The 55,514-nt window shown below is 70.0% G+C and carries 54 protein-coding genes and 1 riboswitch (2 of these 55 running past the window's edge); of the genes, 33 read left to right on the top strand and 21 right to left on the bottom strand.

Annotated features, from left to right (window positions below; genetic code table 11):
• From D0Y53_RS06560 to D0Y53_RS06535, 6 genes are all read right to left on the bottom strand, one after another.
• A protein-coding gene (locus tag D0Y53_RS06560; RefSeq protein WP_233511686.1) for an acetylglutamate kinase crosses the window boundary here: on the bottom strand, window positions 1-823 show its 5' portion. Its footprint begins 539 nt before the window's first position; the window shows 823 of its 1,362 coding nt (coding positions 1-823); the start codon lies at window positions 821-823; its stop codon lies off the left edge, out of view.
• Window positions 824-904: 81 nt separating this feature from the next.
• Window positions 905-1,987 (bottom strand): acetylornithine deacetylase, encoded by a 1,083-nt coding sequence (locus tag D0Y53_RS06555; RefSeq protein ID WP_117202412.1) that lies wholly within the window; start codon window positions 1,985-1,987, stop codon window positions 905-907.
• 108 nt (window positions 1,988-2,095) lie between these two features.
• Window positions 2,096-3,286, bottom strand: a complete 1,191-nt coding sequence (locus D0Y53_RS06550; protein ID WP_117202411.1) for an argininosuccinate synthase — start codon at window positions 3,284-3,286, stop codon at window positions 2,096-2,098.
• 20 nt (window positions 3,287-3,306) lie between these two features.
• Window positions 3,307-3,786 (bottom strand): OsmC family protein, encoded by a 480-nt coding sequence (locus tag D0Y53_RS06545; RefSeq protein WP_117202410.1) that lies wholly within the window; start codon window positions 3,784-3,786, stop codon window positions 3,307-3,309.
• 2 nt (window positions 3,787-3,788) lie between these two features.
• Window positions 3,789-4,826, bottom strand: a complete 1,038-nt coding sequence (locus D0Y53_RS06540; protein WP_117202409.1) for an N-acetylornithine carbamoyltransferase — start codon at window positions 4,824-4,826, stop codon at window positions 3,789-3,791.
• Window positions 4,827-5,140: 314 nt separating this feature from the next.
• Window positions 5,141-5,653, bottom strand: a complete 513-nt coding sequence (locus D0Y53_RS06535) for a glycine zipper 2TM domain-containing protein (protein ID WP_233511685.1) — start codon at window positions 5,651-5,653, stop codon at window positions 5,141-5,143.
• Window positions 5,654-5,756: 103 nt separating this feature from the next.
• On the opposite strand from D0Y53_RS06535, the gene cysS reads away from it, so the two are divergent.
• The 3 genes from cysS (at window position 5,757) to D0Y53_RS06520 (ending at window position 8,960) form a co-directional block, all read left to right on the top strand.
• Entirely contained in the window at window positions 5,757-7,160 is a 1,404-nt protein-coding gene (gene cysS / locus D0Y53_RS06530; RefSeq protein ID WP_117202408.1) for a cysteine--tRNA ligase, read from the top strand.
• Window positions 7,161-7,257: 97 nt separating this feature from the next.
• Complete coding sequence (locus D0Y53_RS06525; protein ID WP_117202407.1) at window positions 7,258-7,695, top strand: SufE family protein; 438 nt, start codon at window positions 7,258-7,260, stop codon at window positions 7,693-7,695.
• Window positions 7,692-8,960, top strand: coding sequence for an MFS transporter (locus tag D0Y53_RS06520; RefSeq protein ID WP_117202406.1), 1,269 nt, complete (start codon window positions 7,692-7,694; stop codon window positions 8,958-8,960). Before D0Y53_RS06525 ends, D0Y53_RS06520 begins: the two co-directional genes overlap by 4 nt.
• Window positions 8,961-9,077: 117 nt before the next feature.
• Here D0Y53_RS06520 and D0Y53_RS06515 read toward each other — a convergent pair whose 3' ends face one another.
• Together D0Y53_RS06515 and folE are read right to left on the bottom strand one after the other, a co-directional pair.
• Complete coding sequence (locus D0Y53_RS06515) at window positions 9,078-9,794, bottom strand: RNA polymerase sigma factor (protein ID WP_117202405.1); 717 nt, start codon at window positions 9,792-9,794, stop codon at window positions 9,078-9,080.
• A 40-nt stretch (window positions 9,795-9,834) separates the two neighbouring features.
• On the bottom strand, window positions 9,835-10,476 hold the full coding sequence (gene folE / locus D0Y53_RS06510; RefSeq protein ID WP_117202404.1) for a GTP cyclohydrolase I FolE: 642 nt from the start codon (window positions 10,474-10,476) through the stop codon (window positions 9,835-9,837).
• Between the two features lie 177 nt (window positions 10,477-10,653).
• Between folE and D0Y53_RS06505 the strand changes: the two genes are divergently transcribed.
• From D0Y53_RS06505 to D0Y53_RS06430, 21 genes are all read left to right on the top strand, one after another.
• Window positions 10,654-12,168: an FAD-dependent oxidoreductase gene (locus D0Y53_RS06505; RefSeq protein WP_117202403.1), complete on the top strand. Its 1,515-nt coding sequence runs from the start codon at window positions 10,654-10,656 to the stop codon at window positions 12,166-12,168.
• A 12-nt stretch (window positions 12,169-12,180) separates the two neighbouring features.
• Window positions 12,181-13,053: a patatin-like phospholipase family protein gene (locus D0Y53_RS06500; RefSeq protein ID WP_117202402.1), complete on the top strand. Its 873-nt coding sequence runs from the start codon at window positions 12,181-12,183 to the stop codon at window positions 13,051-13,053.
• 684 nt (window positions 13,054-13,737) lie between these two features.
• The gene (locus D0Y53_RS12630; protein ID WP_147319021.1) at window positions 13,738-14,436 is read left to right on the top strand and encodes a phospholipase D-like domain-containing protein; all 699 of its coding nucleotides are present in this window, start codon (window positions 13,738-13,740) and stop codon (window positions 14,434-14,436) included.
• 87 nt (window positions 14,437-14,523) lie between these two features.
• Complete coding sequence (locus tag D0Y53_RS12625) at window positions 14,524-15,069, top strand: hypothetical protein (RefSeq protein WP_147319020.1); 546 nt, start codon at window positions 14,524-14,526, stop codon at window positions 15,067-15,069.
• Between the two features lie 92 nt (window positions 15,070-15,161).
• Window positions 15,162-15,644 carry a GIY-YIG nuclease family protein gene (locus D0Y53_RS12620; RefSeq protein WP_147319019.1) on the top strand — a complete coding sequence of 161 codons (483 nt, stop codon included), beginning with the start codon at window positions 15,162-15,164 and terminating at the stop codon, window positions 15,642-15,644.
• Between the two features lie 57 nt (window positions 15,645-15,701).
• Window positions 15,702-16,520 carry a hypothetical protein gene (locus D0Y53_RS12615; RefSeq protein ID WP_147319018.1) on the top strand — a complete coding sequence of 273 codons (819 nt, stop codon included), beginning with the start codon at window positions 15,702-15,704 and terminating at the stop codon, window positions 16,518-16,520.
• Between the two features lie 123 nt (window positions 16,521-16,643).
• Window positions 16,644-17,156 carry a hypothetical protein gene (locus tag D0Y53_RS12610; protein WP_147319017.1) on the top strand — a complete coding sequence of 171 codons (513 nt, stop codon included), beginning with the start codon at window positions 16,644-16,646 and terminating at the stop codon, window positions 17,154-17,156.
• An 81-nt stretch (window positions 17,157-17,237) separates the two neighbouring features.
• The gene (locus D0Y53_RS06490) at window positions 17,238-17,663 is read left to right on the top strand and encodes an SHOCT domain-containing protein (protein WP_117202401.1); all 426 of its coding nucleotides are present in this window, start codon (window positions 17,238-17,240) and stop codon (window positions 17,661-17,663) included.
• 102 nt (window positions 17,664-17,765) lie between these two features.
• Window positions 17,766-18,470 carry a hypothetical protein gene (locus tag D0Y53_RS12605; RefSeq protein ID WP_147319016.1) on the top strand — a complete coding sequence of 235 codons (705 nt, stop codon included), beginning with the start codon at window positions 17,766-17,768 and terminating at the stop codon, window positions 18,468-18,470.
• Between the two features lie 70 nt (window positions 18,471-18,540).
• Window positions 18,541-18,903 carry a hypothetical protein gene (locus D0Y53_RS12955; protein WP_199492011.1) on the top strand — a complete coding sequence of 121 codons (363 nt, stop codon included), beginning with the start codon at window positions 18,541-18,543 and terminating at the stop codon, window positions 18,901-18,903.
• Between the two features lie 26 nt (window positions 18,904-18,929).
• Entirely contained in the window at window positions 18,930-19,322 is a 393-nt protein-coding gene (locus tag D0Y53_RS06480; RefSeq protein WP_233511684.1) for a cupin domain-containing protein, read from the top strand.
• Window positions 19,323-19,332: 10 nt separating this feature from the next.
• A complete protein-coding gene (locus tag D0Y53_RS06475; RefSeq protein ID WP_199492010.1) occupies window positions 19,333-19,800 on the top strand; it encodes a DUF1810 domain-containing protein in 468 nt (155 codons plus the stop codon).
• A 124-nt stretch (window positions 19,801-19,924) separates the two neighbouring features.
• Window positions 19,925-20,057, top strand: a riboswitch (molybdenum cofactor riboswitch).
• Complete coding sequence (gene moaA / locus D0Y53_RS06470) at window positions 20,049-21,032, top strand: GTP 3',8-cyclase MoaA (RefSeq protein WP_117202534.1); 984 nt, start codon at window positions 20,049-20,051, stop codon at window positions 21,030-21,032. (Overlaps the previous riboswitch by 9 nt.)
• A gap of 32 nt (window positions 21,033-21,064) precedes the next feature.
• Window positions 21,065-22,339 carry a molybdopterin molybdotransferase MoeA gene (locus D0Y53_RS06465; protein ID WP_117202399.1) on the top strand — a complete coding sequence of 425 codons (1,275 nt, stop codon included), beginning with the start codon at window positions 21,065-21,067 and terminating at the stop codon, window positions 22,337-22,339.
• Between the two features lie 233 nt (window positions 22,340-22,572).
• Complete coding sequence (locus tag D0Y53_RS06460) at window positions 22,573-23,976, top strand: NarK family nitrate/nitrite MFS transporter (protein ID WP_117202398.1); 1,404 nt, start codon at window positions 22,573-22,575, stop codon at window positions 23,974-23,976.
• 59 nt (window positions 23,977-24,035) lie between these two features.
• Window positions 24,036-27,779 carry a nitrate reductase subunit alpha gene (locus D0Y53_RS06455; protein WP_117202397.1) on the top strand — a complete coding sequence of 1,248 codons (3,744 nt, stop codon included), beginning with the start codon at window positions 24,036-24,038 and terminating at the stop codon, window positions 27,777-27,779.
• On the top strand, window positions 27,779-29,323 hold the full coding sequence (gene narH, locus D0Y53_RS06450) for a nitrate reductase subunit beta (protein WP_117202533.1): 1,545 nt from the start codon (window positions 27,779-27,781) through the stop codon (window positions 29,321-29,323). The genes D0Y53_RS06455 and narH overlap by 1 nt, the downstream gene beginning before the upstream one ends.
• Window positions 29,320-30,000 (top strand): nitrate reductase molybdenum cofactor assembly chaperone, encoded by a 681-nt coding sequence (gene narJ / locus D0Y53_RS06445; RefSeq protein ID WP_117202396.1) that lies wholly within the window; start codon window positions 29,320-29,322, stop codon window positions 29,998-30,000. The genes narH and narJ overlap by 4 nt, the downstream gene beginning before the upstream one ends.
• Window positions 29,997-30,704: a respiratory nitrate reductase subunit gamma gene (narI, locus tag D0Y53_RS06440; protein ID WP_117202395.1), complete on the top strand. Its 708-nt coding sequence runs from the start codon at window positions 29,997-29,999 to the stop codon at window positions 30,702-30,704. Before narJ ends, narI begins: the two co-directional genes overlap by 4 nt.
• A 3-nt stretch (window positions 30,705-30,707) precedes the next feature.
• On the top strand, window positions 30,708-31,613 hold the full coding sequence (locus D0Y53_RS06435) for a peptidylprolyl isomerase (protein ID WP_117202394.1): 906 nt from the start codon (window positions 30,708-30,710) through the stop codon (window positions 31,611-31,613).
• Between the two features lie 215 nt (window positions 31,614-31,828).
• Window positions 31,829-33,151 (top strand): MFS transporter, encoded by a 1,323-nt coding sequence (locus D0Y53_RS06430; RefSeq protein WP_117202393.1) that lies wholly within the window; start codon window positions 31,829-31,831, stop codon window positions 33,149-33,151.
• Here D0Y53_RS06430 and D0Y53_RS06425 read toward each other — a convergent pair.
• The 4 genes from D0Y53_RS06425 to dksA all read right to left on the bottom strand — a co-directional run bounded on the left by D0Y53_RS06425 (window position 33,117) and on the right by dksA (window position 36,435).
• Entirely contained in the window at window positions 33,117-34,199 is a 1,083-nt protein-coding gene (locus D0Y53_RS06425) for a tellurite resistance/C4-dicarboxylate transporter family protein (protein WP_117202392.1), read from the bottom strand. The two genes, D0Y53_RS06430 and D0Y53_RS06425, sit on opposite strands and share 35 nt — an antisense overlap.
• Window positions 34,200-34,266: 67 nt before the next feature.
• Window positions 34,267-34,602 carry a hypothetical protein gene (locus D0Y53_RS06420; RefSeq protein WP_117202391.1) on the bottom strand — a complete coding sequence of 112 codons (336 nt, stop codon included), beginning with the start codon at window positions 34,600-34,602 and terminating at the stop codon, window positions 34,267-34,269.
• 151 nt (window positions 34,603-34,753) lie between these two features.
• Entirely contained in the window at window positions 34,754-35,158 is a 405-nt protein-coding gene (locus tag D0Y53_RS06415) for a ribonucleotide reductase subunit alpha (protein ID WP_117202390.1), read from the bottom strand.
• A 242-nt stretch (window positions 35,159-35,400) separates the two neighbouring features.
• Window positions 35,401-36,435, bottom strand: a complete 1,035-nt coding sequence (dksA, locus tag D0Y53_RS06410; RefSeq protein ID WP_117202389.1) for an RNA polymerase-binding protein DksA — start codon at window positions 36,433-36,435, stop codon at window positions 35,401-35,403.
• Between the two features lie 107 nt (window positions 36,436-36,542).
• On the opposite strand from dksA, the gene yidD reads away from it, so the two are divergent.
• Together yidD and D0Y53_RS06400 are read left to right on the top strand one after the other, a co-directional pair.
• The gene (yidD, locus tag D0Y53_RS06405) at window positions 36,543-36,803 is read left to right on the top strand and encodes a membrane protein insertion efficiency factor YidD (RefSeq protein WP_233511683.1); all 261 of its coding nucleotides are present in this window, start codon (window positions 36,543-36,545) and stop codon (window positions 36,801-36,803) included.
• Entirely contained in the window at window positions 36,788-38,134 is a 1,347-nt protein-coding gene (locus D0Y53_RS06400; protein ID WP_117202388.1) for a dihydroorotase, read from the top strand. Before yidD ends, D0Y53_RS06400 begins: the two co-directional genes overlap by 16 nt.
• A 213-nt stretch (window positions 38,135-38,347) precedes the next feature.
• Here D0Y53_RS06400 and folE2 read toward each other — a convergent pair whose 3' ends face one another.
• The 6 genes from folE2 to efp form a co-directional block, all read right to left on the bottom strand.
• Window positions 38,348-39,277, bottom strand: coding sequence for a GTP cyclohydrolase FolE2 (gene folE2 / locus D0Y53_RS06395; protein WP_233511682.1), 930 nt, complete (start codon window positions 39,275-39,277; stop codon window positions 38,348-38,350).
• Window positions 39,278-39,483: 206 nt separating this feature from the next.
• Window positions 39,484-40,212, bottom strand: a complete 729-nt coding sequence (locus D0Y53_RS06390) for an isoprenoid biosynthesis enzyme family protein (protein WP_117202386.1) — start codon at window positions 40,210-40,212, stop codon at window positions 39,484-39,486.
• Window positions 40,213-40,219: 7 nt separating this feature from the next.
• On the bottom strand, window positions 40,220-40,918 hold the full coding sequence (gene gph / locus D0Y53_RS06385) for a phosphoglycolate phosphatase (RefSeq protein WP_117202385.1): 699 nt from the start codon (window positions 40,916-40,918) through the stop codon (window positions 40,220-40,222).
• Window positions 40,908-41,645: a bifunctional 2-polyprenyl-6-hydroxyphenol methylase/3-demethylubiquinol 3-O-methyltransferase UbiG gene (gene ubiG, locus D0Y53_RS06380; protein ID WP_117202384.1), complete on the bottom strand. Its 738-nt coding sequence runs from the start codon at window positions 41,643-41,645 to the stop codon at window positions 40,908-40,910. Before ubiG ends, gph begins: the two co-directional genes overlap by 11 nt.
• Window positions 41,646-41,673: 28 nt before the next feature.
• On the bottom strand, window positions 41,674-43,014 hold the full coding sequence (locus D0Y53_RS06375) for a TRZ/ATZ family hydrolase (protein WP_117202383.1): 1,341 nt from the start codon (window positions 43,012-43,014) through the stop codon (window positions 41,674-41,676).
• An 88-nt stretch (window positions 43,015-43,102) separates the two neighbouring features.
• Window positions 43,103-43,669, bottom strand: a complete 567-nt coding sequence (efp, locus tag D0Y53_RS06370) for an elongation factor P (RefSeq protein ID WP_117202382.1) — start codon at window positions 43,667-43,669, stop codon at window positions 43,103-43,105.
• A gap of 91 nt (window positions 43,670-43,760) precedes the next feature.
• On the opposite strand from efp, the gene epmB reads away from it, so the two are divergent.
• Both epmB and D0Y53_RS06360 read left to right on the top strand, forming a co-directional pair.
• Window positions 43,761-44,786: an EF-P beta-lysylation protein EpmB gene (gene epmB, locus D0Y53_RS06365; protein WP_117202531.1), complete on the top strand. Its 1,026-nt coding sequence runs from the start codon at window positions 43,761-43,763 to the stop codon at window positions 44,784-44,786.
• 73 nt (window positions 44,787-44,859) lie between these two features.
• Window positions 44,860-46,950, top strand: a complete 2,091-nt coding sequence (locus D0Y53_RS06360) for an EAL domain-containing response regulator (RefSeq protein ID WP_199492009.1) — start codon at window positions 44,860-44,862, stop codon at window positions 46,948-46,950.
• A gap of 903 nt (window positions 46,951-47,853) precedes the next feature.
• On the opposite strand, the gene htpX is transcribed toward D0Y53_RS06360, so the two are convergent.
• The gene (gene htpX, locus D0Y53_RS06355) at window positions 47,854-48,753 is read right to left on the bottom strand and encodes a protease HtpX (protein ID WP_117202381.1); all 900 of its coding nucleotides are present in this window, start codon (window positions 48,751-48,753) and stop codon (window positions 47,854-47,856) included.
• Between the two features lie 78 nt (window positions 48,754-48,831).
• Here htpX and gluQRS point away from each other — a divergent pair, with 78 nt between their 5' ends.
• From gluQRS to phbB (D0Y53_RS06335), 4 genes are all read left to right on the top strand, one after another.
• Window positions 48,832-49,761 (top strand): tRNA glutamyl-Q(34) synthetase GluQRS, encoded by a 930-nt coding sequence (gene gluQRS, locus D0Y53_RS06350; protein WP_117202380.1) that lies wholly within the window; start codon window positions 48,832-48,834, stop codon window positions 49,759-49,761.
• Between the two features lie 59 nt (window positions 49,762-49,820).
• Window positions 49,821-50,561 carry a beta-ketoacyl-ACP reductase gene (phbB, locus tag D0Y53_RS06345; RefSeq protein ID WP_117202379.1) on the top strand — a complete coding sequence of 247 codons (741 nt, stop codon included), beginning with the start codon at window positions 49,821-49,823 and terminating at the stop codon, window positions 50,559-50,561.
• A 212-nt stretch (window positions 50,562-50,773) separates the two neighbouring features.
• Window positions 50,774-51,268, top strand: a complete 495-nt coding sequence (gene phaR, locus D0Y53_RS06340; RefSeq protein ID WP_117202378.1) for a polyhydroxyalkanoate synthesis repressor PhaR — start codon at window positions 50,774-50,776, stop codon at window positions 51,266-51,268.
• 55 nt (window positions 51,269-51,323) lie between these two features.
• The gene (gene phbB / locus D0Y53_RS06335; RefSeq protein WP_117202377.1) at window positions 51,324-52,070 is read left to right on the top strand and encodes an acetoacetyl-CoA reductase; all 747 of its coding nucleotides are present in this window, start codon (window positions 51,324-51,326) and stop codon (window positions 52,068-52,070) included.
• 42 nt (window positions 52,071-52,112) lie between these two features.
• On the opposite strand, the gene D0Y53_RS06330 is transcribed toward phbB (D0Y53_RS06335), so the two are convergent.
• The gene (locus tag D0Y53_RS06330) at window positions 52,113-53,006 is read right to left on the bottom strand and encodes a M48 family metallopeptidase (RefSeq protein WP_117202376.1); all 894 of its coding nucleotides are present in this window, start codon (window positions 53,004-53,006) and stop codon (window positions 52,113-52,115) included.
• 43 nt (window positions 53,007-53,049) lie between these two features.
• Entirely contained in the window at window positions 53,050-54,903 is a 1,854-nt protein-coding gene (locus D0Y53_RS06325; RefSeq protein ID WP_233511681.1) for a formylglycine-generating enzyme family protein, read from the bottom strand.
• A 177-nt stretch (window positions 54,904-55,080) separates the two neighbouring features.
• Here D0Y53_RS06325 and rnd point away from each other — a divergent pair, with 177 nt between their 5' ends.
• Window positions 55,081-55,514: the start of a ribonuclease D gene (rnd, locus tag D0Y53_RS06320; RefSeq protein ID WP_117202374.1), read on the top strand. The gene runs 754 nt beyond the window's last position; 434 of the gene's 1,188 nt are visible here — the first part of the coding sequence; the start codon lies at window positions 55,081-55,083; the stop codon falls past the right edge of the window.

Below are 55,514 nucleotides of genomic sequence, written 5' to 3'. Positions count from 1 at the left end.
GTTGCGCCGGGCGCGTGATCGACACCGACGAGGCCGGCGGCAGGCCGTCGAGCAGCTGCTTGACCTGCTCCAGCTTGAGCCGCATGCCGCCGTCGATCCACGGCTGCGCCATCAGCTGCGCGTACTCGGTGGTCAGGTTGATCGAGTCGATGATCCGGCCCTCGCCGTCCAGCAGCCCGCCGGTGCCGGTGAGGAACACGATCTTGTACGGCCGCAGCTCGCGCACCAGCGCGTTGGCGGCGTAGTCGGCGTTGACGTTGAGGATCTGCCCGCCGGCGGTCTCGCCGAGGCTGGCGATCACCGGGATCGAACCGGCCTGCAGGCTGGCCTGGATCGGCGCCAGCTGTACGCCGCGCACGTTGCCGACCAGGCCGAAGGTGTCGCGGTCCATGTAATCGGCTTCGAACACGCCCGACACGATCGACGTCGCGCGCGCGTCCTGCGCCTGCAGCGCCTCCACCAGGGTCAGGTTCTGCCGGTGGAACACGCGCCGCACCACCGCCAGCGCCTGCGGCGAGGTGACGCGCAAGCCGTCGACGGTGCGCTTTTCGATCCCGGCCGCGGCGAGCTCGGCGTCCAGCTGCGGGCCGGCGCCGTGGACCACGATCGGGGTCAGGCCCACGTCCTGCAGGAACGCCAGCGAGGAGGTCAGCGCCGCGAGGTCGTCGCGCAGCACCGCGCCGCCGACCTTGACCACGGCGAAACGCGCCGCGTCCAGCTGCGAAAAGCGCTTGAGGTACTGCGAGATCTCCTTCGCGCTGCCCATGCTGGAGAGCAGGCGGACGATGGTCTGGCGGGTTTGCAGGTCGTGGACGGGGCTCATCATGTCAATGGTCTTGCGGGAGCGGCGCGAGCCGCGATGCCTTATGAAGATGATTGGATTGGATCGTGGCTCACGCCACGCCTACAGCGAGAGGATCCGGGCGACGTTGCCGGCGTAGCGCTGCAACTGCTCCAGCGCCACCCACTCGTCGGCGGCGTGCGCCTGGGCGATGGCGCCGGGCCCGTAGACGAGCGCGGTCATGCCGGCGCGCGAAAACAGCGAGGCCTCGGTCCAGTAATCGACCGCATCGCCGACCGGCAGACCGAGCGTGTCGGCAAGGTCGCGCGCGGCCAGCCGCTGCACCTCGGCCGTGGTCTCGTCGCCGGCCGGCAGCGGCGGGCCGCGGAAGGTTTCCTCGTAGCGCTCCAGCGCGCCGGGCGCGGCGCAGCCGCCGAAGCGCAGGTGCAGCTCGTCGATGTCGTGCGAGGGCAGCGGGCGGAAACCGAAACGCACCTCGGCGCTGGGTGCGACGACGTTGGCCTTGATCCCGCCTTCGACCCGGCCGATGTTGAAGCGCAGGCCGGCGAGGCCGCCGAAGCGCCGCTGCGCCTCGCCGTCCACCAGCTCCAGCGCGCGCGCGCCCCAGCGCATGGCCTGGTGCAGCGCGCTGGCCTCCAGCGCGGCGGCGCCGGCGGCGTGCCCGGCCTCGCCCTTGAAGCGCAGCCGCACCGAGCTGATGCCGCGGTGGGCGAGCACCGCCTCGCAGCCGGTGGGCTCGGCCACGATCGCCTCGGCGTAGCCGTGCGCGGCGCCGAGAAAGGCCTCGATGCAGCGCGCGTCGTTGGCTTCCTCGTCGCTGCTGAACAGGAACGCGGCGTCGCCCGTGGTCGCCCGCGCCGCCGCCAGCAGCCCCGCCGCCGCGCCCTTGATGTCGCAGGCGCCCAGGCCGATGGCGCGCTCTGCGGTCACGCGCAGGCGCAGCGGGTCCGCGCTCCACGCCGGCGACGCCGGCACCGTGTCCAGGTGCACGTTGAACACCCGCGACGGATTGCCGCGCACCGCCAGCAGCGCCAGCGCGCCGTCGCCGTGGTCGCTCAGCGTGCAGCGGAAGCCGGGCAGCTGCGCGCGGACGTAGTCGAAGATCCCGGTGCCGATGCGGCGCGGCGGGTTGCGGGTATCGAAGGCCACCAGCGCTTCGAGGTGGCGAAGGACGTTGTCGAGCATGGGTCGGTCTGCTTTGGCTCGTCGCTCCCGCGCAGGCGGGAGTCCAGTGGTTCTGACTTCATCGGCACCGGACGTGCCTCCCCGCCTGCGCGGGGAGGACGTCGGGCGTCATCGGTTGACCTTGGCCCACAGCGTGCTGCTCATGCCGAACAGCTGGATGAAGCCCTCGGCCTCCGCCACGCCCCAGTCCGCGCTCTGCGCGTAGGTCGCGCCTTCGGCGTTCAGGATGTGCGGCGAGCGCACCGCGACGGCATCGACCCGGCCGCCGCGGGTCAGCAGCACGACCTCGCCGTTGACCACGCGCTGCGACGAGGCCAGGAACGCTTCCAGGTCGGTCTTCAGCGGGTCGTGGAAGAAGCCCTCGTACACGAGCTCCACCCACTTGCGCGCGACGTCCGGCTTGAAGCGGTTCTGCTGCCGGGTCAGCACCGCCTCCTCCAGCGCGCGGTGCGCCACCAGCAGCGCGGTCAGGCCCGGCGCCTCGAACACGATCCGCCCCTTCAGGCCGATGGTGGTGTCGCCGGTATACAGGCCGCGGCCGACGCCGTACTGCGCGAACATGGTGTTGAGCTGCGCCAGCAGCTGCGCGCCCGGCAACTCCTTGCCGTCCAGCGCCAAGGCCTCGCCGGCGACGAAGCGCAGCGTCGCCTGCAGCGGCTCGGCCGGCCATTGCTCGCGGCGCGCGCACCAGCCGCGTGCGCCCTCGCCCGGCACTTCCCAGCGGTCGATCTCGCCGCCGGACAGGGTGATGCCCAGCAGGTTCTCGTTGATGGTGTAGGCCTTCTGCCGCGCCTGCACGCCGAAGCCGCGCTGCTCCAGGTAGGCCTGCTCCCAGGCGCGGGTCTGGGTGTGCTGCTTCTGGATTTCGCGGATCGGCGCGACGATGCGGTAATCGCCCGAGGCCTTGACCGCCAGGTCGAAGCGCACCTGGTCGTTGCCCATTCCGGTGCAGCCGTGGGCGATGGCGTCGGTACCCAGGTCGCGCGCGCGCGCCAGGGTGGCGTCGACGATCAGGTAGCGGTCGGACACCAGTAGTGGGTACTGGCCCTGGTAGCCCTCGCCCGCCCACACGAACGGCTTGACGAAGCCGTCCCACAGCGCCGGCCCGCCGTCGACGGTGACGTGCGAGGCCACGCCCAGCTCGGCCGCGCGCGCCTCGATCGCCGCGCGCCCGGCCGCGCCCACGCCGCCGGTATCGGCAAACACGGTGTGCACGTTCCAGCCCTGCTCCTTCAGGTAGGGCACGCAGAAGCTGGTGTCGAGGCCGCCGGAAAAGGCGAGGACGATGTCTTGGGCCATGGGATGCGGTCCTGGGGGGATCAGGCGGTGGCGACGACGATGCGCGGCTCGCAGCGCACCGGGAAATTGACCGAACTGGCGATGAAGCAGGCGTGGTGGGCGGCCTCGTGCGCGGCCAGCGCCTGCGCCGGATCGCTGTCGGCGGCGATGGTCACGACCGGGCGCAGCACCACCTCGGTGAAGCGGCCGCCGGCGCCGGCGGTCGCCATCGTGCCCTCGGCGGCATCGCTGTAGGCGGTCACGACCACGCCGGCCACCGTGGCCATATGCAGGTACGACAGCATGTGGCAGGTGGACAGCGCGGCCACCAGCAGGTCCTCGGGATTGTGCCGGCCGGGATCGCCGCGGAAGGCGGGGTCGGAGGATCCGGCCAGGGCGGGCTTGCCCGCGATGCGGATCTCGTGGTCGCGGCTGTAGTCGCGGTACCCCCGGGTGCCGGCGCCGAGATTGCCGGTCCATTCCACATCCACGCGATAACGGTGCGGGTGTGCGCCGGCCATGCTCATTGCCCTCCTGCCAGTGTGGTCATCACCGCCTTCTGCACGTGCAGGCGGTTCTCGGCCTCGTCGATGGCGAGGCAGCGCGGCGAATCCATCACCGCGTCGGTGGCCTTGACGTTGCGGCGCAACGGCAGGCAGTGGCTGAAGACGGCGTCGTTGGTGAGCGCCATCTTGGCCTCGTCGACGATGAAATGCCGGTAGCGGTCGCGGACGGGTTGCTCCGCCTCCCAGCGGCCGAAGTACGGCAGCGCGCCCCAGCTCTTGGCGTAGACGACGTCGGCGCCGGCGTAGGCGCTTTCGATGTCGTGGCTGACCTGCAGCGAGCCGCCGCTCTCGGCGACGTTGGCCGCGGCCCAGCCCATGTAGCGCTCGTCGAGCACGTACTCCGGGGTCGGGCACAGCAGGGTCACGTCCATGCCCAGGCGGGTGGCGATGGTCAGCGCGGAATTGGCCACCGCGGTGTTGAGTGCTTTCGGGTGGTAAGTCCAGGTCAGCACGTACTTCCTGCCGCGCAGGTCGGTGGTGCCGAAGTGCTCCTGCAGCGCCAGCGCGTGCGCCAGCTCCTGGCAAGGATGGGTGATGGTCTCCATGTTGATCACCGGCACCGTGGCGTATTGCGCGAAACCGCGCAGCACCGTGTCCCGGCGGTCCTGCGCCCAGTCGAGGAATTTCGGGAACGCGCGCACGCCGATCAGGTCGGCATAGCGCGACAGCACGCGCGCGACCTCGGCGATGTGCTCCTCGGCCTCCCCGTCCATCACCGTGCCCAGCTCGAACTCGATCGGCCAGGCGTCCTTGCCCGGCTGCAGCACCACGGCATGGCCGCCGAGCTGGAACGCGCCCAGCTCGAAACTGGTGCGGGTGCGCAGCGAGGGGTTGAAGAACACCAGCGCGATCGCCTTGCCCCGCAGCGGCTGCTCCGGCAACGGCAGGCCCGCGGACGCGCCGCCGCGACCCGCGCGCCTGAACCGCGCCGCCAGCGCCAGCAGCGCATCGAGCTCGCTGCGCGAGCAGTCCTGGGTGTTGAGGAAATGCTTCATGGAAGTCTGGAACCTTGGGCCTGGAATCTCGGGTCTGGAGTCTGGAATCCGGGTTGCGGGAGGGTCGGCGGCGGAAAACGAAAAAGCCCAGCACGCAGGCTGGGCTTTTTCCGGTCGAGCGACGCGACGGCGCTCCGGCTACCCAGCGGGATGGCGGGATTCCGGTCGGCGCGCGCGCGAGGTCATGGCTGCCGCCATGCGGGCGGAAGTCAGGACCACGGCGGCGGCGCAGGGGCTGGACATCGGACGCGCATCCTCGCACGCAGGTTGCGGCCTGGCAAGGCCGCCGCGCCGCAATCCGGCGCGCGGCGCGCTCAACGTTCCTCCGGCGGCGGTACGTACGGGGTGATCGCCACCTGCAGCCGCAGGCGGTTGCCGGGGTCGTAAGGCAGCCGCGAGCGGTAGCGCATGCCCTTGAAGACGTAGTCCACGTCGTAGGCGATCGGGCGCCGGAACTGGCGTTGCACCGGCACCAGGCGGCAATCCTCCGCCGCCGGTGGATCCTGCGGCGGCGCGTCCTCGGCATCGTGGGTCAGCGCCTGCCGGACCGCGCCGACGATCCGCGACAGCCCGCGCGGCGGGTCCCGCGGCGGCACCACGCGGTCGTCGCAGTGCTGCTCCATGCGGGTCGCGGTCAGGGTCTGGAACACCGGCTCCACCCGCAACACCTGGGCGTAGGCGGTGCGCACGTTCTGCTTGGGGATCACGGTCTCCTGCGCGGCCGCCGGCAGCGCCAGCGCGGCGAGCAGCAGGGCCGCCAGCCACCGGCGCGCTGCGGGCAGCCCCGGCGGGGTACGACGCGGCAGGGGCTGGGAGGGGCGGTTCACGAGGCGCAAAGTGTAGGCGCTGGCGGCCCGCAAGGGCTGAATCGATGCTGTCGCGGGCCGCGCGCGACCGCTAGAATTGGCTTCCTTCCGCGCCATCCCCCGCATGAGCCTGCACCTGTACAACAGCCTGACGCGACGGCTGGAGCCGTTCGTGCCGCTGGACCCGGCCTGCCCGACCATGTACTTGTGCGGGCCCACGGTCTACAACTACGTGCATATCGGCAATGCGCGCGGACCGGTGCTGTTCGGGGTGCTGGCCGAGCTGCTGCGCCGGCGTTACGGCGCCCTGCGCTACGCCCGCAACATCACCGACGTCGACGACAAGATCAACGCCGCCGCGCAGCAGCTGGGCGTGCCGATCGCGACCATCACCGACAAATACGCCGCCGCCTACCGCGCCGACATGGCCGCGCTGGGGATCGCGCCGCCGGACCTGGAACCGGCCGCCACCGCGCACATCGCGCAGATCGTGGCGATGATCCAGCGCCTGATTGCCGGCGGCCACGCCTATGCGGCCGACGGCCACGTGCTGTTCGCGGTCGCCAGCTTCCCGGACTACGGCAAGCTCTCGCGCCGCGACCCGGAGGAGATGCTGGCCGGGGCGCGGGTGGACGTGGCGCCGTACAAGCGCGATCCGGGCGACTTCGTGCTGTGGAAGCCCTCGAGCGACGACCTGCCCGGCTGGGACTCGCCCTGGGGCCGCGGCCGCCCGGGTTGGCACATCGAATGCTCGGCGATGGCCGCCACCCACCTGGGCCAGACCATCGACATCCACGCCGGCGGCGTCGACCTGCAGTTCCCGCACCACGAAAACGAGATCGCGCAAAGCGAATGCGCGCACGGCGGCCAGCCGTTCGCCCGCTACTGGCTGCACAACGGCATGCTTGAGTTCGGCGGCGCCAAGATGTCGAAATCGGTGGGCAACATCGAGAAGGTGCACGACCTGCTGCAGGCGCACCCGGCCGAGGCGTTGCGCTACGCGCTGCTGTCGGCGCACTACCGGCAGCCGCTGGACTGGTCGCCGGCGCTGATCGAGCAATCGGTGCGCACCCTGGACCGGCTGTACGGCACCCTGCGCGACCTCGCCGACGTGGACGCCGCGCCAACGATCCCGGCCAGCATCGAGGCGGCGCTGGACGAGGACCTCAACACCCCCGCGGCCCTGGCCGAGATCGCGCGCATCGCCACCGAGGCGCGCTCCCTGCGCAACGCGCTGGCCCATGGCGCGGAGGATGCCGATGCGACGCGCGCGCGGCTGGCGACGCTGAAAGCCGAGCTGCTCGGCGCTGGCCTGGCGCTGGGCCTGCTGCAGCAGGACCCGGCGGCGTGGTTCGCCCGCGGCGCCTCCGAGGGCGACGACGCCCGCATCCAGGCGCTGATCGAGGAGCGCAGCGCGGCCAAGCGTGCGCGCGATTTCGCCCGCGCCGACGCCATCCGCGCGCAGCTCGCGGCCGCGGGCATCGCGCTGGAGGACACCCCGCAGGGCGTGCGCTGGAAGCGCGCATAATTCGCAACGACCGCAGCGGCGGCGCAGGCCGCGCGGCGCTGCGCCCCACCGGATCGCGGTTCCCGCCGCTCCCCGACCGCAGCAGGACGAGATTTCCGTGAACGATGCCGCCTTCCCCCTCGAAGCCACCACCGCGCAGGCGCAGGCCGCCATCGCCGAGGAATTCGGGTTCTTCGACGACTGGTCCGAGCGCTACCAGTACCTGATCGACCTCGGCCGCCGGCTGCCGGAGTTCCCCGAGGCCTGGAAGACCGAGGAGCACCGCCTGCACGGCTGCCAGTCGCTGGTGTGGATCGTGGCCTCCGGCGACGCCTCGCGGCTGGAGTTTGCCGCGATCAGCGACTCGGCGATCGTCTCGGGCCTGGTGTACCTGGCGCTGCGCGTGTATTCCGGACGCCCGGCGGCCGAGATCCTGGCGACCGAGCCCGACTACATCGCCGCGATCGGGCTGTCCAAGCACCTCTCGCCCACCCGCAGCAACGGCCTGGCCGCGCTGCTGGCCTTCATCCACGACACGGCGCAGCGCGCACAGTGAACCAGGCCGCGGCGCCCGCGTCCGACGCCCGGCCGCCCGAGTCGCCCCTGCGCAGTCGCGGCTTCCTGGGCCTGCTGGCCTACCGCTTCCTGGCGATCCTGTCCTACCAGATCGTCGCGGTCACCGTCGGCTGGCACGTCTACGAGCTGACCCACAACGCGCTGGCGCTGGGCCTGATCGGCCTGACCGAGGTCATCCCCTACTTCTGCTTCGCGCTGTTCGCCGGCTACCTGGTCGACATCCTGCCGCGGCGCAAGCTCGGCATGGCCGCGTGCGTCGGGCTGGTGGCGAGCTCGCTGATCCTGGCCGCGGTGGCCGGCGGCACGCTGCCCGCCGGGCTCGGCGGCTTCGGCACCTTCACCATCTACGCCGCGATCGCGCTCAACGGCGTGGTCCGCGCCTTCCTCGGCCCGGTCAACGGCGCGTTGTTCGCGCGCGTGCTCAAGCGCGAGCAGTACGCGCGCGGCGCGGCGATCGGCTCGGTGGTGATGCAGACCGGGCTGGTAGCCGGCCCGGCGATCGGCGGCGTGCTGGTGGGCTGGAGCGGCATGGCGCTGGCGTACACCGTGGCCGCGGCGCTGGCCGCGCTGGCGGCGGTGGCGATCATCACCCTGCGCGTGACCGAGCCGCCGGCGCCGACCGAGCCGGTGCCGGTGTTCAAGAGCATCGGCGAGGGCATGCGTTTCGTGTGGAAAACCCAGGTGCTGCTGGGCGCGCAGGTGCTGGATATGTTCTCGGTGCTGTTCGGCGGCGCGGTGGCGCTGCTGCCGGCGTTCATCACCGACATCCTGGACGCCGGCCCGGAAGCGCTGGGCCTGCTGCGCGCGGCGCCGGCCGCCGGCTCGATCCTGATCGCGCTGTGGCTGTCGCGGCGGCCGCCCGAGCGCGGCGCCGGCCGGCTGTTGCTGGCCGCGGTCGCCGGCTTCGGCCTGTGCATCATCGGCTTCGCGCTGTCCACGCAGCTGTGGCTGTCGGCGCTGCTGCTGATGGCTTCGGGGATGTGCGACGGCGTCTCGGTGGTGGTGCGCTCCACGATCATGCAGCTGGCCACGCCCGACCACATGCGCGGCCGGGTGGCCTCGATCAACGGCATCTTCATCGGCTCGTCCAACGAGCTGGGCGCGTTCGAGTCCGGGCTGGCGGCGAAACTGCTGGGGCTGGTGCCGTCGGTGATCTTCGGCGGCTGCATGACCCTGGGCGTGGTCGCGGCCACCGCGCGCTTCGCGCCGAAGCTGCGGCGGCTGAACCTGCGCGAGCTGCACTGAAGCGCCGGGCGCCCGCGGGTGCGGGCGCGGACGGGCAATCGCGACTGGCGCCGCTCCGGCGAACGGCAACGGCAGCGGCGCGCGGGCATCCGCGGGGACGGCGGCAGGCGCCGACGCTCAGGCGGCCGGCGGCAGCGGCGGCCGACCCTCCAGGCGCTGCATCACCGTCTCGGTGACGCGGTCGCAGCGCGGCCCCAGGAACGGGAACGCATCGCCCAGCGACGTCGCCAGGCTGTCGTGCAGGCTCGCGCGCAGCAATCGGCGGGCGCGGTACAGGCGCGTCTTCACCGTTTCCGGGCGCAGTTCCAGGCTGGCCGCGGTCTCCTCGACCGTGCATTCCTCGATCTCGCGCAGCACGAACACGATCCGGAACGGCTCCGGCAGCTCGTCCACCGCGCGTTCCAGCAGCCGCCGCATCTGCTCGCGCGCCGCCGCCGCGGCCGGGTCCTCGCTGCCGAACCGCGACGGGAACGCGAGCACGCGCCCGCCCTCGGCCTGCGCCGTCTCGACCTGCTCGATGTCCACCGTCGGATGCCGCCGCCGCACGCGGCCGTAGGCCTCGTTGAGCACGATCCGGGTGAGCCAGGTCAGCAGCGACGCCTCGCCGCGGAACGTCGCGAGTTTTTCGTATGCGTGCACGTAGGCCTCCTGGACCACGTCCTCGGCTTCGTCATCGTTGTTGAGCACGCCGCGGGCGACGCGGAACAGGCGCTGGTTGCTGCGGCGCATGATGTGGCGGAACGCCTGGCGGTCGCCGTCGCGCACCAGCGCGACCAGGTCGGCGTCTTCCAGCGCGGCGTAATCGCGGGCGCGCGTATCGTGGGACTGCAGCATGGGATGGCCTCCTCGTCTCCCGGCCCGGGCGCCGGCACGGTCAGTCTGCGCGCCCGGCGCCCAGCAGCGCCAGGATCTCGCGCCGCGCCGGGTCCTGCTCGAAGGCGCCCAGCAGGCGCCGGGTCACCATCGCCACGCCCTGCATGCCGATCCCGCGCGAGGCGATGCACTCATGGGTGGCCTGCACCACCACCGCGACCCCGCGCGGCTGCAGCACTTGCTGCAGGGTGTCGGCGATCTCGGCGGTCAGGCGCTCCTGGATCTGCAGCCGCCGCGCGTAGGCGTCCACCAGCCGGGCCAGCTTGGAGATGCCGACCACGCGCTCGCCGGGCAGGTAGGCGACATGGGCGACGCCGCGGATCGGCGCCATGTGGTGCTCGCACACCGAGCGCACCGGGATGTCGCGCAGCAGCACGATGTCGTCGTAGCCGGCGCGGTCGAAGGTGCGGCCGAGGATCGCCTCCGGGTCCAGTGCGTAGCCGCCGAACCATTCCTCGTAGGCGCGCACCACCCGCGCCGGGGTGTCGGCCAGGCCCTCGCGCGCCGGGCGGTCGCCGGCCCAGCGGATCAGGGTGCGGACCGCGGCCTCGGCCTGCTGGCGGGTGGGGCGCACACTGTCGGCGGTGTCCGGCGCCGCCGTTGCCGGCGTGGCCTCGACGATCTGCAGGCGGGCGTCAAGCATCGGAATGTCCTCTCACGGATGGATACTCCTGCAGATGCGCCAGTAGCCGCGAGGTTCCCGACCGCGCCGCGGGCCCCGCCGCAGCCCCGCGGGAACCCGCCGCGACCTGCCGCATCCAATCCGTGCCGCCCGCGCAAACGGGCCCGTCATCGTCGTTCCACCCTCAGGAGATCCGCCATGGCCCACACCGACACCCCGCCCCCCGGCCCCGACCTGCGCCAGGGCGTGCCCCTGGCCGACGTGCCGATGGCCGGCGTGCTCGCCGGCCACGTCGACGGCGAGGCGGTGCTGCTGGCGCGGCTGGACGACGGCATCCACGCGGTCGGCGGCCACTGCACCCATTACGGCGCGCCGCTGGCCGAAGGCCTGGTGAGCGACGGCGAGATCCGCTGCCCCTGGCACCACGCCTGCTTCAGCCTGCGCACCGGTGCGGCGCTGCGCGCGCCGGCGTTCGCGCCGCTGCCGCGCTGGCGCACCGAGGTCGTCGGCGACACCGTGTTCGTGCGCGAGGCCGATACCGCGCCGCTGCCGGCGCCGCCGGCCCCCCGCGCCGCGCCGCAGCGGATCGTCATCGTCGGCGGCGGCGCCGCCGGTTACGCGGCCGCGCTGCGCCTGCGCGAGCTCGGCTACGACGGCAGCCTGACCATGCTCAGCGCCGATCCGGCCGCGCCGGTCGACCGCCCCAACCTGTCCAAGGACTACCTCGCCGGCACCGCGCCGGAAGACTGGATCCCGCTGCAGGGCCCGGAGTTCTACGCCGAGCAGCGCATCGGCCTGCGCCTGGCCTGCGAGGTCGCCGCGATCGACCCCGCCGCGCACGAGGTGCGCACCGCCGCCGGCGAGCGTTTCGGCTACGACGCCCTGCTGCTGGCCACCGGCGCCGAGCCGCGGCGCCTGCCGACCCCCGGCTTCGAGCACCCCAACGTGTTCGCGCTGCGCTCGCTGGGCGACGCCCGCGCGATCATCGCCGCCTGCGCACAGGCGAGCTCGGTGGCCCTGATCGGCGCCGGCTTCATCGGCCTGGAAGCCGCGGCCGCGCTGCGCGCACGCGGGCTCGCGGTGCACGTGGTGGCGCCCGAAGCGATCCCGATGGAACGCATCCTCGGGCCCGAGCTCGGCAGCCTGTTCGCCGACCTGCACCGCGCGCACGGCGTGGTCTTCCACCTGGGCACCACCGCCAGCGGCTACGACGGCCAGGCGCTGACCCTGGCCGACGGCAGCCGGGTGGTGGCGGACGTGGTGATCGTCGGCGCCGGCGTGATCCCGCGCACCGCGCTGGCCAGCGCCGCCGGGATCGCGGTGGACAACGGCATCCTGGTCGACGCGCAGCTGCAGACTTCCCTGCCCGGCCACTACGCCGCCGGCGACGTCGCCCGCTATCCGGTGGCCGGCGGCGAGCGCGCCCGGGTCGAGCACTGGGTGCACGCGCAGCGCCAGGGCCAGGCCGCCGCGGCCAACCTGCTGGGCGCCAATGCGGCGTTCGCCGACGTGCCGTTCTTCTGGACCCACCACTACGACCTGGAGCTGCGCTTCACCGGCAACGCCCAGGGCTGGGACGAGGTCCGCATCGACGGCGCGCTGCCCGCGCACGACTTCACCGCGCGCTACTACCGCGGCGGCCGGCTGATCGCCGCGGCCTCGGCCGGGCGCGACGCCGAAAACCTGCGGATCGAAGCGCAACTGCAGGCCTGAGCGCCCGCCGCCATGTCCACGCCCGCCCCGCGCAAGACCGCCTTCGTGCTGGCCGGCGGCGGCAGCCTGGGCGCGGTCCAGGTCGGCATGCTGCAGGCGCTCGACCGCGCCGGCCTGCGCCCGGACTTCGTGGTCGGCGCCTCGGTCGGCGCGATCAACGCCGCCTACTACGCTGCCGCCCCGGACGCGGCCGGCATCGCCCGGCTGCAACGCATCTGGCTGGGCCTGCGCAGCGCCGACGTGTTTCCGTTCTCGCTGCTGGGCACCGCGCTGTGCCTGGCCGGGCGCCGCGACCACCTCGCCTTCCCGCACCGCCTGCGCACGCTGATCGACGCGCAACTGCCCTACCGCCGGCTGCAGGACGCGCCGCTGCCCTGCCACGTGATCGCCACCGACGCGCTCGACGGCACCGAGGTGGTCCTGTCCGCAGGCGACGCCGCGCAGGCGCTGCTGGCCAGCGCCGCGATCCCGGCGGTGTTTCCGGCGGTGACGGTCGACGGACGCGCGCTGATCGACGGCGGCATCGCCAGCAATACCCCGATCGCGGCCGCGTACGCGCTGGGCGCCAGCCGCGTGATCGTGCTGCCCACCGGCCTGCCGTGCGCACTGCGCGCGCCGCCGCGCGGCGCCGTCGCCATCGCCCTGCACGCGCTCAACCTGCTGGCGATGCGGCAACTGCTGGCCGACGTCGACCGCTTCGCCGACCGCTGCGAGCTGGTGGTAGTGCCGCCGCTGTGCCCGCTGGCCACCAATACCTACGATTTCTCCAAAACCGCCGAACTCATCCAGCGCGCCGAAACCGACACGCAGCGCTGGCTGCAAGGCGACTGGCAAACCCGCGACCCGCGCTGGGCGCTGCTGCCGCACCGGCACCGTGCCAGTTGACTTCGCCATCGACCGCGCCGGTCGGTCGCAGGCCCTGAGCCAGCGGCAGGCGTAGACTCGGCCAAAAGGGGACCTAGCCTTGGGGGAACAAGGCCGGATCATATGGCGGGAATCAAACCGGATTGGGCGGCGGGATTAGGCTGCATCAGCAGCTGCAAGCGCTTGTTCGCGTGACGGTGTCCCTACCTGCGGCCGCCGCCACGACCTGTTGCGTGGCACGCTTAATCCGCCTTTGCCGCAACCGAATGATGTTAGGCCTGCGAGGGAGCGAAGGAATGAGTTGTCCAAAATGCGGGGCAGCGAACGTGGAGGCCCGCAACTACGGGCGCCGGACTGGCACTGCAGTAGGCGCTACGGCCGGCGGCATCGCAGCAGGAGGGACTGCATTGGCCGGAGCAGTAGTGGGAGCCAAAAATGGCGGCGAGTTGGCGCTTCATTTCACGGAAGACTCCACAATTCCAGTCCAGGCTGTGGCCACAATCGCGGGAGCAGCAATCGGCGCCATCGCTGGAGCTACAGCTGGCGCGCTTGCCGGAGCAAAGCTGGGCGAGATAATCGACGACAATGTCCTCGATAATTTCTTCTGCCATACATGTGGCCATACCTTCTCGCAGCAGGCCTAACAATTCATTCAAGCCGAAGCCGCTGCGCGGCTCGGCCTAATTCAGGCGTTAGATTGCCAACATGACTCCACGGCTACTTCTGGAACAAATCAATTTGCTGCTCGAAAGTCCGCCTCCAACGGATAGTCGGATCGCTTACCAGCGCGAACACTTTCAATGGCTAGGCAAAGCGAATGCGCTTGTTGCCGAGTGGAATCCACGCGAAGCGATCGGCTTTAAGATGGCTTCGGACTGGGCAGCGGGAAATCTTAATCGAAGCTCTAACGTCGGCCAGATCCTTACGACGCTTCACACCGCGGCGGCCTCTTTAGAACAGTCATTGCCGGAACCAGAGGGTCAAGTATTTGGCCCAGGTGCCGTATATGACTTCTTCCGCGCATTAAACGACGTTGTCTCATCAGCCGAGCACTCGTTGCTGGCGGTCGATCCATACATGGACGCACAGGTGTTCGATGCTTACTTGAGCAACTGTCGACCAGGTGTCGCCGTCCGGTTATTGGCTAGCCGCTACGCGGTAAGCGTCGCCGCGGCTTCCGTCGCGTTCCGCCAGCAACACAATGCCAACCTTGAGGTCCGCTCCACTCGCGAAATACATGACCGTTTGATTATTGTTGATCAACTTCATTGCTGGGTACTAGGCGCCTCGATTAAGGATGCTGCGGACAGGAAGCCCACATACCTTGCGCCACTGCCTACTGAACTAGTTGCGGCCAAGGTCGCGCTCTATGAGGGTGTTTGGGCTAATGCGCAGGGAATCTAACAATTCATTCAAGCCGAAGCCGCTGCGCGGCTCGGCTTAATTCAGGCGTTAGCGCTTATGACAGTTCCACAGTGGGCCAGCATCGTCTTGATCGCACTGCTAATTGGGGCAGCAGCGTTCGCATTCTGGCAGGGATCTACCCTAGTGGATGAGCTTCTAAGGCTGAAGCAGCGCAAACTCTTTCGAGAGGATATTGCCCTTTCGCTGATGCACAAGGGAAAGTCACTCACCCTCCAGCATGTTCAACAGATCGCTGAGACTCGGAACGTAACGCAACTCGATATCCAGAGAACTCTTAGGGTACTACTGCGTGAAGTTCTGGCGGAACGGAATCTGAGCCTATGCCCACACCAAGACTGGCTCGAGTCGCTGCTCCGCGAGATGAAAGACCGCGAGCCGTTTGAAGGTCTGCCTAGCGAGATTCGCATCCATTTAGAGCGACTGCGGGAAGAAATGCCCGCCAGTTCTCATAAGCTGGAGCCGCTTACAACTCAGATTCGCGAGCTAGTGGCCCTGAAAGGGCGCGAGTACCGTCTGCAAAAGTACTACACCGTCGGCGGCTTCATTCTCGGGGTAATTGGCCTCGGCTTTGCAGCGTACGCATACTGGTTTCCTGTGGTTCCGAAGCCCTAGCTGGCGAGCATCTCGGCTAAGCGCTAACAATTCGTCCAAGCCGACGCCGCGCGACGCGGCTTAACTCAGGCGTTAGGCGGCAAAGGGACTCAATGACGAACTTCGCGAACCACGAAATAGCTGCATTTTTTGATGCGCGCCAGGCTGAGCTGCTTGACCTCTCGCGGCGAGTACCGATGACCTTTGCTCGCGAATTTCGCATCAACCTCCCAATAGAAGGAGGCGTTTACGTCTTCTTCTTTCAATCTAGTGTTTTCTATGTAGGCGAAACGACGTCTATTCGGCAGCGCATCGGTATGCACATGCGCAATCCCGAGAATCATGTGCTGGCCCTGAAGATTGCACGTCATCTTTACGACCGTTCTCATGGGCTTGGAGCTGCTGGATCCCAGAAAAAATTCTCGGAGCAGCACAAAGAATCTACTCGCCAATGGATCCAAGAACATCTTCACGTTTGCTATGTCCCTATGCTCCTTGGGCGCAAAGAGCTCGAAGAACGATTGGTTTGTCAGCTCAATCCGGAGTTCAACAAGCGCTATCCACAACTTCCAACGGTGGCATCGGTTGCCGCCTAACAGTTCGTTCAAACCGAAGCCGCTTCGCGGCTCGGCTTAATTCAGGCGTTAGGCGGCATGGCACACGTTCTCGATAGCCGAGGGAAAAAGATGCGTATCACTCAGACGACGCTTGCGGCTGCAACCATCGGACTGCTTGTCGCAGCGTGCGGACAAACCGAGCCCGCGCCGCCAGTCAATCGGCAGGGCACCACTGTTGCGGCGGCGCCGGCCGTGCCTTCGACTTCTTCGCCGCCACCGGCGCCATCCGCGCCTCTTGGCGATCTAAAAGTGGAAAGCATTGCCGAATTCGGTCAAGCACTGACGCTAGGGCCGCTAATTGTGTTCAGGCAAGAAGGCGGATACCTGAGCATCCAAAAGCGCTTCCATTCGAGGGGGAACGAAATCGCTTTAGTCAGGAATAGCGAAGGGGGCTCAGGCACCATTGACTCCTACTTCTTCGTGGAATTTGGACCTCATTTGAAGCCGGTGGTGTCAGAGGCGTTCGCTGCAGCCGACGGAGCGGAGATTTCCCCCAGGCAACTTGCGGACGGAATTCATGTCGACCTTCGGTTCAATGAAGGAATGCACGAAGATTTAACTTACCGCAATGGAAAGCAATTGATGAAGCGGACGCCGCTCCATTCAAAAGTTCCGGGAGACGAAGACACATGCAACTATTTGTATAACGAGATATATGTGAATTACGTGCGGGGAGGAGACTGCAGCAAGGAATTCGATGAAGACCTTGCAATGAGCTCTGTTCGCACCTACAACGCGGTGTCCAATGATCCACGTTTTTCGCTAGACGACTTCGCGGAGATGTCAAAGAGTTCGTGCGCCGCCCGAAGTCCTATGGCGTACAGTGAGTTCAAAAAACGAGTCTGCGGGTACTAAGTGATGCCGCCTAACAAGTCGTCCAAGCCGACGCCGCTTCGCGGCGCGGTTTAACTCAGGTGTTAGGCATCTTCTGACATGTCCCCAGTACTCAATTGGTTGGGATCAGCCCCGCAAGGTGCTGTGGCAATCCTCACGGCAGCACTCGCGGCCTTGGTCGCGGTTACCGTCGCATTGTTAACGCAGTGGATCCTTGGGAGGCGTGCTAGAACAGACCTCCTCACGAAAAAGCTTGAGGAGCTTTACCTAGCGCTCAATGAGGTGTCTGCACACAACGTGAAGCGGGCTGAGGAAGTCCTACCTTATGCAGCAAGCGGGATGCATCGTATCCAGAAGCCCGTCGGCTCGTCCGTGAAACGCCAAGCACTCGATCTCCACAAGAGAATCGTAATGCTGGTGCGGCTCTACTTCCCTAAGTTGTCCTCGACACATCAGCGCGTCTTCCGCTGGAACAGTCGCGTGAATGAGTTGATCCATAGAATTGAATCCGGGATACCGTCGTCAGAGAAAGAGCTATTACAGCTTTCTGGTGCTTACGGCGACGCATTAGCCGCGATGGAACAGGAGATCATCACGAACAGGCGCCTGCTAACCAAGGACGGCTTGTTGCTGAGACGGTATCGGTCAGATGCCTGACAATTCATTCAAACCGAAGGCGTTTTGCGGCTCATTCTAATTCAGGCGTTAGACTTTCCTCAGTCAAAAAGGAGGCCCCCCATGAAACGCGCAATTGCTCTTGCGTTGGTTCTTCTTTGCCCAGCAGCTTTTGCCGGAAATACGGGCGTCATCCCTGACGGGCCTGATTCCTACTTGATCATGCGCACGGGAAAGACCGGATTTGTTTCCTCAAGCTCTCTTCAAAAGAAGGCCTACGAGGAAGCGTCTCAGTTCTGTCAGTCCAAGTCTCTCGTGATGCAGACCATCTCAATGACGTCTAAGCGCGCAAGGCCGCTCGGTGGTTTTCCTGAGGCCACGCTGCGGTTCCGATGTGTTGGTCAGGCCGGCTCCGCATCTCAGAGTGCACCCACTCCAGGCTCCGGTGACAAATACATCCAGCTTGAGCGCCTTAAGGGTCTGCTTGACTCTGGCGCCCTTACGCAAGATGAGTTTGACCGCGAAAAGGCCAAGATCCTCGCTCAGTAAATAGCCAAGGGTCTGACAATTCATTCAAGCCGAAGCGGAACTTTCTTCGGCTCAGTAGACGCCCATATCTAATCCATGTCTAACCACAGGAATCACACGCACATGCAAGACCTTGAAGTCGAACTGTCTCGTTTGCGGAAATCACACAATCGCCTCAAGGTACTGGTCGGTTCCATATTGCTGTGCATGTGTTCAGCTCTACTTATCGGCGCAACGTTGATTCCTGGCAATGCAACATTCGCGAGCATCGATGTGCAGCGCATCAACATCAGGGAGCCTGACGGGACTCTGCGTCTGACCATCTCGAACAAGTCGTCTTTCCCCGGTGCGTTCATCAAGAACAAGGAGGTCAAGCACCCGCGGGATGTGGCAGGATTTCTGTTCTTCAATGACGAAGGAACCGAACAAGGCGGCCTGATTTACAACGGAAGGCTTGCGAGCAATGGGAAACCTTCCAGTGGATTGAGTCTGACATTCGACCGTTACCAGCAAGATCAACAGATGCAGTTGCTTGGCGTCGATGATGATGGGACGCACTTTGCGGGGCTCACCTTCAATGACGTTGCTGATGGCCTGGAGCGTCCGGTGTTTTCAGCCAAGGACAAGGCAGAGAGCGCGGCAGGGAATCACGCAATCACAAAGCGTTTGTTTCTGGGCAAGGGGCCGAGCCAGAACTCCACCCTGCAATTACTTGATGGAGAAGGGAAACCCCGGCTTGAACTTCGTGTTACGCCCGCTGGGGAGGCTCGGATTGTGTTCCTGGACCCCAACGGGAAACCGACGAGAGAAATCACGGGTGAGCGCTAACGCGTCATTCAAGCCGAGTCCGCTTCACGACGCGGCGTGATCCAGGCTGAACGATCATAGTCAGACAACCATGACCGCATATCGGGTGAAATTCGATTTCGTCGCTCACTTCACCAACGGCGGCAGCCTGTCGGGGCAGGATTTTCGTCTGGATATTCCGGGTAGCGACATCGCGGATGATGCGCTGGCGGCCTATCTCGTCCAGGACATGCGCTTGCTCATGGCCGGCCGGGTGAACATCACCAACAAGCAGATCATCGCAGAGCCGCACAAGCGCGGGGCGATCGCGACCGCGGGGCTGCCCCACTCGACCGTCGACCTCGCGGCGAGCAGCCTGTCGGCCGCGGAGCTCGTGGCTCGGGCCAGCAACCATCCCGTCCGGGTGATCGCTGCCGACGGCGAGAGTTACGTACTCTCCAGGCTGGTGGACTGACCACGCGCTGGATCCGGCGCCACGGCATGGCGAGGCTCGATTCGACGGTGGGCCGGCTTATGGCGCAAGGCATCTCGGATATCTCCACGGCAGAGCACTACACGTGGGGTGGCGTGTGCGACGGCTGGCGCTTGCTCGACGACCCGGCGCTCAGCGTCATCCAGGAGCGCGTTCCGCCACGCGGCGGGGAGGCCCCGCACTTCCACGTGCGGGCACGCCAGTTCTTTTACGTGCTCTCCGGCACCGCCACCATGGAGTTCGGGGACGAGAAGGTGACGTTCGGCCCGAACCAGGGGCTGCACGTGCCGCCCAATACCCTCCATCGGCTCGTCAACTACTCGGACGCGGATGTCGTTTTCCTGGTGGTCTCGTCCCCCACCACGGCCGGCGATCGCATCAACGTGCCGGGGCCGGCCTAGCGAGCGCCGAGTGGCCGCCCTGGACGACGACGCGCCCCCGGCCCGCGCCGACGCGGACGACCCGCACGACCTGCGGCGTTTCCTGCAGGCGCAGGAGGACACCTGGGCCGACGCGCTGGCGGAGCTGCGCGCCGGCCGCAAGCGCACGCACTGGATGTGGTTCGTGTTTCCGCAGCTCGCGGGGCTGGGGAGCAGCGCGATGGCGCAGCGCTACGCGATCGGCAGTCGCGCCGAGGCCGCGGCCTACCTCGCCCACCCGGTGCTGGGGCCGCGGCTGCTGGCGTGCTGCGAGGCGGTGCTGGCGCTGCGCGGGGTGTCGGCGCGGGAGCTGCTGGGCACGCCCGACGACCGGAAACTGCAATCCTGCGCCACCTTGTTCGCCGCCGTGGCGCCGGCCGGGTCGGTGTTCGAGCGCGTGCTGGCGCGCTATTTCGACGGCCGCCGCGATCCGGCGACGCTGCGGCGGCTGGACGGCTGAGGCGGCGTGCAGGCGCCGTGGCGGCCGTGCGCCGCGGCGGCGGCGGCGGCCGCGGCGCATTCTTGATCCAACTCAAGGTTCCGCGGCAGCGCTGCGTCAAGAATGGCGCCGCGGCGCGGATCCCTCCGCGCCGCAACTCCGAGTCGGCGGGCCTGGGTTCCTGCGGGAAGACGGCCCACCGACCGAGGCCGCAAGGCCGAGGGTGGTCGCGGAAACGCGGCCGCCTCCCGCTGGAAAGGAGTGACAACATGGCCGCGCTCACCGACCGGCATGGCCGGAGCTTTCCGTACCTGCGGCTGTCGCTGCTGGAGGCCTGCAACTTCCGCTGCAGCTATTGCCTGCCCGACGGCTACCACGCCGCGGCCGGCACGCCGCGCTGGCTGGGCCGCGAGGAGATCGCGCGGCTGCTGCGCGGGTTTGCCGCGGTCGGGCTGCGCAAGCTGCGCCTGACCGGCGGCGAGCCGAGCCTGCGCACGGACCTGGCCGAGATCATCGCCGACGCCGTGGCCACGCCCGGGATCCAGACCGTGGCCATGACCAGCAACGGCATCCTGCTGCGGCGGCGCTTTGCGCAGTGGCGCGCGGCGGGGCTGTCGGCGCTCAATGTCAGCCTCGACAGCCTCGACGACGCGCGCTTCCACGCCATCACCGGCCGCGACCGCGGCGCCGAGGTCCGCGCCGGGATCGAGCTGGCGCTGGCCAGCGACCTGCCCACGCTCAAGCTCAACGCGGTGCTGCTGCGCGGGCTCAACGACGACGAGTTGCCGGCGTGGCTGGATTACCTGCGCACGCGCAACCTCACCGTGCGCTTCATCGAGCTGATGCAGACCGGCGACAACCGCGACTACTTCCGCCGCCATCACGTCCGAGCCGAGGCGCTGGAGCAGTCGCTGCAGGGCCAGGGCTGGCAACTGCTGCCGCGCGCGGCCACCGCCGGCCCGGCGCGCGAATACGCGCACCCCGGCTTCCGCGGCCGCATCGGCATCATCGCGCCCTACTCGCGCGACTTCTGCGCCGGCTGCAACCGCCTGCGGGTGACCGCGCACGGGGACCTGCGGCTGTGCCTGTTCGGCGACTTCGGCATTCCGCTGCGGCCGCTGCTGCAGTCCGATGCGAGCCTGGACGAGCTCACCGCCACGCTGCACGCGCAACTCGGCCTGAAGCAGGCCGGCCACGGCCTGCACGAGGGCCGCACCGGATTGACCCGGCACCTGGCGTCGATCGGAGGATGATGCGACGCGATGACCATCCACAGGCTCCCCGCATGATCGCTTACGACGACGCCCTCGCCCGCATCCTGGCCGCCTGCTCGCCGCTGCCGGCGGAAACGGTGGCGACCTCCATCGCGCTGGCGCGGGTGCTGGCGCAGGACGTGGTCAGCGCCGCCGACCTGCCGCCGTTCGACAACACCGCGATGGACGGGTTTGCGCTGGCTACGGGCGGCGCCGAACTGGCGGCGGGCAACGAGTTCGTCGTGGCCGGCTCGCAGGCCGCCGGCGACGGCGACGCGCAGGCCGTGGTCGGCGCCGCCTGCGAGATCATGACCGGCGCCTCGCTGCCGGCCGGACTGGACGCGGTGGTGCCGGTGGAACAGGTCGCGGTGCTGGCGCGCGACGGCGACGGCCGCCCGTGCCGGATCCGGCTGCAGGCGGCGGTGGTGCCCGGCGCGCACGTGCGCCGTCGCGGCCAGGACGTCGCGCGCGGGCAGACCGTGCTGCGCGCCGGCACGCGGCTCGTGCCGGCAGCGCGGATGCTGCTGGCCGCGCTCGGCGTGGCCGAGGTCGCGGTGCGGCCGCAGGTGCCGGTGGCGCTGCTGAGTACCGGCCGCGAGCTGGTCGACGATCCGCGGCAGCCGCTGGCGCCCGGGCAGATCCGCAACAGCAACGGCCCTTACCTCGGCGACCGCCTGGCCGAGGCCGGCGCCGCCGTGGTCCATCGCGAAACCGTGGCCGACGATCCGCAGGCATTCGTCGAAGCGCTGCAGCGCGCGCTCGCCGCCGGCGCGCAGGTGCTGCTGAGCACCGGCGCGGTGTCGATGGGACGCTACGATTTCGTCCCCGACGCGCTGCGCGGGCTGGGCGCGGAACTGGTGTTCCACAAGGTCGCGATCCGCCCCGGCAAGCCGCTGCTGTTCGCGCGCCTGCGCGGCGGGCAGCTGTACTTCGGCCTGCCCGGCAATCCGGTGTCCAGCGCGGTGGGCCTGCGCTTTTTCGTCGAACCGGCGTTGCGCGCGTTGCTCGGGCAGGCGCCCGAATGCGCGCTGCAATTGCCGCTGGCGGCGCCGGCGCGCAAGAAGCCAGGGCTGCGCTTTTTCCAGAAGGCGCGGGTCGCGCTGGCCGACGACGGGCGCGCGCAGGTGCAACTGCTGGCCGGGCAGGAATCCTTCCGCATCCAGCCGCTGCTGGCCGCCAACGCCTGGGCGGTGCTGGCCGAGGACGCGGCCGAGTTGCCGGCCGGTGCAATGGTGGCGGTGTACGGACTGGGTGCCGACGGCGTGCTGCTGGCGGCGCAGGCCGACGCCGCCGTCGAGGCGCCATGACGCGCTGACGTCGTCGGCTCCCGGCGTACCGGCGCGCACGGGAGCGCATTGCGGTCGATCGTGGTGATCGGCCGCTAAAACGTACCGAAATGGTCGCAATTTGCGCCCTTGACCGGCATCAAGACGGGGGGGAGATTGCGCCCCTAGACTTGCGCCGCCTCGAGCCCGGTGGCCGCGCGAAAACGCGTTGCCACTGGCGACAAGACCGGATTTCGCGACCCCACGAGACCGTCATGAACGCACGCGCCGCCGATCATCGGCCCCGCCCCGGCACGGTCCTGCGCACCTGGCAGCCGGAAGATCCGGCGTTCTGGGCCGCCACCGGCAAGCGCGTCGCCGGCCGCAACCTGGCCATCTCCATTCCCAACCTGGTGCTGGCGTTCGCGGTCTGGATGATGTTCTCGGCGGTGGCGGTGAGCCTGCCGAAGATCGGCTTCGCCTTCAGCACCGACCAACTGTTCTGGCTGACCGCGTTGCCGGCGCTGTCCGGCGCGACCTTGCGCATCTTCTATTCGTTCATGGTGCCGCTGTTCGGCGGCCGCCGCTGGACCGCGATCGCCACCGCGCTGCTGATGATCCCGGCGGCCTGGCTGGGGATCGCGGTGCAGGACCCGACGACGCCGTTCTGGCAGTTCGTCGCCATCGCCATCCTCTGCGGCCTGGGCGGCGGCAACTTCGCCTCCTCGATGGCCAACATCTCCTTCTTCTATCCCAAGGCGCGCCAGGGCTACGCGCTGGGAATGAACGCGGGGCTGGGCAACCTCGGCGTGTCGCTGACCCAGTTCGTGATCCCGCTGGCGATCACCGCCGGCGTGTTCGGCGCCTTCGCCGGCCCGCCGCAGGCCGGCGCCGACGGCCCGCTGTACCTGCAGAACGCCGGCTTCGTCTGGCTGCCGTTCCTGCTGGTGTGCGCGCTCGTGGCCTGGTTCGGCATGAACGACCTGGCCAGCGCGCGCTCCAGCCTGGCCGAGCAGGCGGTGATCTTCCAGCGCAAGCACAACTGGTTGATGTGCTGGCTGTACACGGGTACGTTCGGCTCCTTCATCGGGTTTTCGGCAGGATTCCCGATGCTGATCGGGACCCAGTTCCCGGAGGTCGAGCCCATGACCTATGCCTTCCTGGGGCCGCTGGTGGGAGCGCTGATGCGCTCGGTCGGCGGCTGGCTGGCCGACCGGCTCGGCGGCGCGGCGCTGACCTTCTGGGTGTTCACGCTGATGATCGCCGGCGTGTTCGGCGTGCTGCATTTCCTGCCGCGCGACGGCGTCGGCGGCCACTTCCCCGGTTTCCTCGCCTGCTTCATGGGCCTGTTCGTGCTGACCGGCATCGGCAACGCGTCGACCTTCCGCATGATCCCGGTGATCTTCCGCACCCTGCACGAGCGCCTGTCGGCGGGCCTGGACGCCGCCGGCAAGGCCGCGGCGCAGCGCCAGGCCGGGATCGAATCGGCGGCGGTGATCGGCTTCAGTTCGGCGATCGGCGCTTACGGCGGCTTCTTCATTCCCAAGAGCTACGGCTCCTCGATCGCGGTGACCGGCGGCCCGCAGGCGGCGCTGTACGGCTTCATCGTCTTCTACCTCAGCTGCCTGGCGGTCACCTGGTGGTGGTACTACCGGCGCGGCGCGGAAGCGCCGAGCTGATGCCGCTGCAGATCGCCCGCGACACGAACGCCGCATACGTCTTCCAGGAGGGTTGATCCATGAGCTATTTCCTCGACCGGTTGCAGTTCTTCAAGCGCCATCCGGAACCCTTCGCCGACGGCCACGGCATCACCAAGGACGACAACCGCGACTGGGAAAACAGCTACCGCGCGCGCTGGCAGTACGACAAGATCGTGCGCTCCACCCACGGCGTGAACTGCACCGGCTCGTGCAGCTGGAAGATCTACGTCAAGAACGGCCTGGTGACCTGGGAAACCCAGCAGACCGACTATCCGCGCACGCGCCCGGACCTGCCCAACCACGAGCCGCGCGGCTGCCCGCGCGGCGCCAGCTATTCCTGGTACCTGTACAGCGCCAACCGCCTGAAGTACCCGCTGGTGCGCGGCGCGCTGCTGCGGATGTGGCGCGAAGCGCGCAAGACGATGGAGCCGGTGGACGCCTGGGCCAGCATCGTCGAAGACCCGGACAAGGCGAAGGAATACAAATCCAGGCGCGGCATGGGCGGCTTCGCCCGCGTGCGCTGGGACGAGGCCAACGAGATCGTTGCCGCGTCCAACCTGTACACGGTCAGGCAGTACGGTCCGGACCGCGTGGTCGGCTTTTCGCCGATCCCGGCGATGTCGATGATTTCCTACGCCGCCGGCGCGCGCTACCTGTCGCTGCTGGGCGGCGCCTGCCTGTCGTTCTACGACTGGTACTGCGACCTGCCGCCCTCCAGCCCGCAGGTGTGGGGCGAGCAGACCGACGTGCCCGAGTCGGCCGACTGGTACAACAGCCGCTACATCATCGCCTGGGGCTCCAACGTCCCGCAGACGCGCACGCCCGACGCGCACTTCTTCACCGAGGCGCGCTACAACGGCACCAAGACCGTGTCGATCTGCCCGGACTACTCGGAGCTGGCCAAGCTCACCGACCACTGGCTGCATCCCAAGCAGGGCACCGACGCGGCGCTGGCGTTCGCCTTCGGCCACGTGATCCTGAAGGAATTCCACGTCGACAACCCGTCGCCGTACTTCACCGACTACTGCCGGCAGTACTCGGACATGCCGATGCTGGTGCGGCTGGAGCGGCGCGCCGACGGCCGCCTGGTGCCGGGGCGGTTCCTGCGCGCCAGCGACCTGGGCGGGCTGGGCGAGGCCAACAACCCGGAATGGAAGACCCTGGCCTACGACGAGGGCAGCGGCGAGCTGGTGGTGCCCGGCGGGTCGGTCGGCTTCCGCTGGGGCGAGCAAGGCAAGTGGAACATCGAGCAGAAGGACAGCGCCGGCCGCGCGACGCGGCTGCTGCTGTCCTTCAAGGACGGCTTTGATGGCATCGAGGCGGTCAGCTTCCCCTACTTCGGCGGCATCGAACACGGCCGCTGGACCGCGTCGGCGTTCCAGGACGTGCTCGAGCGCCACCTACCGGTACGCAAGCTCACCCTGGCCGACGGCCAGGAATGGGCGGTGGCGACGGTGTACGACCTGCTGCTGGCGCAGTACGGCGTGGATCGCGGTTTCGGCGGCGGCAACGTCGCCGCCAGCTTCGACGACAACGTCCCCGGCACCCCGGCGTGGCAGGAGACCATCACCGGCGTGCCGCGCGCGGACGTGATCGAGATCGCGCGCGAGTTCGCGCGCACCGCCGACAAGACCCGCGGCCGCAGCATGATCATCGTCGGCGCCGGCATGAACCACTGGTTCCACAACGACATGAACTACCGCGGCCTGATCAACATGCTGGTCATGTGCGGTTGCGTCGGCCAGACCGGCGGCGGCTGGGCGCACTACGTCGGCCAGGAAAAGCTGCGCCCGCAGACCGGCTGGCTGCCGCTGGCGTTCGGGCTGGACTGGAGCCGGCCGCCGCGGCAGATGAACGGCACCTCGTACTACTACTTCAACTCCGACCAGTGGCGCTACGAGAAGGTGCAGGTGCGCGAGCTGCTGTCGCCGCTGGCCGATCCGGCGAAATACTCCGGCAGCCTGGCCGACCTCAACCTGCGCGCGGTGCGCATGGGCTGGCTGCCGTGCGCGCCGCAGCTGGACCGCAACCCGCTGCAGGTGGCGCGCGCGGCCGCGCAGGCCGGCCAGACGCCGGCCGACTATGTGGTCGGGCAGCTCAAGTCCGGCGCGCTGGATTTCGCCTTCGCCGATCCGGACGCGCCGCAGAACTTCCCGCGGGTGCTGTTCGTGTGGCGCTCCAACCTGCTCGGCTCCTCCGGCAAGGGCCACGAGTACATGCTGCGGCACCTGCTGGGCACCCGCCACGGCCTGCAGGGCAAGGACCTGGGCGAGATGGGCGCGCTCAAGCCCGAGGAGATCAAGTGGCGCGACCATGCGCCGGAAGGCAAGCTCGACCTGCTGGTCACGCTCGACTTCCGCATGTGCACCACCGCGCTGTATTCGGACGTGGTGCTGCCGACCGCGACCTGGTACGAGAAGAACGACCTCAACACTTCCGACATGCACCCGTTCATCCATCCGCTGACCAAGGCGGTGGATCCGGCGTGGGAATCGCGCAGCGACTGGGACATCTTCAAGGGCATCGCGCACAGCGTCAGCGACCTGGCTCCGGGCGTGCTCGGCGTGGAGCAGGACGTGGTGCTGGTGCCGACCCTGCACGACACCCCCGGCGAGCTGGCGATGCCGCTGGACGTGCGCGACTGGAAGAAGGGCGAGTGCGAGCCGATTCCCGGCCGCACCATGCCCTCGATCGCGGTGGTCGAGCGCGACTATCCCAACCTGTACCGCAAGTTCACTTCGCTGGGGCCGCTGCTGGACAAGCTCGGCAACGGCGGCAAGGGCATCAACTGGGATACCCGCGACGAGGTCGAGTTCCTGGGCAAGCTCAACCACGCCGTGCGCGAGGACGGCGTCAGCCACGGCCGGCCGCAGATCGAGTCGGCGATCGACGCCTGCGAGGTGGTGCTGTCGCTGGCGCCGGAAACCAACGGCCACGTCGCGGTCAAGGCCTGGCAGGCGCTGGGCGAGTTCACCGGGCGCGACCACACCCACCTGGCCCGGGGCAAGGAGCACGAGGCGATCCGCTTCCGCGACATCGTCGCGCAGCCGCGCAAGATCATCTCCTCGCCGACCTGGTCGGGGCTGGAGGACGAGCATGTCAGCTACAACGCCGGCTACACCAACGTCCACGAGCTGATCCCGTGGCGCACGCTCACCGGGCGCCAGCAGTTCTACCAGGACCACCAGTGGATGGTGGATTTCGGCGAGGGCTTCATGCAGTACCGCCCGCCGGTGGACACCAAGACCGTACAGCCGCTGCTGGAGCGGCGCGGCAACGGCCACAAGGAGATCGTGCTGAACTGGATCACCCCGCACCAGAAATGGGGCATCCACAGCACCTACAGCGACAACCTGATCATGCAGACGCTCTCGCGCGGCGGCCCGATCGTGTGGCTCAGCGAGGACGACGCGCGCGAAGCCGGGATCGAGGACAACGACTGGATCGAGCTGTTCAACGTCAACGGCGCGATCACCGCGCGCGCGGTGGTCAGCCAGCGGGTGATGCCCGGGATGGCGATGATGTACCACGCCCAGGAACGCATCATCAACATCCCCGGCTCGGAAATCACCGGCACCCGCGGCGGCATCCACAACTCGGTGACGCGGGTGCTGGTCAAGCCCACGCACATGATCGGCGGCTACGCGCAGCTGTCCTACGGCTTCAACTACTACGGTACCTGCGGCACCAACCGCGACGAGTTCGTGATCGTGCGCAAGATGGACCGGATCGACTGGCTGGATGGCGACGCGGCGACGGTCGCCGCCAGGGAGGTGGCGTGATGAAAGTCCGTGCGCAGATCGCGATGGTGCTCAACCTGGACAAGTGCATCGGCTGCCATACCTGCTCGATCACCTGCAAGAACGTCTGGACCTCGCGCGAGGGCGTGGAATACGCCTGGTTCAACAACGTCGAGACCAAACCCGGGATCGGCTATCCCAAGGAATGGGAGAACCAGGACAAGTGGAACGGCGGCTGGGTGCGCACCCGCACCGGCAAGCTGGTGCCGCGTGCCGGCGGCCGCTGGCGGATACTGGCCAAGATCTTCGCCAACCCCGACCTGCCGCAGATCGACGACTACTACGAGCCGTTCGACTTCGAGTACCAGCACCTGCACGAGGCCCCGGACAGCAAGCACCAGCCGACCGCGCGCCCGCGCTCGCTGATCAGCGGCCAGCGCATGGAAAAGATCGAATGGGGTCCGAACTGGGAGGAGATCCTGGGCACCGAGTTCGCCAAGCGCGCCAAGGACCGCAATTTCGACGGCATCCAGAAGGAGATCTACGGCGCCTTCGAGAAGACCTTCATGATGTACCTGCCGCGCCTGTGCGAGCACTGCCTGAACCCGGCGTGCGTATCGGCGTGCCCGTCCGGCGCGATCTACAAGCGCGAGGAGGACGGCATCGTCCTGATCGACCAGGACAAGTGCCGCGGCTGGCGCATGTGCGTGTCGGCCTGCCCGTACAAGAAGATCTACTACAACTGGAAGTCGGGCAAATCCGAGAAGTGCATCTTCTGCTACCCGCGCATCGAGATGGGCGAGCCGACGGTGTGCTCGGAAACCTGCGTCGGCCGCATCCGCTACCTGGGCGTGATGCTGTACGACGCCGACCGCATCCAGGAAGCCGCGTCGGTGCCGGCCGAAAAGGACCTGTACCAGGCGCACCTGGACATCTTCCTGGATCCGTTCGACCCGGAGGTGATCGCCGCCGCGCGCGCCGAAGGCATCCCCGACAGCTGGCTGGAAGGGGCCAAGGCATCGCCGGTGTACAAGCTGGCGATCGACTGGAAGCTGGCGCTGCCGCTGCACCCGGAATACCGCACCCTGCCGATGGTGTGGTACGTGCCGCCGCTGTCGCCGATCCAGTCCGCCGCCGAGCGCGGCCGCATCGGCATGAACGGCGAGCTGCCCGACATCGCCTCGCTGCGGATCCCGGTGCGCTACCTGGCCAACCTGCTGACCGCCGGCGACGAGGCTCCGGTGGTGCGCGCGCTGGAGCGGCTGATGGCGATGCGCGCCTGGCGCCGGGCGCTGAACGTCGACGGCGTCGAGGACCTGGCGGTGCTGAAGCAGGCCGGCCTCACCGTGGCCCAGGCGCAGGACATGTACCGCTACCTGGCGATCGCCAACTACGAGGACCGCTTCGTGATCCCCACCGCGCACCGCGAATACGCCAACGACGCCTTCGGCGAGCGCGGCGGCTGCGGCTTCAGCTTCGGCAACGGCTGCAGCGGCGACAGCCCGGCGGACCTGTTCGGCGGGCGCAAGACCACGACCTACGCGGTGCCCCCGAACCGGCAGGAAAAGGAAGAGGCGATCCCATGAGCGTGCTCAAGCTGATCGGCGTGCTGCTGGACTATCCGCACGACGAGTTGTGGGAGCATCGCGAGGAGTTGCTGGCGGCCGCCGCCGACCCGGCGCTGTCGCCGCGGCGCCGGGCCGACCTGGGCGCCTTCGCCCGCGGCCTGCTCGACACCGACCCGCTGCTCGCGCAGGACGCCTGGCTGGGCCTGTTCGACCGCGGCCGCGCGATGAGCCTGCTGTTGTTCGAGCACATCCACGGCGAGTCGCGCGACCGCGGCCAGGCGATGGTCGACCTGATCGCGGCCTACCGGAAGCATGGTTTCGAGCTCGCCGCCAAGGAACTGCCCGACTACCTGCCGCTGCTGCTGGAATTCCTCGACCGGCGCCCCCCGGAGGAAGCCCGCGACTGGCTGCAGCACATCGCCAACATCGTCGGCCTGCTGGCCGCGCGCGCGGCCGAACGCCACAGCCCGTACGCGGTGCTGTTCGAGATCCTGGTCGAGTCCGCCTCCGGCAGCCTGGACCTAGGCGCGCTGCGCCGCCGTGCCAGCGAGGAACCGCGCGACGACACCCCCGAGGCCATGGACCGGCTGTGGGAAGAGGAAGCCGTGCGCTTCGACACCCAGGCGCCCGACGAGAGTTGCACGCCGACCGGCCCCCTGCCCGCCCGCTCCGCCACCCGCCAGGTGCAGCCATGAACTATTACCTCCATCAGTTCGCGTTCCAGTTTTACCCGTACATCGCGCTGGCGGTGCTGTTCCTCGGCAGCTGGGCGCGGTTCGACAAGTCGATGTACACCTGGCGCACCGGCTCCAGCCAGCTGCTGTCGGACAAGGGCATGCGCTGGGGCAGCAACCTGTTCCATGTCGGCGTGCTCGCGGTCCTCGCCGGCCACCTGGTCGGCCTGCTGACGCCGCACTCGGTGTACACGCTGGTGATCACTGCGCCGCAGAAGCAATTGCTGGCGATGGTGGTGGGCGGGGTGTTCGGCATCGTCTGCCTGGTCGGACTGGCGATCCTGCTGGCGCGGCGATTGTTCAACCCGCGCGTGCGCGCCACCGGCAGCTTCGGCGACACCCTGGTGCTGCTGCTGCTGCTGGCACAGCTGCTGCTGGGGCTGGTCAGCATCCCCGTCTCCGCCGGGCACATGGACGGCAGCGTGATGATCCGGCTGGGCGAATGGGCGCAGCACATCGTCACCTTCCGCGCCGGCGCCGCCGAGTTCATCACCGGCGTGCACTGGGTGTACCAGGCGCACGTGTTCCTCGGCATGACCTTGTTCCTGGTCGCGCCGTTCACGCGCCTGGTGCACATCTGGAGCATCCCGGTCAGCTACCTGTGGCGCCCCTACCAGGTGGTGCGCAAGCGCCCGGCAACCCTGCGCTACGGTCCGAGGGCCTGAGCCATGACCCAGGACAAGCCACGCACGCGGATCCTGCCGATCACGGTCATCGACTCGCCGCAGCCGGTGCCGCAGGAGGCGCACGTCCATCATGGCGATCCCGCCGACGGTCCGCGCACGCTCGGGCAACCGGCGCCGTGCCTGCTGTTCGTCGCCGACACCCCGATCAGCGAGGCCGAGATCGCCCGCGAAATGCAGCACCACCGCGCCGCGACACCGGAGCGCTCGCGGGCCGACGCAGCACGCGCGCTGGTGGTGCGCGAGCTGCTGCGGCGCGAGATCGCGCGCCTGGGGCTGGCGGCCGCAGCCGAACCGGTCGGGCGCGAGAGCGCCGAGGAAGCCGGCATCCGCGCGCTGCTGGAGCGCGAGGTGGAGAACCGGGTGCCGTCCGACGACGACTGCCGCCGCTATTACGAGCAGAATCCGCAGCGCTTCCGCGCGCCCGACCGCATCCGCGTGCGCCACATCCTGCTGGCGGCGGCGGCCGACGACGTCGACGGGCGCTGCAACGCGCGCACGCAGGCGGAAACGCTCATCGCCGAACTGAAGACGCAGCCGCACCTGTTCGCCGATTTTGCCCTGCGCCATTCGCACTGCCCGTCCAAGGACCAGGGCGGCGAACTGGGCTGGCTGCAGCGCGGCCAGACCACGCCGGAATTCGACCGCCAGGTGTTCCGCCTGCGCCAGGGCCTGGCCGCGTTCCCGGTGGAATCGCGCTGGGGCTACCACGTGGTGTGCGTGGACGCGCTGCAACCGGGCGCGGCGCGGGACTTCGAGCAGGTGCGCACGCAGATCTCCGATTACCTGGAGCTGCAGGTGCGCCAGCGCGAGCTGCAGCAGTACCTGCTGTCGCTGCAGGCGCGCTACGAGGTGCGCGGGCTGGACCGCATCGAGGCCGAGGCGGCCTGATCCGGATCCATCCGTACCGCATCCCTGCGCGCCGCATCCGTCCGCCGGCCTTCATCCGAGCCATCGCCATCCGAGCCGCATCGATCCCGACCCCGACCTGAGCGCAGCGGCCCGACCACGCCGGTGCCGCGCTCGGCGCCGTCCGCGGCGGCGGGCGCGCGCCCGCCGGCAGCGGCCCCGCAACGCCTTCCTCTCCGCCTCCCGGAAACACGCCCATGCACGACCTCTCGCACGTCAGCGGCGCCCAGCAGCAACGGGCCTTGTGGCTCAGCACGTTCGCCTTCACCGCGTGCTTCGCGGTGTGGATGATCTTTTCGATCATCGGCATCCAGATCAAGGCGCAACTGGGGCTCAACGACACCCGCTTCGGCCTGCTGATCGCCACTCCGGTCCTGACCGGCTCGCTGATCCGGGTGTTCCTGGGGATCTGGGCCGACCAGTTCGGCGGCCGCCGGGTGCTGACCCTGGTGATGCTGTGCGGCGCGGCAGCGACCTGGCTGCTGACCTATGCCACGACCTATCCGCAGTTCCTGCTCGCGGCGCTGTTCGTGGGCATCGCCGGCGGCTCGTTCTCGGTCGGCGTGACCTACGTCTCCAGCTGGTTTCCGGCCGAGCGCCAGGGCACCGCGCTGGGCATCTTCGGCGCCGGCAACGTCGGCGCGGCGGTGACCAAGCTGCTGGCGCCGCTGCTGATGGTCGCCGCCGGCTGGATCATGGTGGCCCGGGTCTGGGCGGTGGGCCTGGCGGTGGCGGCGGCGATTTTCTACCTGTTCTCCCAGGAGGATCCGGCGCTGGCCGGGCGCCGCCGCTCCGGGGCGCGGCCGATGCCGTTCTCCGAGCAGATGGCGCCGCTGCGCAACCTGCAGGTGTGGCGTTTCTCGCTGTACTACTTCTTCGTGTTCGGCGGCTTCGTGGCGCTGTCGCTGTGGCTGCCGCGCTACCTGATCGGCGCCTACGGGCTGGACGTGGCCACCGCCGGCATGATCGCGGCGGCCTACTCGATCCCGGCCAGCCTGTTCCGCATCGTCGGCGGCTGGCTCTCCGACAAGCTCGGCGCGCGGGTGGTGATGTACTGGACCTTCGGTGTCTCCACCCTGGTGACGTTCCTGCTCGCGTATCCGGACACCCGCTACGTGGTCAAGGGAATCGAAGGCGACATCGCCTTCCACCTGGCGATCGGGCTGGTGCCGTTCACCGTGCTGGTGTTCGTGCTGGGTTTTTTCATGTCGCTGGGCAAGGCCGCCGTGTACAAGCACATCCCGGTCTACTACCCGCAACACGTCGGCGCGGTCGGCGGCGTGGTGGGCATGATCGGCGGCCTCGGCGGCTTCGTGCTGCCGATCGCGTTCGGCGCCATGAACGACCTGACCGGGATCTGGACCAGCTGTTTCATGCTGCTGTTCGCGGTGGTGGCCGCGGCGCTGGCGTGGATGCACTTCGCGATCCGACGCATGGAACGCAGCCATTTCCCGCAACTCGGCCGCGAGACCGACCTGCCGGAGATCATGGCGGCAGCGGCGACCCGCCCGCGCCGGTGAGGTGGCCGCGGGCGAGGCTGCGCAGCACGCCGACGAACGCGGCCAGCCACGCGGCCAGGGCCACGTACAGGAACAGCCGCGGCAGCCACGCCAGGAACCCGAAGCCCATCGCCTGCTCCAGCTCGGCGGTGCTGGCGGCGTACATGCCCAGCGGGAACACCGCGCCCCAGTACAGCGGGTCGTAGCGCAGCGGGAAGCGCTTGTACACGTGGCGCCACACGCCCAGCACCAGCAGCATCGGGATCCACCAGGTGCCAGTGGCCCAGTAGAAGACCGTGAAGCCCTTGAGGAAGGGATGCAGCGACAGCAGGAACGGCGCCTCGGCGGCGTTGACGATCAGCAGCGAGCCGGCCAGGGTCGAGATCGCCATCGCCCCCATGTTGATCCAGTACGGCGGCGACAGGTCGTCGGGGCGGAACGGAAAGAAGGTGTAGCGGTAGAAGATCAGCGACATCATCCAGATGTAGAGCATCCCGCCCCACAGCCACATCGACAGCGCGAAGAAGTTCATCTCCAGCTTGTAGGGCTGGCCGATGCGCGCGGCCAGCAGCGCGCTGAGCACCGCGATCGACTGCGTGGCCACCACCGCCAGCAGCCAGCCGCCGTTGATGCCGCGGTCCAGCGCCGGCTTGGTCTCCTTGATCGTGAGGATGGCGAAGACGGCGTAGGTCAGCGTCAGCCACAGCACGATCGCCGCACCCCACAGCGCCATGCCGGCGGCGAGGTTGCCGGCCAGCAGCAGGCACTGGGAGCCGAGCACGCTGGTGGCGGCGACGGCAGTGAAGAAGCCCGGCCCGCGCAGGTGGTCGCACATGTCGTCGAAGAACCGGCGCGGGTGGCGCAGCAGCCGCAGCAGGTACAGCGCCCAGAGCACGGCATAGACGGCGAGGTTCAGCGCGAACAGGCCGCGCGCGAGCAGCGGCAGGCCGAGCATGTCGGCGCCGATGGAGACGATGCCGGTCGCCATCACCATGCCGAAGTAGGCCGGCGACAGGCCGGCGATGTCCGCGTCCCAGCGCGCCAGCCTGGCCCTGGCCACGGCGGTCATTGCGTGCGTCCGTCGCGCCCGCGGGGCAGGCGCCTGGCCGCAACGGCGCGCACGGGCCGGGCCACGGTCAGAACGGCAACCTCATCTTGCCCAGGTGGCCGAGGAACAGGAACACCGACACCAGCACCGCGTTCAGCGCCCAGGCGACGGTCAGGGCGCGGGCGATGTAGGCGTAGAGCTCCTTGCGCACGTTGAACGCATCCACCCAGACCGCGCGCATGATCCATGCGGTGTAGGCGATGAAGGCGGCCAGCAGCCCGGCCAGCAACGGCGTGTCGATCTGGCGGTAGAAATACAGGATGGCGCCGAAGAACAGGTGGCTGGCCAGCACGCCGTAGATCCAGAACACGATCCAGAGCCGGGTGCGGCCACGGGGTTCGGTCGATGTCGCTTGCGTGCTCATGCGTCTCTCCCGGGGTCGATACCGCGGCGCCGCGCCTGGCCAGGACCGGCGCGGCAACCCGCGCGCCCCATTGTGGGGGGCGCGGGCGGGGTCGCGCCAGCGCCCCGGCGCGGGCCGCCGCGGCGGGCCGGCAGCGGTCGGTGGCGCGCGCTCATCGCAGCTGCACCAGCTCGCCGTCGCGGGTCACCGCCACGAACTGGGCGATGCGCCCGCCCTTGATCGCCTCCACCATCATCCGCAACGGCTGCACCGCCTCGTCCGGGCCAGGGGCGTAACCGCCGTGCCCGGACAGCGCCGCCACGAACAGGATGTCCCAGCCGACCCCGGTCCGCGTCGACTCCTCCCGCAGCGCAGCGAAACTCGCCACCTCCTCCGGCAGCTTGTCCACGCACAGCACCGGCGCCAGCGCCCCGCCCTCGCCGCGCGCAAACGCGGCCCGTTCGGCGGCATTGGCGTCGCGCGGCAGCTCGGCGGCGGCGAACACCAGCAGCAGCCGCTGCGGCTCGGGTTGCCGGCGCGCGGCCTGCAACAGGCCGGCGAAATCGTGGAACGACATGGCGGCGGTTCCTGGCATGGCTCCCGGAAGCCTGCATTGAACGCGGCCACGGCGGCAGCCGCAACGCCCGCGTTGCCGGGGCGACAACGGGGCATCCTGCGGCGCGGGCCCGTGACCGGCCTTGACCTGGGTCAGCTGCCGCAGCACCCGGGCGACGTCCCCGACCGATCCGCCCGCAGTGCGCGCCCGGAAAACGCGAAGGCCCCGCGCGGCGGGGCCTTCGCGTCGCAGCTTGCGGCGGCTCAGTCGCCGATCTGCTTCTGCAGGTGCTCCCAGCGCTCCTGCTCGTCGATGGTGCGCTCGGCGGTGAGGCGCGCTTCCAGCCGTTCCAGGCCGATTTCCTCGCCCGAGTCCACGCTGTAGCCGTACTCGCCGGACTCCACGCGCTTGAGCGTGCTGTCGATCTTGCCGATCAGCTTGCGGTAGCGGTCGCGGGTGCGCAGCTCCAGCGAGTTCTCGGTCTCGCGGGTGGCGCGCTCGGCCTCGTCGCCGACGTCGCGCACTTCGTCCTTGAGGTTCTCGATGGTCTGCTTGGATTCCTCGACCAGGTCCGCGCGCCACTGCAGCAGGCGCTGGCGGAAATACTCGGTCATCAGCGGGCCCATGTACTCCTCGTCCACGCTCGGCTTGTAGCCGTGCGGCAGGATCGGGCGGCCGCTGAGTTCGTCGGTCTTGTACGCGATCACCTTGACCTTGCCGCGCGGCGCCGGCGGAGCCGGCTTGGAGGGGACGGCAACGGCGACCTTGCCGAGCGGACGCGGCCTGGCGGCCGGCCTGGCCGGCGCAGTCTGGGCGGGTGCGGCCGCCGGCCGGGGCTCGACCGCGGCCTGCCTGGCCGGGCGCGCGACCGACTTGGCGATCGGCCGCGACGGCACCTTGGCCGCGGTGCGGGCGGGCGCGGCCGGCCGCACCGGTGCGGCGGCCTTCGCCGGCGCGGGCTTCTTCGCCGCAACGGCTTTCTTCGGCGCGGCCTTGGGCGCCGGCGCCTTGCGCGCCACCGGCCTGGGTGCGGCCTTCTTCGGCGCTGCCTTCTTCGGCGCGGGTTTCTTCGCGGCGGCCTTTTTCACGGCGGCCTGCTTCGGGGCGGCCTGCTTCGAGGAAGCTTTCTTCGGCGCGGCCTTCCTGGCGACGGGCTTGCGTGCGGGCGCCTGCTTCGGCGTCGGCTTCTTCGTCGCCGGCTTCTTCGCCGCCGACTTCTTCGCAGCCGGCTTCCCGGCGGGCCTGGCGGCCTTCTTCACGGCCTTCACGGTCTTTTTTGCGGGTTTTTTCGCTGCCACGGACAGGGATTCCTCTTCTTCCCTTGAGACGGGAAAGCGCGCTGTTATACCCTGCCCCGTCTACAGCGGCAACCGCGCACGCCTGCGTCGCGCCGCCTTCACGCATCGTGCTCGATCGCCTCCTCATTTCCTGCCTGCGCGGCTACAAACGCTGGCTCAGCCCCCTGCTGGGGCCGCGCTGCCGGTTCGTGCCCACCTGCTCGGAATACGCGATGGTGGCGATCGCGCGTTTCGGCGCGTTCAAGGGCGGCTGGCTGGCGCTGCGGCGCATCGGCCGCTGCCACCCCCTGCATCCCGGCGGCCACGATCCGGTGCCGGCTCTCGATCCCCCACCCGACAAAGGAACCCACGCATGTCGCAAACACTGATCGTCAACGCCCGGCTGGTCAACGAAGGCCGGGAATACGACGGCGACCTGCGCATCGCCGACGGCCGCATCGCGCAGATCGGCAGCGGCCTGTCCGCGCGCGAGGGCGAACGCGTGATCGACGCGAACGGCCGCCGCCTGCTGCCGGGCATGATCGACGACCAGGTGCATTTCCGCGAGCCCGGCATGGAATACAAGGCCGACATGGCCACCGAATCGGCGGCCGCGGTCGCCGGCGGACTGACCAGCTTCATGGACATGCCCAACACCCGCCCGCCGACGCTGGACGCGGCCGCGCTGCAGGACAAGTACGACCGCGCCGCCGGCCGCGCCTGGGGCAACTACGGCTTCTACCTGGGCGCCAGCAACGACAACCTGGAGGCGATCCGCACCCTGGACCCGCTGACCGCGCCGGGGATCAAGGTGTTCATGGGCGCGTCCACCGGCAACATGCTGGTCGACGATCCCGACACCCTGGACGGGATCTTCCGCGAGGCGCCGACGCCGATCATCACCCACTGCGAGGACACCCCGACCATCGACGCCAACCTGGCCGCGTACAAGGCCCGCTACGGCGACGACATCCCGGTGGAATGCCATCCCGACATCCGCTCGCGCGAGGCCTGCGTCAAGTCCACGCGGCTGGCGATGGAACTGGCGCGCCGCCACGACGCGCGCCTGCACATCCTGCACATCTCCACCGCCGACGAACTGGCGCTGTTCGAGCAGGGGCCGATCATCCGCGCCGACGGCTCGCGCAAGCGCATCACCGCCGAAACCTGCGTGCATTTCCTGCGCTACGACCGCAGCGACTACGCGCGCATGGGCAACCTGATCAAGTGCAATCCGGCGATCAAGGACGCCGGCGACCGCCAGGCGCTGGTGCGCGCGCTGGCCGAGGACCGCATCGACGTGCTGGCCACCGACCACGCGCCGCACACGCTGGAGGAAAAGTCGCGTCCCTACGCGCAGGCGCCCAGCGGCCTGCCGCTGGTGCAGCACGCGCTGCTGCTGGCGCTGGACCTGGTGCACGAAGGCCGCCTGACCAACGCCCAGGTGGTGCAGAAATTCGCGCACGCCGCCGCGCAGCTGTTCGACGTGCGCGAACGCGGCTTCCTGCGCGAAGGCTACTGGGCCGACCTGGTGCTGGTGGACGACGCGCCGCTGGAGGTGCGCCGCGAGGACGTGCTGTCCAAGTGCGGTTGGTCGCCGTTCGAAGGCACCCGCTTCCACAACCGCATCGCCTCGACCTGGGTCAACGGCGTGCAGGTCTGGGACGGCAATCGGCTGCTGGGGACGCCGCAGGGGCGGCGGCTGGAATTCGCGCGCTGAGGGCACGAGCCGCGTCGATCGCGGGGGCCGCCGGCGCAGGTCCGGCGCCGGCACGATCCGCTGCGGGCGCCGGGCCTTTCGCGCGCGGCGCGAGCCGCAGGCGCCCGTGGCGGCTCGCCTGCGCTGCAGCGCCTCGCGGTTGGCGCGCGCCTGCAGCGACCGGGAAGTCGCGCCCCGTGCGGTGCGGCGGCACGACCGCCCGCGCGGACGCGCTCAGCCGGGGTTGTGGCCGCTGACCCGCGCCACCGCGTCGTGCGGGTGCAGGCTCTCGAAGTGGGCGACGCGGGCGTCGAAGCGCTCGACCCGCGGATCGGCGGACAGCACCGCGGCGACGCGGCGCGCGGCGTCCTCGCAGAACATCAGGTTGGCGGCGTTGAGCTCGGCGAAGGCCTGCTCGTCCTCGCGCTTGACCGCGGTCTGCACCGGGGTGGCAAGCGCGGCCTCCAGCGCGTCCACCAGCGCCGCCACCGGCAACTCGTCGAAGGACTGGCGCAGTTCCACGCGCACCTCGGCGCGGCTGCGCTGCGCGTGCGGGGTCGCGGCCAGGCCGCGTTCGGAGGCGAGCCAGTCGCGCACCACCTCGGTCGACAGCGGCCGCGCGGCGGCGAATTCGTCGGCGAAACGCGCGGCGTTGAGCTGCCGCGACAGCGCCGCCGAGGCCGGACAGGTGCTGGAGTATTCCACCGACAGCGACAGCGCCAGGCGCAGGTGGCCCTCGCGCAGGCTCGCCTCGATCGTCACCGGATAGCGCTTCCAGCCGCTGTGCGCACTGGCCAGCGCGGCGCGCTGCAGCAGGTGGTCGTAGCGCAGCGTCAGCCGGGCACCGGTCGAGAGCCCCTGCTGCGACTCGACGAACCCCTGCAATACCCGCCGCAACCCGGCCGGGGTGATGGTCTCGCTGGCGAACGCCTGCTGCAGGCGCAGGTACAGGCGCGACATGTGGATGCCGCGGGCGCCGGCATCGCACAAATCGACCGCGACATCGACCGAGGCGGCGACCTGGATGCTGCCGCCGTCGGCGTCGGCGATCCGCACCGGCAGCGCGATCCGGTCCATCCCGACCCAGTCCAGCGGACGCGCCAGCGCGGCGGCGTCCTGGGCGACGTCGGGCAACAGCGAGGGCGAGATCGGGGATGTGGACACGGGCGCAAACCGGGCAAAGCGAACCGCCATTGTAACGACTGCGCCCTGCGGGCCCGTCACCTGGCCTGCAACGCTGCGTGCCGGGGGGGGGCTGGGGGGCGCGGGCGGGGCGGGCTTTCGGGGGGCGGGGATCGCGCCTGCGTCGCTCCCAGGGCGCGGCGATGGCGGTTCTGCGCCGCTGCTTTCGTCCCGGCGGCAGCGACGGCTCAGGCGCCGCGGGCGGCGCGCCAGGCGACGGCCAGCGCCTGCCAGGCCGGCAGCGGCTGCCGCACCGGGTGCCCGCCGGCCGCGCAGCGGCGCAGGCGCGCGCGCAGCAGGGCCGCGTGGATCCGGCCGCTGCGCGCGCCCTGGTGCGGCGGCGGCCACCGTTGCAGCAGCTCCTGCGCCCAGGCGCGGGCCAGGGCCTGCGGCGGCGCCGCCTCGCCCAGGCGCGCGCGCACCTGCAGCGGGACCGCGACCTCCTCCAGCAGCAGGCGCTCGGCGAGCAGGCCGACCACGGTGCCGGACGCGGGCGCCGGGGTCGTGCTGGCGAACAGGGTCGCGGCGATCCCGGCCACGGCTTCGGCGAAAGGTTCCAGCACCGCGATCGCCTCCTCGGCGTCGGTGGCGCGCTCGCGGCTGGCCAGCAGCGCCGGCAGGCAGGCAGCGAGCGCGGACCACGGCGCCGGCAACGCCTGCAGCGCCAGCCCCAGCGGATGCCGCTGCTGGCCCTGCGCCCAGCCCTGCAGCTCCTCCGCCCACCAGCCGAGCTTGGCCTCGCCCGGGCGCGGGTCGCTGCCGCCCCAGGCGGCGTCGGTCAGTTCCTGGCGCAGCGTGAACCAGGCCAGCGCGCGCTCGCGTTCGGCCGCCGGCACGAACACCTCGGCCACGCGCCACTCGGGCCAGCGCGCACGCCACTTGTCGATGAATCCGGTCAGGGCTGCCTCGCCGCTCATGACGTCCTCATCGCGGTCGCGGCCACGCCGCCGGGTCCAGCAGATCGCGCGGGGCGGCGGCCAGCAGGTCGCCGTGCCAGGTGGCCGGATCCTCCTCGGCGCGTCGATAGCCCCACAGCGCCACCACCGCCGGCATCGTCGCCGCGCGCGCAGCGACGATGTCGCGCTCGTCGTCGCCGACGTAGGCGCAATCGCACGGCGCCACGCCCAGCCCCTGCGCGGCGTGCAGCAGCGGCAGCGGATCGGGCTTGCGCACCGGCAACGTGTCGCCGCCGACCAGCACCGCGCAGCGCGCCTGCCAGCCCAGCCGCGGCAGCAGCGCCTGCGCCAGCGCCTCGGGCTTGTTGGTGACGATGCCCCAGCGGCTGCCGTCGTCCTCGATCGCCGCCAGCAGCGCTTCGACGCCCTCGAACGGCGCGCCGTGGCGCGCCAGCTGCTCGCGGTAGACCGCCAGGAACGGCGCCACCAGCGCCTCGCGCGCGGCCTCGTCCAGGTGCGGGAACGCCGCCGCCAGCATCGCCCGCGCGCCGCGGGAGACATGCGGGCGCAAGGCCGCGGCCGGCATCGGCTCTTCGCCGCGCTGCGCGCGCAGCACCGCGATCGTGGCGACGAAGTCCGGCGCGCTGTCGAGCAGGGTGCCGTCGAGGTCGAACAGCACCAGGCGCGGAAACCCGTGCCCGCGCCCGTGGCCGTCGCTACTCGCCATGCCCGGCGTCCGGCTTGCGCGCGCAGGCGAGGTAGTTGACGTCGGTGCGCGCGGTGAGCCGCGCCGCGTTGCGCCACGGCAGGTACGCCAGGCCGCTGACGTCCTCCAGCAGCAGGCCGGCGGCGCGCAGCCACGCCGCCAGTTCCGAGGGGCGGATGAAGTCGCGGTAGCGGTGGGTCCCCCGGGGCAGCAGCCGCGCCAGGTATTCGGCGCCGACGATCGCCAGCGCGAATGCCGCCGGGGTGCGGTTGAGGGTGGACACGAACAGCCGCCCGCCGGGCTTGAGCAGCGTCGCGCAGGCGGCCAGCACCGAGGCCGGATCGGGCACGTGCTCGAGCATCTCCATGCAGGCGATGGCGTCGAAGCTGCCCGGCTGCGCCGCCGCCAGGGCTTCGACCGAACTGGCGCGGTAGTCGACCTGGACCCCGGATTCGAGCCGGTGCAGCTTCGCGATCTTCAGCAGGTCCGGGGCGAGGTCGATCGCGGTGACCCGCGCGCCCGCGGCCGCCAGCGCCTCGCTGAGCAGGCCGCCGCCGCAGCCCACGTCGAGCACCGCCGCGCCCGCCAGCGGCACGCGCTCGGCGATGTAGCCCAGCCGCGCCGGATTGAGCGCGTGCAGCGCCTTCTGCGGGCCTTCCGGGTCCCACCAGCGGTGCGCGAGTTCGTTGAACTTGTCGAGCTCGGCCTGGCTGAAGTTGGTGTCGGCCGGGGACGGGGCCTGGCTCATGGCGATGCTCCTGCAGAGGCCGCGGGATTCACGAAATCCGGATCGCGGCGATGCGCTCGCGCCACTGCCGCGCGTTGGCGACCAGCGCCGCGGCGTCCATGTCCACCAGCGTCCGCTCGCGCAGCTTCGGCCGGCCGGCGATCCACACGTCGCCGACCTGCTGGCGGGCAGTCGCGTACACCAGCTGCGAGATCACGTGGTGCAGCGGCTGGGTCTCCAGCGGCGCCAGGTCGACGCAGACCAGGTCGGCCTGCTTGCCGGGCTCGATCGAGCCGACCAGGTGGTCCAGGCCCAGCGCGCGGGCGCCGCCCAGGGTCGCCGCGCGCAACGCGCTGGCGGCGTCGAGCGCGGAGGCATCGCCGGCGACGGCCTTGGCCAGCAACGCCGCGGTGCGGGTCTCGCCGAACATGTCCAGGTCGTTGTTGCTGGCCGCGCCGTCGGTGCCGATCGCCACCACGACTCCGGCGCGCTGCAGGTCGGCGACGCGGCAGAAGCCCGAGGCGAGCTTGAGGTTGGATTCCGGGCAATGCACCACGCTGGCGCCGCGCTGTGCGCACAGCGCGATCTCGGCGTCGGTCAGCTGCGTCATGTGCACCGCGATCAGGCGATCGTTGACCAGGCCCAGCCGCTCCAGCCGTGCCAGCGGGCGCTGGCCGTGCTGCCGCAGCGACTCGTCGATTTCGTGCGCGGTCTCGTGCACGTGGCAGTGCACCGGGATGTCGAGCTGGTCGGACAACATGCGGATGCGTTCGAAGCTGGCATCGGACACCGTGTACGGCGCGTGCGGCGCGAACGCCATCGCCACCAGGGCATCGCCGCGCCACTGGTCGTGGACCTCGGTGGCGCGGTCGAAGTACTCGTCGTCGCTGCGCGCCCAGGCCGACGGGAAATCGATGATCGGCAGGCCGATCCGCGCGCGGAAGCCGTAGCGCCGGTAGGTCGCCGCCTGCACGTCGGGGAAGAAGTAGTTCTCGTTGCAGCAGGTGGTGCCGCCGCGCAGCATCTCGGCGATCGCCAGCGCGATGCCGTCGGCGACGAAATCCGGCGCGATCAGTTGCGCTTCCAGCGGCCAGATATGGCCCTGCAGCCACTGCATCAGCGGCAGGTCGTCGGCGACGCCGCGCAGCAGCGTCATCGGGTTGTGGACATGGGCGTTGACCAGGCCCGGCAGCAGCGCCGATTGCGGGCGCGAGACCACCTGCGCCGCGGCGAAACGCGCCCGCGCCTCGGCGCGCGGCAGCAGCGCGAGGATCGCGTCGCCGCGCACCGCCACGGCATAGTCCTCCAGCACCACGCCGTGCGGCTCGACCGGCACCACCCAGCCGGCTTCGATCAGCAGGTCGCAGGGCTCCAGAGCCGGCTCGGTCATGTGCAGCCTGCTTTCGTTTGCCGCCCCGCTTTCGCGGAGACGGCGATTCGGCGAAGCCGTTTCCGCTTCGCGGACACGGGCCGAATCGTCATTTCACGCGCGAGACGTACTCGCCCGAGCGGGTATCGACCCGGATCACCTCGTCCTGGCCGACGAACAGCGGCACCCGCACCACCGCGCCGGTCTCCAGCGTGGCCGGCTTGCCGCCGCCGCCGGAGGTGTCGCCGCGCACGCCCGGGTCGGTCTCCACGATCTTCAGCTCGACGAAGTTGGGCGCCTGCACCGCGATCGGGGTGCCGTTCCACAGGGTGACGACGCAGTCTTCCTCGCCCTTGAGCCACTTGGCGGCGTCGCCGACGCCGGCCTTGTCGGCCTGCACCTGCTCGAAGCTTTCCTGGTTCATGAAATGCCAGTACTCGCCGTCGCTGTACAGGTATTGCATGTCGGTATCGACCACGTCCGCCGCCTCCAGCGAGTCGGTGCTCTTCATGGTGACTTCCTGCACCCGCCCGGACTTGATCAGGCGGTACTTGACGCGGGTGAAGGCCTGGCCCTTGCCCGGCTTGACGTACTCGGTGTCGGTGATGATCGCCGGATCGCCGTTGATCAGGATCTTCATCCCGTTCTTGACGTCGTTCATGCCGTAGCTGGCCATGGAGGCTCCTACAATGCCGCCGCGCGAGGCGGCTAAAATGGATGGGACCGGGGCCCGGAAGCGCCGGAGCACCCCGGAAAACGAAGCCGCCATGATACCTGCTGCCTCCCCCGCCCTGCAGCACCCGCACCCCGACGCCGCCCCTGCCGACTGGCGGCGGCTGTGGCGCGAGGCCGTGCGCGATCCGCGCGAACTGCTGGCCCTGCTCGGGCTGCAGGCGCTGGCCCCGGCCCTCTCCGATGCCGCCGCAGAGCAGTTCCCGCTGCGGGTGCCGCGCGGCTTCGTCGCGCGCATGCGCCACGGCGACCCGCACGACCCGCTGCTGCGCCAGGTGCTGCCGGTGCTCGACGAGGAGCGCGTGGTCCCGGGGTTCGGCCTGGACGCGGTCGGCGACGGCGCGGCCAGGGCCGGCACCGGCGTGATCCGCAAGTACCGCGGGCGCGCGCTGCTGGTGGCGACCGGCAGTTGCGCGGTCAACTGCCGCTACTGCTTCCGCCGCCACTTCCCCTACGCCGAGGAAACCGCCGCCGCCGGCGGCTGGCAGGACGCGGTCGCGCTGATCGCCGCGGACCCGGACATCGAGGAAGTCATCCTCTCCGGCGGCGATCCGCTGTCGCTGGCCACGCCCAAGCTGGCCGAGCTCACCGACGCCCTCGCCGGGCTGCCGCACATCCGTCGGCTGCGCATCCACAGTCGCCTGCCGGTGGTATTGCCCGAACGCGTGGACGCCGCGCTGCTCGCCTGGCTGGGCGCGCTGCCGTGGCCGCTGGCGTTCGTGATCCACGCCAACCACGGCAACGAGTTCGACGCCGGCGTCGACGCCGCGCTGGCACGGCTGCGCGCGGCCGGCGCGACCCTGCTCAACCAGTCGGTGCTGCTGCGCGGGGTCAACGATTCGGTGGACGCGCTGGCGCAGCTGTCCGAGCGCGCCTTCCAGGCCGGGGTGCTGCCCTACTACCTGCACCAGCTCGACCGCGTCGCCGGCAGCGCGCACTTCGAGGTCGACGACGACCGCGCCCGCGCCCTGCACGCGGCGCTGGCGGCGCGCCTGTCCGGCTACCTGGTGCCGCGGCTGGTGCGCGAGCTTCCCGGCGACCCCGGCAAACGACCGTTATAGCCGTCGCAATTCCGGCCCCGCGATTGGACGCGCTGACGGGCATCGTGTAGAAAACTGCGGTACGGAGACCCGAATGGCGAATGGAACCGACACCGCATTGCGCCTGATGATCGTCGACGACAGCGTCGAGGACGCCGAGGCCATTGTCAGCTGCCTGCGCAATGCCGGCATCGCGGTGCGTCCGCTGCGCCCGGACTCGGCCGAGGAGCTGGCGACGATGCTCGGCGGGCAGCAGGTCGACCTGGTGCTCGCGGCGCAGCAGTCCAACGGCGTGCCGCTGGAGGAGGTGCTGCAGCTGGTCAAGACCAGCGGCAAGGACCTGCCGGTGGTGGCGGTCGCCGACCGCGTCGACGACGCCAGCCTGTCCCAGGCGCTGGGTTTCGGCGTCCGTGCCATCGCCCTGCGCAGCAAGCCGCAGCAGCTGCTGCGCGCGGTGCGCACCGAATGGGCGGACCTGGAGGCGCGACGCGCGCTGCGCCGGCTGGAGGCGCAGGTGCGCGAAACCGAGCGCCGCTGCGACGCGCTGATCGAGTCCTCGCGCGATCCCATCGCCTACGTCCACGAGGGCATGCATATCCGCGCCAACTCGGCGTACCTGGAGATGTTCGGCTACGAGTCCTTCGAGGATATCGAGGGCATGTCGCTGCTGGACCTGGTGGCGCCGCAGCACGTGGACGCCTTCAAGGCCCTGCTCAAGGGCCTGAGCAAGGGCGAGCCGGCGCCGCCGCGCTACGAACTGCTGGCGCGCGACATCGAGGGCGACACCTTCCCGGCGGTGATGGAATTCACCTCCGCGCTGTACGAGGGCGAGCCCTGCCTGCAGGTCGTGTTCCGGCGCCAGGAATCGGACCCGGAGCTGGCGCGCGAGGTCGAAGAACTGCGCCAGCGCGACCAGACCACCGGCCTGCTCAACCGCCCGACCTTCCTGCATGCGCTGGAAGGCGCGGTCGCCGACGCGGCGCAGAACCAGGGCCAGCACGGGCTGCTGCTGCTGGAACCGGACCACTACCAGCGGCTGCTGCACGAGATCGGCCTGGATTCGGCCGATGCGCTGCTGGAGGCAATCGCCGAGCGCCTGCGCAACACGCTCGCCGATGCCCTGGCCGACGGCAGCGCGGTGGCGGCGCGCTTCGGCGAGCACACCCTGGCGGTGCTGCTGCGCGGCGACCACGTCGCCACCACCAGCCTGGCCGAACGCATCCGCGAGGCCTTCGCCGCGCAAGTGCTGGAGATCGGACAGCGCTCGGCCGCGATCACCGCCAGCATCGGCGGCGTGCAGATCGGCGAGAAGATCGCCAGCGTCACCCAGGTGCTGGCCAAGGCCAACCAGGGCGTGCAGTCCTCGATCGGCGTGGGCGGCAACCGCACCGAGATCTTCGACCCCAGCGCGGTGGACCGCGCCGAGGAGGAGCGTATCCAGGCCTGGGTCACGCGCCTGCGCGACGCGCTCGACAACGACCGCTTCCTGTTCCATTACCAGCCGGTGATCAGCCTGCAAGGCGAGTCCGGCGCGATGTACGAGGCCTACATCCGCCTGGACGCCGGCGCCGGCGAAACCGTGCCGCCGCTGAGCTTCCTGCAGATCGCCGAGGAGCACGGGCTGCTGTGGGAAATCGACCGCTGGGTGGTCGAGCACGCCATCGCCGTGGCCGCCGAGCGCAAGCGCGCCGGGCAGCCGGTGACGCTGCTGGTGAAGGTCACCCAGGCGTCGCTGGCCGACGACAGCCTGGCCCGGCACGTCGGCGAGCGCCTGGCCGCGGCCGGCATCGGCGGCGAGCACCTGGTGCTGCAGTTGCCCGAAGCCAAGGTGTTCACCCATCTGCGCGCCGCGCAGGAATTCGCCGCCGCGGTCGCCGCGCACGGCTGCCGCGTGGGCCTGGAGCAGTTCGGCGCCGGGCTGGATTCGTTCCAGTTGCTGTCGCACTTCGACCCGGCGTTCCTCAAGCTCGATCGCAGCTTCACCGAGGACCTGCCGAAGAACGCCGGCAACCAGCAGCGCGTCGCCGAGATCGCGGCCAAGGCCCGTAGCCTCGGCATCCGCAGCATCGCCGAGTTCGTGCAGGATGCAGCCAGCATGGCGATCCTGTTCTCCAGCGGCATCGACTACGTCGAGGGCTACTTCCTCGCTCCGGCCGGCCCGGACATGAACTACGAGTTCGAGTAAGGCCGTCGTTCGTGGCAGCCTTCGAGGGAGCCTGAAACGGTGTCGTCATCCCCGCGAAAGCGGGGATTCAGTGCCTTCAAAGCAACCTTTTGCCCGGGCGTTCCCCAAGTCGGACACGGGTCATCCATGACCGGCACTCCGGTGGAATCGGCTTCGGAAGGAGTCGCCGCCCGGCGGGCCGGAGGTGCTGCGCCCTCCTGACGACCTCCTGTCTTCAAGTCGACAGGGCCATGCCTGGCTTGATGTCGCGTCATGGTCTGCACTCGGGAGATCGGCTTCGGCAGGAGCCGCCGCCCGGCGGGCTGGGGGGTTGCGCCCTCCTGACGACGTCCTGTCTTCCAGTCGGGGCGCAGGTCATCCCTGACCTGCCCTTGGGAGATCGGCTTCGGCCGGAGTCGCCGCCCGGCGGGCTGGGGATGCTGCGCCCTCCTGACGACCTCCTGTCTTTAAGTCGGGTCGTGGACCATCCATGGTCCACTCTCCGCACCCCCAGCCCGCCGGGCGGCGACTTCGCGAGATTGGCGTCCATCGCTTCGGGCGGCTTTTTTCTGCAGGTGCCGACTCACTTGCCGGAAGCCGGTGGCCCGGCCTGTGCGGGACCGTCGGCGGCATGGATGCCGCCGAGGAGCCTACAAGGACGTATTCACGGCGTGTCCCGCACAGGCCGGGCCGCCGGCTTCCCCCCGCAGAGGGTTCCCGCGCTTGGGGTTGCATTCACCGCGTGTCTGCGCAGGCTGGGCCGCGGGCTTCCCCCGTAGATGTTTCCGCGCATGAAGGGCGGGTTCACGGCGTGCCAGCAAAGGCTGGGCCGCCGGCTTCCCGCAGAAGATCCTGAGCCTGGGAGAAGCGCCTCAAAAAAAAGCCCGCCTGGAAGGCGGGCTTTTCGATCGCCGGAAGATCGCTTCAGGCGATCACGCCCTGGCGTACCGCGCCACCACCCAGCGGCGCGTTGCGCAGCGCGGCGATGCGCTCTTCCAGCGGCGGATGACTCATCAGCAGCCTGCGCAAGCCGCCGCCGGCGCCGCCGCTGATGCCGAAAGCCTGCACCTGCTTGGGCAGGGTGCTGACGCCGTGGTTCTGCGCCAGCCGCTCCAGCGCGGCGATCATCTTGTTGCGCCCGGCCAGGGTGGCGCCGCCGTTGTCGGCGCGGAACTCGCGATGGCGCGAGAACCACATCGCGATCATGCTCGCGAACAGGCCGAACACCATGTCCAGGATGAACACAATCGCGTAGTAGCCGATCCCCGGCCCTTCGCGGCCGCCGGACAGGTAGCCATCGACCACGCGTCCGACCACCCGCGCCAGCACGATCACGAAGGTGTTGAGCACGCCCTGCAGCAGCGCCATCGTCACCATGTCGCCGTTGGCGACGTGGCTGACTTCATGGCCGAGCACCGCCTCGGCCTCGTCGCGTTCCATCGCCCGCAGCAGGCCGGTCGACACCGCGACCAGCGCGTTGTTGCGGTTGGCGCCGGTGGCGAAGGCGTTGATCTCCGGCGCGTCGTAGATCGCGACCTCGGGCATGCCGATGCCGGCCTGCTGCGCCTGCCGGCGCACGGTGGCCAGCAGCCACTGCTCGGCCTCGTTGCGCGGGGTGTCGATCACGTGCGCGCCGGTGGCGCGCTTGGCCATCCACTTGGAGACCAGCAGCGAGATGATCGACCCGCCGAAACCGAACAGCGCCGCCATCACCAGCAGCCCGCCGAACTGGTCGGCGTTGACGCCCAGGATCGACATCACCACGCTGACCAGCGCCAGCACGGCCAGGTTGGTGGCCAGGAACAATGCGACTCGCTTCAACATGCTTCCTCTTCCGCAGGCGCGCGCGACCGGCGCGATGACGGTCCAAAGTGTGGCAGGCGCGGGTTAAATTCAAGTGCAATGAGCGCCCCTGCCCCTCCGTCTCCCGCCCCGTACCGCGGCCGTTTCGCGCCCTCGCCGACCGGCCCGCTGCACCTGGGCTCGCTGCTGGCGGCGCTGGGCAGCTGGCTGCTGGCGCGCCATGCCGGCGGGCAATGGCTGGTGCGGATCGAGGACCTGGACCCGCCGCGCGAGATCGCCGGCGCAGCCGCCGCGCAATTGCGCACGCTGGCGGCGTTCGGGCTGGAATCCGACCTTCCCGTGCTGCGCCAGAGCGAGCGCGGCGCCGTCTACCGCGCGGCGCTGGACCGCCTGCTCGCCGGCGGCGAGGCGTTCGCGTGCCATTGCAGCCGCAGCGACCTGGCCGCCGAGGGCGGCATCCACCGGCGCTGCATGGCCGCCGCGCGGCGCCCCGACCCGGCGATCCGGCTGCGGGTGCTGCCGTTCACCGTGCTGGGCTTCGACGACGCGATCCAGGGCCGCGTCGTCCAGGACCTCGGCAGCGAGGTCGGCGATTTCGTGCTGCGGCGCACCGACGGCTGCTGGGCCTACCAGCTGGCGGTGGTGGTGGACGACGCCGCCCAGGGCATCACCGAGGTGGTCCGCGGCGCCGACCTGCTCGACTCCACCCCGCGGCAGATCCTGCTGCAGCGCGCACTCGGGCTGCCGACGCCGCATTACGCACACCTGCCGCTGCTGGTGGATGCCGACGGCCGCAAGCTGTCCAAGTCGCTGGCGGCGCTGCCGGTGGACGCGGACGATCCGCTGCCGGCCTTGCGCGCCGTCTGGCGGGCGCTGGGGCAGGCGCCGGAGGCGCTGGCCGGCGCGGGTTCGGTCGCCGCCGCATTGCAGGCCGCGCAACGCGCCTTCGTGCCCGCGGCGATCCCGCACCTGCCGCAGCCGGCGCCCCTCGCCGCGACGCACAACACGGATACCGCCGACCCTGTCTAGAATCGGCCGGAAACCGCGATCGACAGTCCTGCCGCGGCAGCGGCGACAAGGAGAAGGCAATGAGCGCACGCGTCGCACTGGTGACGGGAGGGACCGGCGGCATCGGCACCGCGATCTGCAAACGGCTGGCCGACCTCGGCCACAAGGTCGCCACCAACTACCGCAACGAGGACAAGGCCCGCGCCTGGCAACGCAAGCTGCAGGCCGAAGGCTACGAGATCGCCCTGGCCCGCGGCGACGTGTCGCTGCCCGAGGACGGCCAGGCGCTGGTGCGCGAGGTCGAGGCGCAGCTCGGGCCGGTGGACATCCTGGTCAACAACGCCGGCATCACCCGCGACACCACCTTCCACAAGATGACCTACCAGCAGTGGAACGAGGTCATCCGCACCAACCTCGACTCCTGCTTCAACGTCACTCGCCCGGTGATCGAGGGCATGCGCGCGCGCAAATGGGGCCGGGTGATCCAGATCGCCTCGATCAACGGCCAGAAGGGCCAGTACGGCCAGGCCAACTACGCCGCGGCCAAGGCCGGCATGCACGGCTTCACCATTTCCCTGGCGCAGGAAAACGCCAAATTCGGCATCACCGTCAACACCGTCTCGCCCGGCTACATCGGCACCGACATGGTGATGGCGGTGCCGGAGGAGGTGCGCAACAAGATCGTGGCGCAGATCCCGCTCGGGCGCCTGGGCACCCCGGAAGAGATCGCCTACGCGGTCGCCTTCTTCATCCCCGAGGAAGCCAGCTGGATCACCGGCGCCAACCTCTCGGCCAACGGCGGCCAGTACATGGGCTGGTAGCCGCGCGGGTGCGCGCGCCCGCCGCATCGCACGCAGCGGCCGCGGGCTCGGCACGGGCGCCGGGCGAGCAGCATCGACAGCGCTACGCGAGAACGCGAGGGGCCGCGCCGGCAACGCGTCGTCGCGCCAGCTGCCGGCGACGGGCGTCGCCGGCGGTTGCAACCGCTGCTGCGCTGCGCCATGCTCGGGATCTCAGCCGGGGGTCGCAGCGCATGGCCGCACGCGTCATCAAGAAGTATCCCAACCGCCGTCTCTACGACACCGAGATCTCCAGCTACATCACCATCGAGGATGTGCGCCAGCTGATCGTCGAGGGCGAGGATTTCGAGGTCCGCGACGCCAAGAGCGGCGACGACCTGACCCGGCAGGTGCTGCTGCAGATCATCGCCGAGCAGGAACAGGACGGCGAGCCGATGCTGTCCACACAGCTGCTCAGCCAGATCATCCGCTTCTACGGCGATTCGCTGCAGGGTTTCATGGGCAGCTACCTGGAGCGCTCGCTGCAGCTGTTCATGGAGCAGCAGCAGCAGTTCCGCCAGCAGATGGGCGGCATGCTCGGGCAGACGCCGTGGGCGATGATGAACCAGCTCACCGAGCGCAACCTCGCGGTGTGGAAGGAATTCCAGCAGAATCTGGTCGGCGGCGTCGGCCGCAGCGCCGGCGATCCCGCGCGCGACAAGGACGCGGCCAAGACGCGCGGCGACTGAAGGTGCGTCCGTTCTCCTGCACGCCGACGCCCGCCGTCGCCCGGGGCGCACGCTGATGGCGACACCACGGCGGACCGCGCTGGTCAGCGGCGGCATCGGCGGCCTGGGCACCGCGATCTGCATCGCCCTGGCCGAGGCCGGCAACCGGGTCGTTGCCGCCGACCTGGACGGCAATGCCGAACGCGTCGCCGCCTTCCGCCAGGCGACCGACGGCCTGGACATCGCTTTCGCGCCGCTGGACGTCACCGATTTCGCCGCCTGCGGCGCGCTGGTGCAAGCGCTCCAGGCCAGCCACGGCGGCATCGACATCCTGGTCAACGCCGCCGGCATCACCCGCGACAGCACGCTGCGCAAGATGGACCCGACGCAGTGGGACGCGGTGCTGGCAGTCAACCTGGGCGGCGTGTTCAACCTCACCCGGCACGTGGTCGAAGGCATGGCCGCGCGCGGCTACGGCCGCATCGTCAACATCAGCTCGGTCAACGGCCAGACCGGACAGTTCGGGCAGGCCAACTACTCGGCGGCCAAGGCCGGCATGCACGGCTTCACCATGGCGCTGGCGCGCGAGGTCGCGCGCAAGGGCGTGACCGTGAATTCGGTGTCGCCCGGCTACTGCGAGACCGCGCTGGTGATGGCGATCCCGCAGCCGATCCGCGACGGCATCGTCGCGCAGGTGCCGGTCGGGCGGCTCGGGCAGCCGCGGGAAATCGCGCGCGCGGTAGCGTTCCTGGCCGCCGAGGACGCCGGCTTCATCACCGGCGCCAACCTGCCGGTCAACGGCGGGCTGTTCATGGCTTTCTGACCCGGGACGGCGGCGTCCAGCGGAACGCGCAACTCCCGCCCCTCACTGCGTGCCGGAGGCGGTGCAGGACCTCGCCCGATACCGCATCGCCTTGGGCATCCATGCCTGCAGGTTCTCGATGCGGGTGCCGGGATCGGGGTGGGTGGAGGCGAATTCCGGCTGCCCGCCGCTGCCGGTCTGCTGCATCCGCTGCCACAGCGGCACCGCCGCCTGCGGGTCGAAGCAGGCGGCGGCGGCCAGCATCAGCCCCATCTCGTCGGCCTGGGTTTCCTGTTTGCGCGCGTACGGCAGTGCGCGGCCGTAGCCGTACACCGCCATCACCGCCTGCAATTGCTGCTGGTCCATGCCGCTCATCGCCCCGGCCATCTGTCCCAGCTGCGCCAGCTTCTGCTCGCTCATGCGTTGCGCGCCGTGGCGCAGCAGCGCATGCGAGATCTCGTGGCCCATCACCACCGCCATCGCGTCGGCGTTCTGCGCCACCGGCACCAGCCCGGTGTAGACGGCGATCTTGCCGCCGGGCAGGCAGAACGCGTTGACCTGGTCGGACTGCAGCACGTTGACTTCCCAGTCGAACGCCCGCTCCACGTGCGGCGCCTGCATGCCGTGCTCGGCGGCCAGCGCGTCCTCCACCTGCGGCACCTTGGCGATCAGGCGCTGCGCGATCTCGCGCACCTGACGCGAGATCTGCGCGTCGGCGGCCAATGCCGGCTCCTGCGCCAGGATCTCCCGGTAGGCCTGCAAGCCCAGCACCGACTCCTGCTCGGGGGTGATGCTCTTGTCGATCAGCACCGTCTCGCCGGTGTACGGGTCGGTGCTGCGGTTGGAGACCCAGTAGTACACCGCATAGCCGGCGAACAGCAGCAGCACCCACAGCCGCAACCCGCCTCTGCCGCGACGCCGCGGCCTGCCCTGGTCGCCGAACGGATCCTGCCTCATCTGCCTTCTCCCGGGCCATGCGCAGAGCACACGCCGGCCGGCCTCAAAGTTCGCGCACCACCCGGAATCCGACCCGCGCGTTGGTGGTCTCCACGCCCGCCGGCGCGCGCCAGGCCGACCGCGTCTGCTCCGGCGCGCTGGCCCAGGCGCCGCCGCGCAACACCCGCGTACGGCAACCCGGATTGACCCAGGCGGCGCCGTCCTCGGGCGCGCGCCGGTAACCGTCGTGCCAGCAATCGGCGACCCATTCGCTGACATTGCCGGCCAGGTCGTGAAGGCCGTATGCATTGGCGGCGAACCGCGCCACCGGCGCCGGCCCCCAGTAGCCATCGTCGTAACCGGCGAAGGCATTGCGCCAGCGGCGGCCGCCGGGGGACCGGTCGTCCGCGCCGGTGAGGTTGCCGGCGCCCTGCGGCGGCGGACCATCGCCCCACGGGTAACGGCCGTCGCCGCCGGCGCGCAGCGCGTATTCGAATTCGGCCTCGCTCGGCAGCCGGTAGCGCTGGCCGCTGCGCTCACTGAGCCACTGCGCGTAGGCATCGGCATCGCGGGCGCTGACGTGCAGCACCGGCAGGTCGTCGCCGGCCGCGGCGCCGTCGTAGGCCGAGCGCCAGTCGATGCCGCTGTGGCGGACAAAGTTGCCGTTGCGCTCCTCGTACACCATCGAGTAGCCGCGCCGGGTCGCGGTCGGCCGGTGGCCGCTGGCGGCGACGAAGCGACGGAAGTCCCCGACCGTGACCTCGGTGCGCGACATCGCGAAGCCGCGGTCGAAACGCACGTAGTGCGCCGGACGCTCGCTGTCGCTGGCCTCCTCGTCCGTGGCCGCCGCGCCCATGCGCAACGCGCCGTGCGGCACCACCACCATCTCCGGCCCGCGCGCGCCGCTGCCGAGCGCATCGGTGAACGCCTGCCCCGGATGGAACAGCCCGTAATGCGTCACCAGCTCGATGCGGGCGCGCAGCTCGGCGGCGGCGGCATTGCCGGGTTCGGCGATGCGCAGGATTTCCGCCAGCTTGCCGCGCGCCAGCGCGATTTCGCGCTCGCCGTCGCGTTGCTGCAGCGCCACCAGGCCCTCGTCGCGCAAACGCGCGATGCGCGCCCGGCGCATGCCGGCGATGCGCTCGCGCGCATCGGGGATCGTGTCGCTGCCGGGGCGGACCCGGGCCGCCAGCACCAGCCAGTGCCAGGCGTTGTCGAAGTCGCCGCGCATGCCGGCGTCCTCGGCGCGGCGGATCAGGCCGCTTTCCACGGCCGCCAGGCTCTGCAGCGCGCGCGGCTGCTCCGGGCTGACACGCAACACCTCGCGCAGCCTGGGCAGGGCGCCATCGCCGGACTCGCCGAGGCGGCCGGCCCGCAGGTCGCGTTCGGCCTGCGCGTTGAGCTCCCACAGGCGGTCGGCGGTATCCACCTGGCGCAGGTACGCCTGCACCGCCGGCTCCCGCGGCGCGATGCTGCGCGCCACCGCGGCGACGGTATGCGCCTGGCGCAGGGCGGCGCTGTCGTCGTCGGCCGCCGCCAGCGCGGCATCGCCGGCGGCCAGCAAGGCCGTGCGCGCGCGCTGCAGCCCGTCCTGGGCGACCGGATCCCCGGGCGCCAGCCGCAGGATCGCCAGGTACAGCGGGATCGCCGATTCGGCATCGGCATACAGGCGCCCGGCGGCGAGCGCCTGTGCCGCCCGCGTGCGCGCGGCCTCCAGATCCTCGGCGGCCAGCGCGACCGCCGGCGCCTGCCAGGTCAGGGTCGCGGCGATGCGGTCGTCGCCGCTGACGGTGACCTGCCCGGTGCCGACGTGCGCCTGCGGCGCGGCCACGGGCGCCTTGCCGGCCTGCTCGCGCCCGCAGCCGGCCAGCGCAAGCGTCGCCAACACCGTCGCTGTCACGAACTTGCCGACGCGCAATCGCCCTCTCCCGTTCGACACCCGCCCGGCGCGGCTGCCCGCTCCGGAGCCGGCAACTTAGGCCATAGCCGCTGCCGCCGGCAACCGCGCGCCGCAGGCAGGCGCGGCCGCCGGTTTGACAGGTCCACCACCGTACCCGGTAGGCTGGACGACTGTTTCAGGACATCCCGCCCGCCCGTGACCGTCTGGATCCGCGACCCCGCCGAACTCGCCGACCGCCTTGCCGCAACCGCCCCGCGCCGCATCGGCATGGATACCGAATTCGTGCGCGAGCGGACCTGGTGGCCGCAGCTGGCGCTGGTGCAACTGGCGCTCGACGGCGTCGCCGGCGACGCCGGCATCCTGCTGGTCGATCCGCTGGCCCCCGGCATGCCCGACGCGCTGGCGTCGATGCTGGCCGAACCGACGATCCTCAAAGTGATGCACAGCGCCAGCGAGGACCTGATCGCGCTCAAGCACCATTGCGGCGTGGTGCCCGCGCCGCTGTTCGACACCCAGATCGCCGCAGCGCTGGCCGGCGTGGCCGCCGGCGCCGGCTACCAGCGCCTGGTGCAGGACACGCTCGGGATCGCACTGCGCAAGGGCGAAACCCGCTCCGACTGGCTGCGGCG

The sequence above is a fragment of the Cognatiluteimonas weifangensis genome (assembly GCF_003416885.1).
Taxonomy (GTDB): Bacteria; Pseudomonadota; Gammaproteobacteria; order Xanthomonadales; family Xanthomonadaceae; genus Cognatiluteimonas; species Cognatiluteimonas weifangensis.
Note: the sequence above shows the minus strand (reverse complement) of the source record. Positions and strands in the feature narration are given on the sequence as shown.

What these genes read in the sequence shown, in the direction of transcription:
- D0Y53_RS06480 (WP_233511684.1), top strand. Translation starts at nt 18,930, where the DNA reads ATGGCGAGGCTCGATTCGACGGTGGGCCGGCTTATGGCGCAAGGCATC.
- D0Y53_RS06360 (WP_199492009.1), top strand. Translation starts at nt 44,860, where the DNA reads ATGGCGAATGGAACCGACACCGCATTGCGCCTGATGATCGTCGACGAC.
- D0Y53_RS12605 (WP_147319016.1), top strand. Translation starts at nt 17,766, where the DNA reads ATGCAAGACCTTGAAGTCGAACTGTCTCGTTTGCGGAAATCACACAAT.
- D0Y53_RS06460 (WP_117202398.1), top strand. Translation starts at nt 22,573, where the DNA reads ATGAACGCACGCGCCGCCGATCATCGGCCCCGCCCCGGCACGGTCCTG.
- D0Y53_RS12955 (WP_199492011.1), top strand. Translation starts at nt 18,541, where the DNA reads ATGACCGCATATCGGGTGAAATTCGATTTCGTCGCTCACTTCACCAAC.
- D0Y53_RS06400 (WP_117202388.1), top strand. Translation starts at nt 36,788, where the DNA reads ATGTCGCAAACACTGATCGTCAACGCCCGGCTGGTCAACGAAGGCCGG.
- D0Y53_RS06540 (WP_117202409.1), bottom strand. Translation starts at nt 4,826, where the DNA reads ATGAAGCATTTCCTCAACACCCAGGACTGCTCGCGCAGCGAGCTCGAT.
- D0Y53_RS06465 (WP_117202399.1), top strand. Translation starts at nt 21,065, where the DNA reads ATGATCGCTTACGACGACGCCCTCGCCCGCATCCTGGCCGCCTGCTCG.
- D0Y53_RS06490 (WP_117202401.1), top strand. Translation starts at nt 17,238, where the DNA reads ATGAAACGCGCAATTGCTCTTGCGTTGGTTCTTCTTTGCCCAGCAGCT.
- D0Y53_RS06555 (WP_117202412.1), bottom strand. Translation starts at nt 1,987, where the DNA reads ATGCTCGACAACGTCCTTCGCCACCTCGAAGCGCTGGTGGCCTTCGAT.
- folE (WP_117202404.1), bottom strand. Translation starts at nt 10,476, where the DNA reads ATGCTTGACGCCCGCCTGCAGATCGTCGAGGCCACGCCGGCAACGGCG.
- D0Y53_RS06550 (WP_117202411.1), bottom strand. Translation starts at nt 3,286, where the DNA reads ATGGCCCAAGACATCGTCCTCGCCTTTTCCGGCGGCCTCGACACCAGC.
- D0Y53_RS12630 (WP_147319021.1), top strand. Translation starts at nt 13,738, where the DNA reads ATGACTCCACGGCTACTTCTGGAACAAATCAATTTGCTGCTCGAAAGT.
- narI (WP_117202395.1), top strand. Translation starts at nt 29,997, where the DNA reads ATGAACTATTACCTCCATCAGTTCGCGTTCCAGTTTTACCCGTACATC.
- D0Y53_RS06430 (WP_117202393.1), top strand. Translation starts at nt 31,829, where the DNA reads ATGCACGACCTCTCGCACGTCAGCGGCGCCCAGCAGCAACGGGCCTTG.
- htpX (WP_117202381.1), bottom strand. Translation starts at nt 48,753, where the DNA reads ATGTTGAAGCGAGTCGCATTGTTCCTGGCCACCAACCTGGCCGTGCTG.
- D0Y53_RS06515 (WP_117202405.1), bottom strand. Translation starts at nt 9,794, where the DNA reads ATGCTGCAGTCCCACGATACGCGCGCCCGCGATTACGCCGCGCTGGAA.
- gph (WP_117202385.1), bottom strand. Translation starts at nt 40,918, where the DNA reads ATGGCGAGTAGCGACGGCCACGGGCGCGGGCACGGGTTTCCGCGCCTG.
- D0Y53_RS06505 (WP_117202403.1), top strand. Translation starts at nt 10,654, where the DNA reads ATGGCCCACACCGACACCCCGCCCCCCGGCCCCGACCTGCGCCAGGGC.
- D0Y53_RS06330 (WP_117202376.1), bottom strand. Translation starts at nt 53,006, where the DNA reads ATGAGGCAGGATCCGTTCGGCGACCAGGGCAGGCCGCGGCGTCGCGGC.
- D0Y53_RS12615 (WP_147319018.1), top strand. Translation starts at nt 15,702, where the DNA reads ATGGCACACGTTCTCGATAGCCGAGGGAAAAAGATGCGTATCACTCAG.
- efp (WP_117202382.1), bottom strand. Translation starts at nt 43,669, where the DNA reads ATGGCCAGCTACGGCATGAACGACGTCAAGAACGGGATGAAGATCCTG.
- D0Y53_RS06455 (WP_117202397.1), top strand. Translation starts at nt 24,036, where the DNA reads ATGAGCTATTTCCTCGACCGGTTGCAGTTCTTCAAGCGCCATCCGGAA.
- phbB (WP_117202377.1), top strand. Translation starts at nt 51,324, where the DNA reads ATGGCGACACCACGGCGGACCGCGCTGGTCAGCGGCGGCATCGGCGGC.
- D0Y53_RS06420 (WP_117202391.1), bottom strand. Translation starts at nt 34,602, where the DNA reads ATGAGCACGCAAGCGACATCGACCGAACCCCGTGGCCGCACCCGGCTC.
- moaA (WP_117202534.1), top strand. Translation starts at nt 20,049, where the DNA reads ATGGCCGCGCTCACCGACCGGCATGGCCGGAGCTTTCCGTACCTGCGG.
- narH (WP_117202533.1), top strand. Translation starts at nt 27,779, where the DNA reads ATGAAAGTCCGTGCGCAGATCGCGATGGTGCTCAACCTGGACAAGTGC.
- D0Y53_RS06425 (WP_117202392.1), bottom strand. Translation starts at nt 34,199, where the DNA reads ATGACCGCCGTGGCCAGGGCCAGGCTGGCGCGCTGGGACGCGGACATC.
- D0Y53_RS06375 (WP_117202383.1), bottom strand. Translation starts at nt 43,014, where the DNA reads ATGACCGAGCCGGCTCTGGAGCCCTGCGACCTGCTGATCGAAGCCGGC.
- D0Y53_RS06415 (WP_117202390.1), bottom strand. Translation starts at nt 35,158, where the DNA reads ATGTCGTTCCACGATTTCGCCGGCCTGTTGCAGGCCGCGCGCCGGCAA.
- D0Y53_RS06500 (WP_117202402.1), top strand. Translation starts at nt 12,181, where the DNA reads ATGTCCACGCCCGCCCCGCGCAAGACCGCCTTCGTGCTGGCCGGCGGC.
- D0Y53_RS12620 (WP_147319019.1), top strand. Translation starts at nt 15,162, where the DNA reads ATGACGAACTTCGCGAACCACGAAATAGCTGCATTTTTTGATGCGCGC.
- D0Y53_RS06545 (WP_117202410.1), bottom strand. Translation starts at nt 3,786, where the DNA reads ATGGCCGGCGCACACCCGCACCGTTATCGCGTGGATGTGGAATGGACC.
- phbB (WP_117202379.1), top strand. Translation starts at nt 49,821, where the DNA reads ATGAGCGCACGCGTCGCACTGGTGACGGGAGGGACCGGCGGCATCGGC.
- D0Y53_RS06435 (WP_117202394.1), top strand. Translation starts at nt 30,708, where the DNA reads ATGACCCAGGACAAGCCACGCACGCGGATCCTGCCGATCACGGTCATC.
- epmB (WP_117202531.1), top strand. Translation starts at nt 43,761, where the DNA reads ATGATACCTGCTGCCTCCCCCGCCCTGCAGCACCCGCACCCCGACGCC.
- D0Y53_RS06390 (WP_117202386.1), bottom strand. Translation starts at nt 40,212, where the DNA reads ATGAGCGGCGAGGCAGCCCTGACCGGATTCATCGACAAGTGGCGTGCG.
- gluQRS (WP_117202380.1), top strand. Translation starts at nt 48,832, where the DNA reads ATGAGCGCCCCTGCCCCTCCGTCTCCCGCCCCGTACCGCGGCCGTTTC.
- narJ (WP_117202396.1), top strand. Translation starts at nt 29,320, where the DNA reads ATGAGCGTGCTCAAGCTGATCGGCGTGCTGCTGGACTATCCGCACGAC.
- ubiG (WP_117202384.1), bottom strand. Translation starts at nt 41,645, where the DNA reads ATGAGCCAGGCCCCGTCCCCGGCCGACACCAACTTCAGCCAGGCCGAG.
- phaR (WP_117202378.1), top strand. Translation starts at nt 50,774, where the DNA reads ATGGCCGCACGCGTCATCAAGAAGTATCCCAACCGCCGTCTCTACGAC.
- cysS (WP_117202408.1), top strand. Translation starts at nt 5,757, where the DNA reads ATGAGCCTGCACCTGTACAACAGCCTGACGCGACGGCTGGAGCCGTTC.